We start from the raw sequence: 43,529 nt of genomic DNA, 5'->3' as shown, positions 1-43,529 counted from the left end.
CAACGAGTACCTCGAACGGCAGCTCGCGGCGTGAACTAACCGCAAATAAGCTGTCCGGAATCGGCAGGGCACATCACACTGGGATGCGAAGACCGGCGAGCCGGTCGGGATGGCTCACCCGCAGGCGTGGGTCCAGGTGGCCGCGGTCTCGCGCGACCAGACCCGCAACACCATGACCCTGTTCCCGTCCCTGATGTCGGACAAGCTGATCAAGACGTACGGCATCAAGGCCGGCGCCGAGCTGATCCGAGCCAACCGGGGGCGGCAACGGCTTGAGGCCGTGACCTCGTCGTACCGCGCGCTCGAAGGCGGACGCAGCACCTTCGTGGTGCTGAACGAAACCCACCACTGGGTGCGCGGCAACAACGGCGACAAGATGTACGAGACGATCGACGGTAACGCCACCAAGAAGGATGCGCGCTACCTGGCGATCACGAACGCTTACCTGCCGGGCGAGGACTCGGTGGCCGAGCGGATGCGCGAGGCGTGGGAGAAGATCCGCGAAGGGCGCGCGGTCGACGTCGGTTTTCTGTACGACTCGATCGAGGCGCACCCGAAGACTCCGCTGACTCCGGAGGCGCTTCGCATCGTCCTTCCGAAGATCCGCGGGGACGCGATCTGGCTGAAGGTCGAGACCATCATTCAGTCCGTCATGGACACGACGATCGCCCCGTCGCGGTCGCGTCGGATGTGGCTGAATCAGATCGTCGCCGAAGAGGATGCGCTGTACGGCCCGGCCGAGTGGGACGTCCTTCGGGATGAGACCAAAACGCTCCAGCCGGGCGACGAGATCACCCTCGGTTTCGACGGTGGCAAGACCGATGACGCGACTTGTCTGGTCGCGCTCAGGGTCTCGGACATGTGCGCCTTCCCGTTGGGCGTCTGGGAGAAGCCGGACGGCTCCAAGGGCGACGGTTGGATCGTGCCTCGCGAGGCTGTCGACTCGGCCGTCCATGACGCCTTCCGGAACTTCAAGGTGCTCGGCTTCTTTGCGGACGTTGCCTTGTGGGAGAGCTACATCTCGGAGTGGTCGGCGACCTACGGCGAGGGCCTGGCGGTGAAGTCGCCGCTCGGCAAGGACTCGATCGGCTGGGACATGCGCTCGTCGCTGAAGACCTCGACGCTGGCGCACGAGCGGCTGATGCGCTCGGTCTTCGACAAGAAGCTCGCCCACGACGGCGACCTGACCCTGCGCCGCCACGCCTTGAACGCGAGGCGCGCGACGAACAACTACGGCATCTCCTTCCGCAAGGAGAGCCCGGATTCACCCCGCAAGGTCGACGCCTATGCGGCGCTGATGCTCGCGCATGAAGCCCTCTACGAATTCCGGGCGCGCGGCAAGCGGCAGAAGGCCCGCACTGGGCGCGGCTACTTCCTCTGACTGTGTGTAACTGTGACTAGAAGGGTGGTGGTGGTGTGGCTGACGTATCGCCCGCCTCGCTGGCGAAGCAACTCCTTGCCATCCTGCATCGTGATGGCGACCGACTGAAGCGGATCGACGACTACGACAACGGCAGGCACGACGACCCGTACATGCCGCCCCAGGCGGATGACGAGTACCGCCTGCTGGCCCGGCGCGCGGTGTCGAACTGGATGCCCCTGCTCGTCAACACGCCCGCTCAGGCTTTGTACGTTGATGGCTTTCGGCGCGGCACGATCGGCGAGGCCGGCATCCCCATCGGGGGCGAGGGAAGTCGGTCGATCGAGTGGGCTCACTGGCAGCGCTCCCGACTGGATGCGCGCCAGTCCGCGGTCTACCGCGGTGCTCTGAAGTTCGGCCATTCCTTCGTGCTGACGGAGAAGACGAGCCGGGGCGTGAAGTCCAAGGGGCTGAGTGCCCTGAAGACCGCGGCCCTCTTCGAGGACCCGGCGAACGACGACACCCCGTATGCGGCATTGACCGTCATCTCCTGGCCGAAGGGCGAGGAGCTGGGCAAGGCCCGCATGTGGGATACCCGCAGCGAGTACGAGGTGACCTTCAAGTCCCTGTGGGACGAGGATGGCGTCCGGGTCGGCAAGGGCAAGCGGCACGGCGCGAGCGAATGCCCGGTCACGCGGTTCGCCGCGGTGATCGACCTGGAGGGTCGGACGGTCGGCGTGATCGAGCCGATGATCGCCCTTCAGAATCGGATCAACCAGACCGTCTTCGACTTGCTCGTCGCGCAGACGTACGGGTCGTTCAAGGTCCGGTATGTGACCGGCATGGCGCCTCCGATCGAGCGCGATCCGGAGACGGGCGAACCGGTTCTCGACGAGGCCGGACAGCCCAAGCCGCTGCCCCTGAACCACAACGCGAGACGGTTCCTTTTCGCCGAAGACAGCGACGTGAAGTTCGGGTCTTTGGACGAGACTCCGCTGGGCGGATTCATCGACTCGATCGACATGTCGATCCGCCATCTGGCCGCGGTCTCGCAGACCCCGCCGCATCACTTGCTCGGGCAGATCGCCAACCTGTCGGCCGAAGCTCTGCTGGCCGCGGAGACCGCGCTCGCGCGGAAGATCGCCGAGTTCAAGGCCGCGTTCGGCGAGAGCTGGGAACGGGTCTTCCGCCTGGCCGCCGAACTCGAAGGCGACACCTCCGCGGCGGAGGACTTCGCCGGTGAGGTCATCTGGCGGGACATGGAATCCCGCAGCTTGGCGCAGGCAGCCGACGCCCTCGGCAAGCTGAAGGAACAGCTCAACATCCCCGAGCGTGGCCTTTGGCGCAGGGTTCCCGGAGTCACTCAAACAGAGCTGGACGACTGGGAGCAGATGCGCGAGGAGGACGACGGACAGCTCCAGCTCGCGACCGCTCTCATACGAGCGACGCCTGAGCCCGAGCCCGCTCTGGAAGCGATCGCGGCGTGACGAATTCGGCCCGATACCAAGAGGCCGAAGAGGCGTCGGTCGCCTTCCAGATCGCCCTCACTCAGATCGGTGCGAAGACGGTCGAGGAGGCACTGAAACTCTGGGAGTCGGTGCCGGTCGAGGCCCGCGCATCCACGGCAACTTCGTGGCTGCGCAGGGCCATCACGTTGGTCATGGGAAGGCGGCGGAGAAGCCGCGATCTGGCGCGTGCCTACTACCGATTGGTGCGCGCCTTGGTGACCGGATCGACGGTCGCCGACCCCTACCATCCCGAGCCCGAACACGTCTCCTTGCAGGACCTGAGAGAGGAGTTCGCGGAGCTGGTCGGAGAGGCCGCGCAGGACGCTCCGGAACCGGAAGAACAGGGCGAAGAAACCGCGGTCTCACAACCCGAACCAGAGCCCGCGAGAGCGGTCGAATCACCCTCCCCGGAGGAGGACGAGGACGCCGATCTCGACCGGATTCTGGTCGAGGAGATCGAGGCCCTTCGAGCCGAAGAAGAACGCATCGAACGCGAAGCGGAACGGGAGTTGCGGGTCGCCCTGGCGGCGCTCGGGACCGACAACCTCGCGAAGAAAGTCGAAGCGATCGGCAACGACAAGCCGGCCAAGGACGTAGACGCCGCGCGCAAGGAAGCCCACGAGGAAGCCGGAGCGAGGCAAGCCGCTGCGGCCGAGAGGGTCGCGATGAACGGCGCCCGCTCCACCTTGTGGTCCCACATGAACAAGGACCAGAAGGCGATCGGATACGTGCGCTTGTCGCGCACGGGAACGCCGTGCGGTTGGTGCGCGATGCTCATCTCCCGCGGCCCGGCCTACAAGTCCGAGAAGTCCGCGACCTTCGCGGACGGCGACCGCTATCACGACAACTGCCATTGCTACGCCATGCCGGTTTTCAGCCGGGAGCAGTGGCGCGAATCCGACCTGTTCGCCATGAGCCGGAGGTACTCCGACGAGTGGCCGCGGGTCACCAAGGGGCTGTCTGGAAAGGCAGCCGTTTCAGCGTGGCGGCGCTACATCCGCCAGCAACAGAAGGCCGAAGCCCAGGAGGCGCGGCGAAGAACTACGAACGTCCAGGAGGCGTAAGTGAGCGACCAGATCGAAACCCCCGAGACCACCGAGCCCACGACCCAGGAAGCCGCGGTGACGACCGAGAAGGTCGAGCCCGGCGAGCCCGAGAAGAAGGAGCCGTCCGTCGAGGACGAGGCTCCCGAGTGGGTGCGCAAGGAGCTGGCCAAGGTCCGCGGCGAGGCCGCGAACTACCGGACCAAGCTGCGCGAGGCTGAGGCCGCACTGACCAACGCCAAGACGGTCGAGGAGTTCGAGGCCGCTCGGGCGGAACTGTCCACTCGCATCGTCGAGCTGGAGACCTCCCTCCTTCGCGAGAAGGTCGCCCGCAAGTACGACCTCCCCGACGAGCTGGCCGCGCGCCTGCGAGGTGCGGACGAGGCCGAGCTGGAGGCCGACGCGAAGGCGCTCCAGAAGTTCGTAAACCCTGCCGCTCCTGAGTCCCTTGGCGGTGGCCTCACCCCGGACGACAGCGAGGGCGACTTCGACCCGGTCAAGGTGGCCCGCGCGGCGCGGCGTCGCCGCTACTGACCGACCCTGACCGGATGGCCTGGTGTGTAAGTGAGACCAGGCCCCCATCTCTGACCGACAAGGAGAAACACACACGTGGCTTACAACCCGCATGATGTCGTCAAGCCCGAGCAGATCGCGGCCACTGCCGCGGTCGCTCTGGAGGAGTCGCTGGTCGTCCCGGCTCTCTTCCAGCGCGAGGGCGTCGACCAGTTCAAGGGCGCTCGCAACGACGCCATCAACGTCAAGGTCGAGGGGACCCTGCCCTTCCGGACCTACGGGTGGCGCAACGACCGCACGAACCCGATCGTCTTCGACGAGTACTCGGAGCGGACCTACGCGCTGAACTTCGGCGGCGACATCTACTCCGCCGTCAAGCTCACCGACGAGCAGTCCGAGTTCGACCTTCCCGGCTGGGCCAAGCTGATGGCTAAGCAGACCGAGGCCGTTGGCCGCGGCCTGGAGTACGAGGCCGTCGATCACCTGCTCGCCGCCCCCTACAACGTGACCCTGGGTGGCGCGGTCTCCAACCGGAGCCTGCGCTCGACCCTGATCCGCGCCCGCGAGGTCATGAACAAGTTCCGCCTGCCCAAGGAGCAGCGGACCCTGCTGGTCGGCTCCGGTTGGGAGAACGCCCTGCTGAGCGACGACGAGCTGAACCTGGCCCAGAACGTGGGTGAGGCCGAGGCCGTCACCGCACTGCGTGAGGCGACCATCGGCCGGCGCTTCGGCTTCAACATCGTGACCTCGACCGAGCTGCCCTCGGACACCGCGATCGCGATGATCCCCTCCGCGTTCGTGTTCCTGACCGCGGCCCCGAGCGTCCCGCAGTCGGTTCCGTTCGGTGCTGGCGCCAGCCACAACGGCATCGCGCTGCGCTGGATTCGCGACTACGACAGCCAGTACCTGGTTGAGCGCTCCGTGGTCAACGCCTACAAGGGGTTCCACACCATCAAGGACGTCCTGGTCGGCCGCGACGAGGTGACCAAGCAGTCCTTCGTCTCCGAGACCCAGCACTTCGTCCGCGCGATCCGGCTCGACCTGGACGCGACCGCGGACGTGCTGCCGGACCCGGACGGCCCGGACGCCGCACAGCAGGAGCTGGCCTCGATCACCGGGGTCAAGGGCACCGCTGACGGCGCTGGCGTCTGATCCAACGCAGGGCAGGGTGTGCAACTTGCACCCTGTCCTGCCTCCCCGTGAGCAAAGGAGAACCGCTTGGCGTACGCCACCCTTGATGAACTGACGGCCCGCCTCGACTGGACGCTCGATGCTGACGAGGAGAGGATCGCGGCCTCCGCACTGGAGGACGCCTCCGACCTGGCCGCGCACTACGGGCGCGACTGGCCCGAGACGAACGTTCCCCGCCTGGTGCGGACCCTGGTCCTGAAGGCCGCGGTGCGCTACATGCGCAACCCTGACGGCTACACCCAGTCCCGTGCTGGCGACGAGACGCTCGCCTGGAGCGATGCGTCCGGCGAGAACGCCGGAACGGTGTACTTCACCGACGAGGAGATCAAGCTTCTCGAAGGGCTCGGCGGGCGCAAGCCCGGCCTGGGCAGTGTGCAGGTGTCGGCCTGGAACAGCAAGATCCGGCACCGTCCCGGCCTGGTGCCCGTCGACTACGGAGGCGACGCCTTCCCCCTCTTCGCTGACGAAGAGGAGCCCTGGTGAGCAGACAGCGCAGACGAGGCCAGGAAGTCTTGGTCTGGAAGACGAAGGTCGTCACCGACCGGCGCGGCAACCAGGTCGTCGTGGCGGATGCGGACGGCCCCCACAAGGTGCGCGCGGCGTTCGTCCCCCAGCGCTCGGCGCGAGCCGAAGTGCCCGGCCAGCAGCAGATCAACATCACCCGAATGATCGTGGACGCCGATCTGGAAGACGTACGCCTGTGGTCTCGGGTCGAGGCCATGGGCACGCAGTGGGACGTCGTCACCCCGCCCGCCTACCACCACGGCACCCGCAAGACGCGGCACTGGTCGATCGACATCCGGGAGCGGCCCTAATGGAGTGGGACCGGAGCAGACAGAAGCTCAACAAGCACATCGCCACGATAGACGGCGTCCAGGAGCAGCTCGAAGAGGTCGCGACGGAGATCAGCGAGCGAGCGGAAGACCTCCTGGCCATGCACCACTTCGCCGAGCACGCCGAGATCCTGCTCCTGCACGGAGACGTCGACTGGTACGTCGCGCTCAGCGACGACCGCGGGCGCAAGGCCGCACTGTCGATCGAGTACGGCCGCAAGGCGGGCTCGAAGAAGAGGCCGGACGGAACGGTCGTCACCTGGTCCGACATGGATGGTCTCTACATCCTCGCCGACGCCTCCCGGCTGCCGCGCAAGCGCAAGGGCAAGGTGGTGCTGTAGATGGCCGGACTCCCTCCTGAGATCAAGGCGCTGGCCGAGCTGTCGCCTGTCGAAGACCTGATGCTGGCGATCCTGCGCGATGGCCTGCCGGGTATCCAGGTGCGATCCCTGATCGCCGCGGACCAGCATTTTCCCTTGGTGCTCGTCCGACGCGACCCCACGTTCGGCGAGTGGGAAGGCGACCACCGATTCCTGGACTCGGCGCTGATCGCCGTTCATTGCTTCTGCGAAGACCCGGACGGGGACGAGGACGCAGCGATCCTGTCCGAGGCCGCCAGGGTCGTGATCCGCGACGCCTGGCTGTCGCAGAAGGTCGTCCACGGGCGAGGTCACATCACCCGCCTGGACGTCCACACCGCTCCGCGAAGGGTCACCGACTGGGCCACCGCGACCGGACCAGTGCAGTACGCCGACCTCCCCACGGGGGTCTGGCGCTACGAGTCGAAATACCAGATCGAGATCCGCAAGCCGCGGACTCGCCCATACCCCCAGTAAGGAGACGCCTTAGTGTCCGTGAACGACAGCGCCACTCTGGTCATCGGTAGTGGCAACTACCTGACCGCCCCCACCGGCACCGCGCTGCCGGCCAACATCCTGAACCCGCCCTCCCCGTGGACCAACGTCGGCCACACCTCGCTGGAGGACATCTTCTCGATCACCTCCGAGGGCGGCGAGGCGACCACGATCGGTACGCTCCAGAACAAGTCCCTGCGCACCAAGTACAGCGCGCGGACGGAGACTATGACCTTCGTGTTGCAGCAGTTCGACAAGCCCGCGCTCAAGCTGTACTTCGGCCAGAACGCCCCCGAACTGCCGGACGGGACGATCGGCGTCCCGGCCGAGCCGGAGCCCACCGAGTGCGCGTTCCTCGCCGTCTTCGTCGATGGTGATAACCACTTCGCGTTCTACTCGCCCAAGTCGGAGATCTACCGCTCGGACGACATGTCCATGTCCGACACCGAGAGCCTCGCTGGTCTGCCCCTGGGCGTGAAGCCGCTGGCCTACAACGGTGCGGCCTGGACTTACGCCGTCACCCCGCTGGGCGTGGCTGCGACCGGCGCGACCGCGGGCGAGCCCGGTTACTTCAGCCCGGTCTCCGCCTCTCTCCCGGCGAACCTGGCCGCAATGACCGGCATCACCGCCACTCCGAACAGCGCCTGGGCCGAGGGCGAGCACGTGGTGCTCGGCGACGGCTCCATGGCCCACTGGAGCGGCACCCTCTGGGCGGCGGGCCTCCCCGCCTGATCGTCTGTGTAACTGTAACAAGACCCCCCCGGTGCGTAAGTGTTGCGGACCTCCTGCGCACCGGGGGCTCCACCCCTTCCGAAGGTCCGCGCCCCTGATTCCCCCACCTACCAAGGAGGTTCGCACCCCATGGCCAAGTTCACTCTCGACGCTTTCCGTGAGGCCGCCGACGCGAAGTACGGCGCCACTGAGATCGAGCTGTCGGACGGCACGATCGTCCGCCTGCTGAACCCGCTGCGTCTGGACAAGGAGACGCGCGCCAGCCTGACCGACAAGCTCGGCGGGCTCAACGCCGAGGACGCCGACCAGGAAGAGGAACTCGCCAACATCATCCGCCTCGTCGCCGAGTACAAGCCTTCCGCCGAGAAGCTCCTGGAGGAGGTCGGCGGTGACCTGGCGGTGCTCGTCTCCGTGATCGAGGCGTACAACAAGGGCGCCCAGGTGGGGGAAGCCTGAGCCTCGCCCAGCTCGTGGACGACTACGGTGAGGGCCTGTATCCCGACCTGCTGTTCCATTACGGAATCGACCTCCGTGAGGTCGTAGCGGGTCGGGGGCCTGCCCCCTCCCTGGTCCTCCTGCTGGCGCAGAGGCTGCCCGACACCTCGCTGACCGTCGCCCTCATGGCGGGTGGTCGCAGGTACTTCGGATGGGGCGTCGACCGGCACATGCTCGCCGATCTGTACGACGCGCTGAATCTCCTCACCAGGGCCGCCGGGCAGTGGGGCAAGAAGGGTCCGCCCGACATCCCCCTGTATCCGAGACCAAAGGCCAAGACCAAGAAGGCCGAGAAGGCCAAGGGCTCCACGCGCACGTCCGTGGCCGATCTCTACAAGCGCTTCACTCGGAGGTAATCCATGGCTCCTTCCGGACAGACGGTCGGCCGAATATCCATCAAGGTTCTGCCGGACACCAGCGACTTCCGCGAAGAGGCGCAGAAGGAACTCAACAAGATCGAGCGAGTTCTCGAAGCCACGGTGCAGACGACGGCCGACATGTTCGGGGCGACGAAGGAACTCCTGGAGGGCATCCGGGAGATCAACGCCAAGAACAAGACGATGGCCTCCCGGAAGATCCGGATCTACACCACGATCAGCACCGCGGGCAAGGACGCCATGATCCGCGATGCCGTCCGCGACCTCCAGAACTCGGCCCAGTCGAACGGCCTACGGCTGCGCCTGAGCGACGTCGAGGTCACGGGCGACGTCAACCTCAAGGTCGACCCGGCCAGCCTCGACAAGGCGAAGAAAGACCTGGAGGACTGGCGAGACGACATCTCCCCGCTGACGGTCGGCGTCATGGTCGAGATGGTCAACGGTGCGGGCGCGGCCGTGAGCGCTCGCCTGTCGGTGCTGACTCGCCCGCGCACGGTCAACATCATCCCTCGGCTGAACAATGCGGCGGCTGCCAAGGTCGCCACTGCCCTGGCCGCCCTGTCGGGCGCGCGAGTGTTGCATCAGACCTTCGAGCGGCTCGGCAACGTCCTGCGCAACCTCGACAAGACCGTCCCCATCATCGGCACCCTGACCCTGGCGATCGCCGGTCTGGCCGGATGGGCGCTGACGGCGGCGAGCAACCTGTTCGCCTTGTCGTCGAGCCTCGCGCAGATCGGCCCGCTAGCCCTCCTGCTGCCCGGTCTCCTCGGAGGCATGGCGGTCGGTCTGGGCGCGACCATCGTCGCGCTGGCCGACTTCAACAAGGTTCTTCCGCAGGTCAAGACGCAGCTCTCGCAGCTCCGCACGATCATCTCTGACAACTTCTGGGAGAAGGCCAAGGGACCGATCGGCGAGCTGGTCGATGGGCTCCTGCCGAAGTTCTCCCAGGGGCTGGCCAAGGTCAGCACCGAGGCCGGCGCCTTCTTCGGAGCCTTTGCCACCAGCCTCAAGGGCGCACTTGACCCCCTCCTCGCGCAGATGTTCACCGACCTTTCGGAGTCCATCAAGGTCGCCACACAGGGCACCGATGCCTTCGCGGGGATCATCGCCACCTTCGGCAAGGTCGGTACCTCCTACCTGCCTCGGCTCGCGCAGTGGTTCGTCGACATCTCCGAGCGCTTCGACGCCTTCCTGTCCCAGGCCGACGCGGACGGGCGCCTTGAGCAGTGGATCGAAACCGGCCTGGCCAACCTGAAGGAACTCGGCTCGGTCATCGCCAACCTCGGCGGGATCTTCGCTGGCCTGGCTCGTGCGGCCGAGGCCGCAGGCGGCTCCTCGCTCGGCCACATGGCCGACACCCTGGAGCGGCTCCACGCGGTTGTCGACTCCCCCTCCTTCCAGGCCGGACTGACCGATGTGCTGGCCGCCGCGCACCAGTCGATGAACAACATCGCCACGCAGAGCGGCCCGGCTGTCGAGAACTTCTTCAAGGTCTTCGGGCAGCTCCTGACCGACACCCTCCCGCAGATCGGCGACGTGATCGGTACGGCGCTGGAGGCGATCGCCTCGGCGCTGGCTCAGCCGGAAGTGTCCGAGGGCGTCAAGTCCATGATCAACGGGATTCAGACCGCGGTCTCCGCGCTGGCTCCCGCGATGGAGCCGGTCGGCCTTGCGTTCGGCGCCCTGCTTCAGGTCATCGGCGCATTCGCCGGTACGGTCGGCCCGCTCCTGGCGGCAGCACTGACCCCGCTGGCTACCGCGTTCGCGGCGCTGGCCCCTCAGCTCATTCCGATCATCCAGCTCCTCGGCGGGACGCTGACGACCGCGTTCACCGCGCTGGCTCCGGTCATCGCCCAGCTCGTGCCCGTCGTGGGCACACTGCTCGGCGGGGCGTTCGGCCTACTGGGTGCGCTGCTCCCTCCCATTGCGCAGTTGTTCGGCACGCTGGTTGCAGCTGTGGCTCCGCTGGTGACGACGCTGGTCTCCGGCCTGGCTCCGGTCCTGCCCATCCTGGGCGCGGCGCTCGGCACCGTGGCGACCGCGCTCGGCCCACTGGTGACGATGCTCGGCTCGATCCTCGGCGCGGTCCTCGGGCCTGTCGTCGAGGTGCTCGGCAACGTCCTGGCCGCGATCCTGCCGAAGCTGGGCGAGGCGCTGTCCAACCTGGTCGCGCAGCTCATGCCCCTGCTCTCGGCGTTCCAGGCGCTCGTCAACTTCCTGATGCCGGTCCTCGCCCCCGTGCTGGAGTGGCTCGCGGAGTTCATCCTCGGCGCCTTGGTCGGCGCGATCAACGGCATCGCCCAGGTGATCGAGGGTGTCATCGGTGTCTTCCAGGGTCTCTGGCAGATCATCAGCAACTTCGGCTCGGACTGGGGCGCGGTCTGGGATGGCGTCTGGCAGGTCTTTAACGGCATCTGGAACATGATCGCCGGTGTCTTCCGGACGGTCCTGAACATCGGAATCCTGAAGGTCGCGGGCACTGCGCTCAAGGCCCTCGGGAACCTATTCAAGGCTGGATGGAATGCCATCAAGGCCGCGTTCACCGCCGCCTGGAATGGCATCAAGAACAACTTCGACAACTGGCTTCGCGCTCTGGTCCTCGCTCCGAGGACGATGATGAACCAGCTTCGGAGCCTGTTCACCGCTGCCTGGAATGCCATCAGGACGGCGACGACCGCGGCGTGGAATGCGGTTACGTCGGCCGTCTCCAAGGGTGTCACTGGAGTTATCAACTTCGTGAAGACCCTGCCCGGCAAGATCATGGCGCTTCACGCGCGATTCGCTGGGGCGCTCATCGGTGCCGGCAAGGCCGTCATCGAAGGTCTGATCAACGGCATCAGGTCCATGCTCGGAAAGCTTGAAGGCGTCCTCGACTGGATCACCGACAAGCTGCCGGACTGGAAGGGTCCGATGAGCAAGGACAAGGTCCTGCTCTACGCGACCGGTAAGGCCATCATGAAGGGTCTGATCAAGGGCCTTGAGTCTCAGTTCAGCAATGTCGAAAAGAAGCTCAAGGAACTGACGGACCTGATCCCGAAGGTCGCGAACAAGAACCTTCGCCAGAGCCTGAAGGGCGACGCGAAGGATCTGGCCGCCCTCCTTAAGCACTGGGAGAAGTACAACGAGCGGCTTAAGGAAGCCAAGGAGAACCTGAAGGCGCTGCGCGAAGAGGCGCGGGAGTATGCGAAGTCCATCAGGGACGAGATCATATCCGCGGCTGACGTGACAGACCTTGAGGAAATCACCTTCGCGGGAATGATCGAGAAGCTGGCCGAGGCCCGCGACCAGGCCCGGAAGTTCTCTGCCGTTCTGGCACAGCTCCAGAGGCTCGGCCTCAATGAGGTCACCTTCGATCAGTTGGTGCAAAAGGGCGGCGAAGAGGGCCTGAAGGCGGCCGAGGAAATCCTCAATGCCGGTCAGGCTGGAGTCGATCAGATCAACAAGCTCCAAGAGGAGCTGGGTCAGGCAGCCGGCCAGGTCGGTAAGACCGCCGCCTCGGTGATGTACGACAACGGCATCCGGATGGCGGAGGGATTGGTCAAGGGTCTTCAGCAATACGCCGACAAGATCGAGGCGCAGATGGTGAAGATTGCCGAGGCCATGGTCGAGGCGATTCGCAAGGCGCTCGGCATCAAGACCAAGAAGTCGAAGTTCGTCGTGGCCACGGCGGAGATCAGCGACGACTTCGTTTCCGGCATGGACAAGCAGAAGACGAAGATGGCCAACGCCCTTCCCGTGAAGGAAATGGTCAACGGCGGCAAGCTGATGTCCAAGGGAATTCTGGTCGGAATCGAGTCCGGATACGACAGCATCCGCAAGTCCCTCACCGCATTCAGCAAGGAGCTGGGAAAGACGGAGCTTCAGGTTCCTGCCGTCAAGCAGGTGACCGGGGCGACCACGGGCTCGAACAGCAAGACCGCTGCGGTGAGTAGTCGACTCGCCAGTGCCGCGACCCCCGCAAGGGGCGACGGAAACACCAATGTCCTCAACTACTACGCGGCACCGAACAAGTCCCTCTCTGCGGAGGAGGAGCTTTTCCGCGCCGCCGGACGAGCACGAATGAAGGGGTGGTAAGTGGCGAAACTGATCCTCGAAAGCCAATGGGACTCCCTGTCCCTGAACGCGGTCGAGGAGCAGGGGTACGGCATTCAGGCTCAGCCCGGAACTACCGGGCTGGGCCTCCCCCCTGTCTCTCCCCGTTGGCTGGAAGGTGCGGGTGATGGCGCGAAGTATCGCGGCACCCGCGCCCTCCCGCGCGATATCGACATTCCTCTGAAGATTGTCGGCCGCAACAGGGCCGACCTGATGGACAGCGTCTCTCGCCTGTCTCGGATGCTCTCACACGAATGCACCTTGCGGATGGTGCAGAGCGACGCTTCGGAATGGACGACGAAGGTCGTCCGCTCGGGCGGGGGAGATTACGCCTACGGCGCGAACACGATCTCCGATACCTACCTGGAGTTGACCCTGTCGCTGCGCTCTGGAGATCCCTACTGGACGTCCGCGAAGGTCGACCGGTACGAGATCCTCGGCGTCCAGGTGGTGGCGAACCCGTTCGTCTCGAACTTCATGCAGCTCCCCATGACCGCGGCGCAGGCGCCCGGAGACATCACCTGGGAGAACACCGGGGACGCGCACGCCTTCCCGCTGTGGGAGGTCCACGGCCCTGGCAAGAACTTCCAGGCCACTTCCTGGGGCGGCGAGGTGCTGCGCTGGGAGGGCTCACTGGAGGCAGGCAAAGTCCTCTACCTCGACACCCGGACGACCCGAGTGTGGGACTCCACCGGGGTCAACCGCTACGACCTGCTCGCCGCGGCTCCCAAGTTCTGGACCGTGCCGCCTGGCGGCTCGACCGCCAAGGCCGTCCTCGAAGAGGGCTCGGCGAACTCGCGAATCCTGTGCTCATGGCAGACGCGGAATTGGATGGTGATCTGAGTGAACCTCTTGGACATCACCGTCGAGGTCCGTGACAAGAACCTGAAGCGCATGGGGCAGATCCCCCCGGACGACCTCAACCTCCAGGTCGAGGACAAGTTCAACAACGTCGGGTCGTGGGAGCTGAGCCTTCCGATCGAGCATCCGATGACCCCCTACCTGCGAGCCCCCGGCTCGGGCCTGATCGTCACGGGTCCGAGCGGGGTCCTCTTCTCCGGGCCTACGGTCGAGCCGGAGTATGCGGCGACGACCGCGGACCCCACCGGCAGCGTCACCTTCAAGGGTGTGTCGGACTCGATCATCCTGTCCGACATGCTCGCCTGGCCCGAGCCGTGGAACGTCAACCCCCACGCACAGGGCGCCGCCTACGACACGCGCACCGCTGGCGCCGAAAGCTTGATGCACGCCTACGTCAACGCAAACGTGGGACCAGGCGCCCCGGCCGAGCGGCGGAACTCCAGGCTCATCATGGGTGCCAATGGGTTCCGCGGCCCGTCCGTCACCAAGTCGGCTCGGTTCGTTCAGCTCGGCACCCTGTGTTCGGAGATCGTCGCGGGTACCTCGCTCGGCTTCCGGGTCATCCAGCAGGGCACGAACCTGGTCTTCGAGACCTACCTCGGCGCGGATCGCACGAAGTTCATCCGGCTCGACGTATGGAACGGAACCCTCTCCGAACAGCGCGTCGCGATCTCGGCCCCTGCCGCGACCCACGCGATCGTCGGTGGTGACGGAGAGAGCGAGAACCGGGCCTTCAAGATTGTGACGACTGCGGACTCCATCGCGGCCTCGTCGTCCTGGGGTAGGCGCATCGAGACCTTCGTCGATGCCCGCTCCAACGAGGAGACCACCGACGCCGAGCTGACCCAGGCCGGCACCGAAGCCCTGGCTGAAGCCGGTAAGACCGGCGTGGCCGCGCGAGGCGTCACCGTCGAGGATGTCGACTATCCGCACATGCAGTTCGGTAAGGACTGGCATTTGGGCGACCGTGTGACGGTCGTCGTCGAGGGCCAGGAGCTGGCGAGCATCGTCACCGGGATGGTCCTCAAGGCCGACGAGGGCGGGCTGCGGCTCGGCGCCGAACTCGGCGACGCCTCAGGCTTCGACCCTGACGCCGTGGTCACCAAGCGGATTCAGTCCACCGAGGATCGCGTCTCCAACCTGGAGCGCACTGTCGAGCCGAGCAACGCGGCGGGCCTGATCCTCAACGCCCGTGATGCGGGAGGCGTCCTTCAGTGGAACCAGGGCACCCCCACCGGGAACTGGCCCGAGGGAACATCCCTCCTCTATCTCAACGCCACGGACGCGACCGCGGGCGGATGGGGCTTCGGGGGAATGTGGGGCTTCGTGGTCACCCACCGGCAGCCCGGTGGAGGCGACGCCACGCAGCGATGGACCAAGGCCCACCCTCCGGGCACGGCTCATGAGGAGTGGTTCCGTGGCGGCAACGCCAGCGGCTGGGGTCCCTGGAACGTGGTGCCCTTCGGCAACACCAACGTGGCCCGCGGGATCAAGGCGCTCCAGAACATCACGGCCTCGGACTACATCGGCAACAACGAGACGATCATCTATCGGACGAACTTCCAGGCCGAGGCGAACCGCTGTTACAAGGTCACGTTGCGAGCCGGAGCGATGGACGCCAACGCCACGGGTGACGGCACTCGCGTGGCCAAGACCGCCGGATTCATCACCTGTCGCTACAACGAGGGCGGCGCGGCCTTCATCGGCTCGCCCTCCGCAGGCGTATTCCAGGTGACGGCATTCCACGAGAACTCCGATACCGCCATGGGCGTGAGCTGCGAGTTCTTCATCAACGGCCCTGCGGCCGGCCCTCTGCACATCGGCATCTCCCTTCAGGCCAACCGCGACGCAGGCGCCTACGGGCAGGTGCGCATCCTCGCCATCGGCACCTCCAACCTGGCCGTCGAGGACGTCGGCGCAGCCATCTGACCCCTCCGTCTTCAGGCCCCCCCTCGTGGGGGCCTTTGTCATTCCACAGGAAGGAGACTCTGTGGCAATCACCTCCTACCCGTTCGACGGCCAGGTCGCTACCGAGGCCCAGTACACGAAGCTGTTCTCGGAGTTCCAGGATTCCGGCATCACGAACTCGGTCTGGTCGACCTCCCTGCGGGTCGTGGCCAACGGCTCGAACCGCGACATCAGCATCCTGCCCGGACGGGCGTTCATCCGAGGTCACATCTACGAGTCGACCGAGACCCAGGTCATCACCCCGCCAATGGCGCTCAACTCCTGGCGCAACGACCTGTATGTGCTGCGGCTCGACCCGTCGCTGAACCAGATCACCCTGGTACGGATCGTCGGCTCCCCCAACGCCGGACGGCCCGCGCTGACCCAGACGGAAACCGGGATCTTCGAGCTGCCCCTGGCCGACGTGTGGATGGGATCGAACTACAACTACGCCGACCAGTCCCACATCACCGACCTTCGGTCCTGGGCCGGACACCGAACGGGCGTCTGGTACAACGCGACGCGCCCGCCGAGCCCGCGTGTGGGCAAGCTCGGCCGGAACCTCTCAACGAATAAATGGGAATTCTGGAACGGGAGCGAGTGGCAGGAGTTCGGCACCGCGAGCTGGGGAAACCTGTCCGGCAAGCCGGAGACCTACCCGCCCAGCTCGCACACCCACGGCTGGGACGGCATCACCGATAAGCCGACCGCCTTCCCTCCCGCGGCCCACACCCACGCCGAACTCCAGACCCAGATCGACGCTCTGGCCGCGCGCATCGCCGCGCTGGAGACGGGCGCCGGATCGGTAGCGGCCCGCGTCGAGACGCTGGAGACGGATGCCGTGGCACTGGAGGCGCGCGTCGAGGCGCTGGAGACTCCCGAGCCGGAGGGCGGCGCGTGATCCACTTCCTCGCCCTTGAGCCCAGCGCACAAGGACCCCTGATCACCGCCGCCGGCGCCGTCACCGTGGCCCTGACCGGCGTGATCGTCGAGCTGCTGCGCAGGCAGAAGCAGACGATGAGCGAGGTCCGTGACCAGGTCTCCAACGACCACGACACGAACTTGCGCGACGACCTCGACCGGGTGATCGAGAGCCTGGACCGCCTCCTGGACGGACAGCACCAGCACGGCCGCGAGCTGCGCGGCCTGCGCGAGGAGATCGCACACGAAAGACGAGAGCGGCTGGCTGTGGCCGAGCGGCTCGACGACCACATTCAGCACGTGAAGGAGGCTCGTCCGTGAGCAAGGGCAAGCAGATCTATCCGAAGGCCGACGCCAAGACTCAGTGGTACGGCGGGAGGTATCCCGGCGCCGCCATGGAGGTGAACGTCGGGATCGTCCACACCACCGAGGGAACCGGCTGGCCGAGCTACTCGGGCGGAGGCGTCGCTCCGACGATCACCGCGCGGCCGAACTTCTCGGCCAAGAAGCTGGAGTTCCGCCAGCACTTCAACGTCGACCGCTCCGCGCGAGCCCTGGTGAACGCGGCCGGAGGCGTGGAGACCAACACCGCGAACGTGTTCCAGATCGAGCTGGTCGGTACCTGCGACCCGGCCACTCACGCGAAGTGGGCCAGGGCCGGATACTCACACATCTACTGGCCGGACGCGCCCGAGTGGGCGCTGCGGGACCTGGCCGAGCTGATGACCTGGCTGAAGACCGAGCACGGCATCCCGCTGAAGTCCGGGCTGCGGTTCCTGCCCTACCCGAGGTCTTACGGTGCGACAGCTACACGCCTGACCGCGGCCCAGTGGCGGATCTTCCGCGGGTGGGCGGGGCACCAGCACGTGCCCGAGAACTCCCATGGAGACCCCGGCAACTTCCCGATCGAGGAGGTGCTGGGGATGGCCGCAGCCCTGGTCAAGCCCAAGCCGAAGCCCGCGGCCAAGCCCGCCGCACTCGACCCGAAGGTCAAGCCCGGCGCTCGGCACCCGCAGGTCAAGGTGCTCCAGCAGCTCCTGGTCGAAGCCGGTTATGGCCCGATCAAGGGGGCCGTGACCGACTACTACGGCCCGGCCACGCAGGGCGCAGTGGCCAAGTTTCACGCCAAGCACCCCGAACACAAGAAGAGACTCCGCCCGAAGCGGATCACCCCCGAGGGGTTCATCGCCCTTCAGAAGGAGGCCAAGTGAGCCAGAAGAAGCCCATCTCCCTGATCCTTCCCCTGCTGCCCGCCAAGCTGCGGCCCAAGGCCAAGGCCGTGGTCGCCGCGGTCGGCGCGCTGGCCGGTGTCGCCGTGCTGGTAGCCGGGGATCAGCCCGAGGTCGCCGTCGTGATCAACGCGCTGACCGCGCTGGGTGTCTACGCCCAGCCCAACGGCGAGACCGCCGAGTAAGACAAAGCCCCGCTGGCCTTGTGGCTGGCGGGGCTCCTTCGTCGTCTCAGGCGTCCTTCTTCTTCATCGCCTCGATCTCGTCCAGGGTCGCGAACCGGGCGGTCCCCCTCCGCCTCTTCGTCTTCTTCGCCTCCTTGGCGTCAGGTGTCCTGACCTGGGGTTTTGCCGGGGGCGGCACCGGTTCCCCTTGCTTCGAGGTGCTAGCCTCTGGAGCTGCGGCCTGCTTGTTCGGCAAGAGGGCTTCGAGCGCTCCGGCGTCGTCGGTACACCTGTCAAAGACGACCTCCCGACCGTCATCACAGGAGAGGGTGTACCGCTTCGCGGGCACCTCCCGGCGCTTGCAGACGTCGCACACTATGACAGTGACCTCCACCTCAGACCCTTCCTCTCTGCGCGAGAACGTTTGACAGTGTGTCTTAGAACGTGCAACTGTAGATCCAATATAGACAACCAGACAGGACAGGGGGTTGCATGGGGGCTCGCAAGATCCAAGACGAGTCCGAGGTTATCCGGTGGTTCGAGGAGGGACGGACCTATCAGTGGATGGTTGAGGAGTACAAGCGCAAGTACAACATCGAGACCGTCCCATCCCTATGGAGTAATTTCCGTCGCCGTCGAGGGCTTGAGCGTCGCATCGTGCGCGATGACGAGCTGATCCCTTGGGAGGTGAAGGAGGAGCACCGTTGGCTCTACCCGATCGCGATGCTGCGGGCCGAAGGCCGGCGCCGTGCGGGCAAGGAGCTGAAGGAGAACGAGAGCACCCGGCTGGCAAGCTGGAAGAAGATGCTGGAAGAGGAGGGTGTCGTGGTTCACTACGACCCCGAGACCGAGGACGGCTTCTTCTATGTTCCGCGTACCCCAGAGGACAATGACATCATCCGCAAGCCCAAGCAGAAGACGACCAAGCGGCCCAACAAGGACTGATCAAGGTCGCGACCCCCGAATGGCGTTCGGCTATCGGGGGTCTTTTCTTTTATAAGGGTTTACTATCGGTAAAGGATACTTTACTGTTCAACGGGTCAGTTAACACTCCGTTCATGCAAGACTTATCCGGCCACCCCCCGCGAGCACGACATTCACGCACAGAGCGCACGCTCCAGCCCTTGACAGGGCACTCGCTGGTGGGATACAACCATCCCCCATGAGGTACAAGTTACACACACGAAGGGAGCCGTGTTGCCATGCCTTACAGGCGCATGATCCTCCAGCCTTTGGCTATGGAGGTCCAGGCGGAGCTTGATTCTGCGGACGGAAAGATCCACCTCCGCTTGGACAGTCACGCGCACGACTACCACATCATCGCCAGCCCCGGCTACCGGCCGTCCGAGCTGAGAGAGATCCTCCGGTCCCTGCGACTCGTCGGCCTGGTACCGATCAGTGAGGACGAGTGCGAGCCCGACCTGCTCGACGACGGATCGGTACGCATCTACCTCGTCCACGACAGGGTGACGCCTCGCCCCAAGTACAGGGCGGGCTCGCACGGCATTGCCCCTCCTCAGAGACTCCCCATCACCCCCTACCTACCCATTCGCCCCAAACAACAGGAGGCCGTCCCTTGACCTTGACCCTGGTCAATCTCCCCACCCCCGCCCCCCAGGTCCCCCGAGACGGATGGGGTCGCCCCCTCGTCGTGCCGGAGTCCGGCGGTCGACCCGTGCCCCACACTCGCACGACGACCTTCATCGACTGCATCGAAGACAAGAGCAACATCATCAACTGGAAGCAGCGCACCGTCCTGGTCGGCGCCGCCCAGAACCCCCACCTCCTGGAGCAGGCCCGCGGCCTCGACCTGGAGAACCCCGAGGACAAGCGCACGCTCAACGATCTGGCCGAGCGTGTAAGTGACGCAGCCGGGGCGAACACCAAGCGGGAGAAGGGAACCCACCTCCACCTGCTGAGCGAGCACGTCGACCGCGGTGAGCCGCTGCCTGCCGGTACGTCGGCCGCCGACCTCGACGACATGGCCGCCTACATGATGGGTACCGTCAACCTGCGCATGGAGCGCATCGAGACGTTCGTCGTGGTCAATGAGCTGGGCACGGCGGGGACGTTCGACCGAACGGCCTGGTACTCCGGCCCCGACCCGTGGGGGCTGCCGATCGAGGGCCGGTTCATCGCCGACCTGAAGACCGGGTCCGTCGCGTACGGCACGCTGAAGATGGCCAGTCAGCTCGCCGTCTACAGCCGGGGCAAGGTGTACGACTTCACGAAGTTCCCGGTCGACGTGAACGACAGGAAGCAGTTCGCAGCCTGGAAGAAGACAAAGTTCTCCGCCGAGGAGGCGGCGCAGGCGTACACCGACCTGCCTCCGGTCAGTCAGAAGTGGGGGATCATCATCCACCTGCCTGCTGGCTCGTCGACCTGCACCCTGCACTGGGTGGACCTTGAGCTTGGGTGGCAGGCCGCCAGCCTGGCGCTCCAGATCCGCAAGATGCGCAGCGTGCGCGACGCCATGAGGCCCTTTGTGAGCCAGGCCACAGAAGATGGGCTTGCATCTGCCGCCTAAAGTGTGTAACTTGTACTTACACAACGGGGCGCCGCCCCAAGTAACACACCCTACCAAGGGAGTACGCCACCTGAGAGAGACAAGAGAGGGGAGGTCGAGCGCATGAGCGAAAACCGAAGGTCCGTCAGCGTCACGATCAAGTACGGCAAGGAAGAGGACGAGCCTTGCGCCGTCTTCGAGGGAACGCCCCAGCAGATCCGCGAGGACATCATCGAGTACTTCGGGATGCCACGCGAGAGCGTCGAGGGACTCCCCCTGAACGAGGTGGTCGTCAACGCCACCCGCACCGCCCAGGCCCTGGACCTGATCCGCTCCCAGCTCGGCGGGGTCATCATCCCGCAGCCCGAGGCCAAGCCGGCCTCCGGCCCCGAGCCCGCGGACCCGTGGGCGGCTGCCTCCGGCACCGCCAAGAGCGATCCGCCCTGGGACCCCGACCCCGCCCCGAACGCGGAGCCGCCCAACCCCAACGCCTGGATTCTCGGCGAGATCGAGAAGCAGACGACCGTCGAAGGACTGAAGAAGCTATGGGCCGAGAACCAGGCCATGTTCGCCGACTCGTCCGTACTGGCCGCATGGAAGGCCAGGGGCAAGTCCCTTCGGTAACCCGCACCACCGAACACCCATCATCGAAAAACCGATCAAAGGAGGACTTACTTTGGCTCTCAACCTCGTCGACATTCCGGTCCAGGGCGGCGGCTGGTTCAAGCCCGCCGACAACAAGGGCGCTCACGCGATCCTGATCGAGGTCCACTCCTACGAGGCCAACAGGCCGACCCCCAACGGCCCCAAGAACAGCGCGCTGTGTGACGTGACGGTCTTCCGCACCGCGGAGGATCTCCTCAACGGCACCCCGCAGGTCGCCAAGGGTCAGCGGATCGAGCAGACCGTCCTCGCCCGAGACCTGGAGACCGTCGTCAGTGGTGCGACCATCGTGACCCTGGACCAGATCCCCCCGCGCAAGCCGGGCGCTCACCCGGCGTGGGTGTGGCGACAGATCACCGACCCGTCGATCCGTCAGGGGATCGTCGCCTACGCCTCCCGTCGCGACGCCGCCGCGGAGGCTGCCCTGGCCGCCGCGCCCGACTTCGACTGATCAAGCTGTGTAAGTGTGACTAGGGGTGGCCTTCGGGCCACCCCCTTCCCCCGACAGAGAGGAGAAAGAGTGCGTCCTTCGTGGGACGAGTGGGCACTGGCCATGGCCGAAGTGGTCGCGACCCGAGCCGACTGCACGCGCGCCCAGGTGGGTGCCGTCCTGCTCAGCAGGACCAGGCGGGTGCTGGCCGTGGGATACAACGGCCTGCCCTCGGGCATTCCCGGCTGCGCCTCGGAAGGCAACTGCCCCCGCGGCAAGCTGACGAGCGAGGAGTGTCCGCCCGATAGCGACTACGGCAACTGTGCCGCGATCCACGCGGAAGCGAACGCCATCTACCATGCCGACCCCTTCGAGCTGGCCGGAGCGACGCTCTACATTACGCGCCCGCCCTGCCCCGCTTGCACGACCCTGATCCGGTCGAGCGGCATCCGGCGCCTGGTCATCAAGGGGGACCTCCCTTGCTGAACCCGGCCAGATCCCTGTCCATGCACGCCGAGTCGGGTCGCGAGCTGCCGAAGGTCGAGGCGTTCGAGGCGCTGTATGCGCTCGGCTGTCGACCCCGTCACGGCGAGGTCGTCATGATCGCCGGCCGAAGCGGCACGCAGAAGTCGGGGTTCGCCCTCTTCTGGGTGGCGCAGATGAACCTGCCCACGCTCTATTTCAGCGCCGACATGTCGGCCTTCACCGCCTCGTCCCGCCTGGCTTCCATGGCCACCGAGGACACGACGGAGATGGTCGAGGCGGGGATGAAGGCGGGCGGGCGGCACCGTCAGCGCTACCTCAAGGCCCTGGCCGACTCGAACATCGTCTTCAGCTTCGGCTCGCCCATCACCTGGCAGGCCGTGGACGAGGAGCTTGAGGCGTGGATCGAGCTGTGGGACGAGTACCCGGCCGTCGTGGTGTTCGACAACCTCATGGACTTCGAGGGTGCGGAATCGGACTACACCGAGCAGATGGCGGTGATGTCCAACGCCACCGAGCTGGCGCGAGCCACCGGGGCGACGGTCATCATCCTGCACCACGCCAGCGATAAGGCATGGGAAGCCAAGTCCAACCCCTGGAACCCGCCCTCGCGCGACCAGGTCAAGGGCGGCCTGTCGGAGAAGCCCGAGCTGTCCCTGTCGGTGGCCCTGGACCCGCACTCGCTGGAGTACAAGGTCGCCGTCATCAAGCAACGCATGGGCGCCTGCGACCCAACGGCGCAGCGCTACGCCACGATGCGCTGCCACCCGGAAGTGACCAGGTTCTCGAAGCTGGAGCTTCGGCTTTCGCCGACCGCCCCCGTGACCAAGCAGTGGACGCCGACCGGCGCCCTGGCCGCATAGAGAGGAGTGTAAGTGTGACTGATGCAGGAGCGAGGAACAGGAGGAACCGACGCAAGGGCGCGGAGTTCGAGACGGCCCTGATGAACGGCTTCCGTGAGCACGGGTCCGACATCGAGCGGCTTCGGCTGGCCGGTGTCGAGGACGAGGGTGACCTGGTCATCCGCTACAGCCCGACCAGGTACCTGGTGATCGAGGCGAAGAACGCCAAGTTCGAGCCCAGCGTGTTCATCAAGGAGGTCGAGCAGGAGCGGACGAACTTCGCCAAGCACCGCAACCTCGATCCCCACCTGGTCGGGGGCATCGCGATCGTCAAGCGGCGCGGCAAGAGCTGGCGGCAGTCGTACGTCTTGACCACGGTTGAGGAGTACTTCGGGCTGGAGCCCGAGTGAGGGAGAGCATCAAGCCCTACCTCGACATCATTGCCTCCTTCGCCGACTACCTCGCCGATCCCGAGAGCGACCACGAGATGGTCCTGGCGGTCGAGGAGTTCTTCGGCATCCGGGAGAGCGAGTGAGGTTCCACCGGATCAACGAGGGCGACTTCGGCAGTGACGACGACAAGCCCGACCTGGGCGCCGTCATGGATGCCTTCGATGTCGACTACGACCCGATGCGGGCGGCCGGTATGGCGCGCTGCCCGCTGCACGAGGACAACACCCCGTCCATGTCCTTCAACACCGACAAGGGACTGTGGCGCTGCCACTCCTGCGGCGAGGGAGGAGACAGTTACACGCTGATCATGAAAGTGAAGGAGGTCGACTTTGCCGGAGCAAGATCTTTTGCAGCCTCTCTCGGCCTCGCAACGGGAGGCGCTGGAGGAAGCGGTGAGCAGCTATCAGGCAGCCGTTTCGCTGGAGGCCGCAAAGTACCTGCTCGGAAGGGGGATCGGAAAGGAAGTAGCGGCTACGTTCCGGCTTGGCGTCGTCGCTGACCCCTACCCCGGACACGAACGCTTCCACGGCTTCCTCGCCATCCCCTACCTCGACCGCAACGGGCGCCCCCTGACGGTGCGGTTCCGCTGCCTGGTCGAGCACAACCACCGGGACTTCTTCCACGGCAAGTACATGTCCATCCCGGACGACCCGCCCCGCATGTTCAACATCGGGGCGATCCACCGGGCGGGCGATGAGATCCACGTGTGCGAAGGCGAACTCGACGCGATCATCCTCACGATGCTCGGTCTCCATGCCGTCGCCATCCCCGGCGCCCAGCTCTGGAAGGGCAGGCACCGAAGGATGCTCGCAGGGTTCTCCCGAGTGTGGGTGTGGGGCGACCCTGACGACGCAGGCGCCGACTTCACCCGGAAGATCTGCCGGTCGCTGCGCACCGCCAAGGGTGTGCGCCTGCGGGTCGGCGACGTCACCGACACCTACCTGGCCGGAGGGGCTGAGGCCATTCACGACTGCTACAGAAAGGAGCTGCAAGCCGCATGACCGAGACCAAGAGCACGACGCGCAAGCAGAACCCGACCTACACCCGACTGCGCAACCGGCACCGCGACTTCCAGGGGCTGCTCGGCACCGACCTGCCCCTGATCGGGGGCCGGAGCACGAAGGCGTGGCGGGATTACTACGCCGAGCGGGCCGAGGCCATGACGGAGCGTGGAGCCGGACGCCTGGCCGAGAACCAGGACGGTTACGACGCCCACCTCCTGGCGCTCCTGTACCTGGCGCTCTCCTCCGACGAGCCCGAGGGCGCCCGTCACGTGCTGGTCGATGTCGCCGCGGTCGCTCTGCTGGCCGCCGAGTCCCTGGGTGGTGACAGGTGAGCGGACAGGAAGACGTCTCGAACGACCCGTACATGATGATCCTGCGGATGGCCTCGATCCTGGGGGACTTCCGCCGCGCCCTGCTGAAGGAGGGGTTCTCCAAGGAGGAAGCCTTCTGCCTGGCCGAGCAGTTGTTCCGAGAGACCCCGAACGTGGGTGGTGAGCAGTGAGGCTCCCGATCTACGGGGCGCCGCACCGGCTCACGGTCACCGAGAACTTCGTGGTGATCGAGCACGGGCCGGCCTGCGAGAACCAGCACGGCGGGGTCGACTGCGACGTGGCCATGTACGAGGCGTTCGATGGGGCTGACTCCTACTTCGTCCCGAAGGACGACCAGGCCCCATCCTTCCTTGGCTTCGACCGGTTCCGGCTCCGACCTGGCCAGTACTGGGTGCGGGCGTGGGAGGCGGAGTACCTCAACCCCCACGGCTGGACCGAGCTGGACGGCGGGATCACTCTCATCTACCCCGAGGAGGCCGAGTGTCTGGACTGAAGCACGGTGACCTGGTGCAGGTCTTCGACGCCGAACGAGGCGAGTTCATCCTCGCCCAGTTCAACCACTACGAGGACGTTGACGTGACGTTCCTCGCCTACTTCGGGACCGAGATCACCGATTCCCCGTTCAAGTACGAGGAGATCGAGGTCGTCAAGGTGGTTCCGGTTGAGTGACCTACCCGGTGCCCCCGGCCCCTCCCTGCTGGCCATCTGGGGGGCGCTGAGTCCGTCAGAGCGTGAGGCCCTTGCCCCCCACCTGGTGGGCGAGACCTCCGCGGACTGGCTGGCCAACCTGCTGCGCAAGTACGGACACGACGTGTCCGCCACGACGATCCGGACCTACCGGCGAGCCCTTCGCCAGGAAGAGAGTGTGTAACTGTGAGCGAACTGCTCGACGAGCTACTGTCCAAGCCGGTAGGCCCGACCCTTCAGCCCAGGCAGACCGACCCCGAGCGGGACTTCACCCGCCAGATCGAGGTGTCTCAGGACGCCGCCGCGGTGACAGTGCGAGGCCCGGCCGGAGAGGTCGACGAGGACGCCGCGACCGCCTACCTGCGCTCTCAGGGCATGGACCCCGCAGAGTGGACCGCGACCGGCTTCCGCTCGTCGGAGTGGACCATGGCGAACGGTGAGCTGGGCGTCTCCACCCGGTTCACCTTCGCCCGCCGCAAGGCGGCTGCCTCCTCGGGCGTGAGCATCGACGAGCTGATCGAGGTGCTCGACCGGACGGCCGAGGAGAAGGCGCCCTATGTCCAGAAGTCCGGCGACCACTCCTTGATCGTCGCCCTCGGCGACATGCAGTTCGGCAAGGCGGACGGCGACGGGCCTGCCGGAACCATCCGGCGCACGGTCGAGTGCCTCAACAAGGCGTCTCGCCTGCTGGAGGTGATGCGCTGGCGCTTCGACATCGGGCACGTGCATGTCGCCTGGCTCGGTGATCACGTCGAGGGGTTCGTCTCGCAGGGGGGCGCCAACACCTGGCGCACCGTGCTGACGATGAACGAGCAGATCAGGCTCACGCGCCGCGTGATGCTGCACGCGCTGACCACCTTCGCCCCGCGGGTCGAGCGGCTGACCATGGCCGCTGTCCCCGGCAATCACGGGGAGGCGATCCGCGTGGGCGGCAAGGGCGTGACCCGCTACGACGACAGTCACGACACCGAGTCCCTGATCGCCGTCTCGGAGGCCGCGAGTCTGGCGCCCGACCGGTTCGGGCACTGCGAGTTCTTCGTGCCGGACACCGACGAGCTGACCGTCGTCGTCGACTGCTCGGGCACCACCGTGGCCCACGCCCACGGGCACCAGTGGCGGGCGGGCAAGCACTTCGATTGGTGGCGAGGGCAGGCGTTCAACCGGGAGTCGGCCATGCATCAGGCGGACCTGCTCCTGGCGGGCCACCTGCACCACGAGTTCGTCGACACGGACGGGCCGCGGACGTTCATGCAGATCCCCGCCATGGAGAGCGAGTCCACCTGGTGGCGGCACCACACCGGCACGGTCGGCTCGCCCGGCCTGGTCCTGGCCGTGACCAAGGACAAGGAGACGAATCTGAAGGAGGTAGTGCGCTGAACATCGTGAACTTCACGCCGAGCACCGAGGCCGGCCCCGACTGGTCCTTTGTGGAGACCGGCATCTACGACAAGGCGATCAAGTCCGCCGCGGCGAAGATCTCGCGCGATCGAGGCGGAGTCGTCGAGTACGACGACATGGTTCAGGAGGCCATGATCTACATCGCCACGAGGCCGGAGGAGATCTCCCGGTACGTGGTCGACGGTGAAGTGCAGATCGGCAAGCTGTCGAACCGGCTGTACTCCCGGCTGCTCGACATGACCGACACGGCCGCCGGGCGTGCGCAGCGACAGACCTCTTACGAGGCAAGCCTGAGGGCGGCATGAGCGGCTATGACCGGCGCCTCGTCGAGCACCTTCTACCCGCGGTGTGGGACGTCGAAGCCGCCTACGGCATCCGCAACCCCACTGCCCCCGACGCCGACATGCCCAAGGGCAGCACCAACCCGAAGGAGGGCAGCATCCTTCAGGCCCACCTCGCCGACATCCGGCGGGCATGGGAGAAGGCGCCCCTCCCCTACGTCCTGCGACAGGCGCTGTTCATGCGCTTCGCCCTGGACTACATCCACGAGGAGATCGCGATCGTCCAGAACGTGACCCGGCAAGCGGTCGGCTACCGCCTCGACCGCGGGGTCGGAGAGCTGACGGCCTGGCTGAACGGCGTGACCTACGTGGACGGCTACGACGGTGAAGAGGACGCCGAAGCCGCATGACCGAGTGTGTAAGTGAGACAAGATCCATCGACCTGAAGGAGGCACCCATCAACACCATGTCCCTGCCCGCCATCACCGACTCGATCCCCGCCATCGTCGATATCCCGTGGGGACCGACCGGGCAGACCGTCTATGAGCGCACCTACTCGCGCACCAAGGCGGACGGCTCGCGCGAGACCTGGCCCGAGACGGTGCGGCGCGTGGTCGCGGGCAACCTCGGCCTGGTCTACGGGGAGAAGGAGACCTGGAGCCCGGCCGTGCGCGACGAGTACGAGCAGCTCGTCAAGTACATGGAGAAGTTCGCGATCCTGCCCGCGGGCCGTCATCTGTGGGCGTCGGGCGTGAAGGGCAGACAGTACCTGTTCAACTGCCACGTGGCACCGTGGGGAGAGACCCTCTCCCGGCACTTCGAGTTCACCTTCTTGCGCCTGATGGAGGGTGGCGGCGTCGGCTCGAACTACTCCTCCAGCTTCCTTCGCCGCTACGGGGTGCCTCGTCGCCCGCTGGACGTGCATGTCGTGTGCGACCCGGCGCACCCGGACTTCGCCGAGATGAAGGCGGCGGGCGTCCTGTCGAGCGAGTACGACTCGAACTGGGCAGGCGCCTTCGAGGTCGAGGACTCTCGCGAGGGATGGGCGAGTGCGCTCGTCGACCTGATCGACACGTTCATGACCGATGGCGAGGTCAAGCACCGACAGCGCGTCTATGACGTGAGCCGGGTCCGCTGCAAGGGCAGTCGCCTGAAGACCTTCGGCGGGACGGCGTCCGGCCCGGCTCCGTTCGCTCGGATGATGGTCGAGGTCGGCCGCATCCTGTCCCTGGCCAGCAACCCGGCCAGCCGGGTGCGCCCGGAGGGTGGCTTCTACGGGCACCTCACGCCCGTCGAGGCCATGGACATCGACCACGCCATCGCCGAGTGCGTCGTCTCCGGGGGCAACCGGCGTTCGGCCCGCATGGCGATCGTCCACTGGGCGGACCCGTTCATCGCGGAGTTCCTGCGCTGCAAGCTCGACCCCTCCCGGCACTGGACGACGAACATCTCGGTGGAGATCGACGACGAGTTCCTCGCGTTGATCGACTCGACGAAGACCGTCAACCTGGACAAGGCCAGGCAGGCGGGCGCGGTCCTTCAGGCGGTCGTCGAGGGGATGCTGACCAACGGTGAGCCGGGGCTGTGGAACAGCTCCCGGTCCAACCGGGGCGAGGTCAACCGGGTGATCGCGACCAACCCGTGCGGGGAGATCGCGCTACCTCCGACCGGCGCCTGCGTGTTGGGCCACGTGAACATGGACCACTTCGCGCCCACCCGCAAGGGAGGGCCGGCCGACGTGCTCAACCTGGTCAAGGCCCACCGGCTGATGACCCGGTTCCTGATCCGCGCCACGTATGGCGACATGCGAGACGCCGAACAGAAGGCTGTCATGGAAGCCGAGCGCCGGATCGGCGTCGGGCACTTCGGGGTCCAGGGGTTCTTCGCCAAGTCGGGCATCCGGTACTCCGATGTACCCGACAACAAGGCGGCTCGCCGCCTGCTGCGTGAACTGTACGAGGAGGTGAGGAAGGAGGCCCGGAGCTACGCCTTCGAGCTGCGCATCCCGGAGCCGGTCAAGGTCACCACAGAAGCGCCGACCGGCTCGGTCGCCAAGCTGCCGGGCGTGAGCGAGGGCATCCACGCGATCTACGGCCGGTACTTCCTGCGTCGGGTGCGGTTCTCTCTGGCCGACCCCCAGCAGGAGAAGACCGTGAACGACCTGTTCGCCAAGGGCTACCGGGTGGAGACGTGCATCTACGACAAGAGCGGCAACACGCTGGTCGTGGAGTTCCCCACGAAAGACAAGCTCGTCGCCGAGGTCGAGGCCATGGGATACCCCGCGGACATCGTCCAGTCGGCCGACGAGCTGAAGCTGGAGCAAATGCTCGCCTTCCAGGCGATGTATCAGGAAGAATACGCAGATAACGCCGTGTCCTACACGGCCAATGTGCGACCCGGCCTGGACGTGCTGGAGACGGCCAACACCCTGGCCCACTGGCTGCCCCGGCTGAAGGGCACGACGATCATGGTAGATGGAACGCGAGAGCAGGCCCCCTATGAGCGGATCACCCGCCAACAGTTCGAGCAGTATCACGAGACCTTCGTCGAGGACTCGACCGACCCTGACTGTGCAAGTGGCGCATGTCCGGTGAGGTGACCAAGTGTGCGTGGCCGCCATGCAAGACCAAGGCCGTGCATGTTGGCTACTGCGGCGCACACTATGCACAGAAGCGTCGAGGAGAGGAGCTTCGCCCCGTGCGAGGCTCCGCCCTCTACCACCAAGCAAAGCTCAACGAGAAGGGAGAGAAGGAGTGCTCAAAGTGCGGGTACTGGCTGCCGCTCTCTGAGTTTTATGCCCGGAAGGACGGGAGCGGCAAGCCTCTTGGACGCGCCCACTGCAACCGGTGCAACATCCTCCGCCGCATGAGCATGACGGCACTCGATTACGACGAGATCCTGGCCTTGCAGGGTGGGGGCTGCGCGATCTGCGGGGTGACCGAACAGGCTTCCGGCAGGCAGCTAGCCGTAGATCACGATCACTCCTGTTGTCCGAGGGGCGGATCATGCGGCTACTGCGTGAGAGGCATCATCTGCGATTCCTGCAACGTGATGCTCGGCCGGGCAAGGGACAGTATCCCGACACTGATGGCCGCCGTGAGCTACCTGGAGAGAAGCCAGGAACTCCGTTTCAATTAAACGAGAAAGCCCCCAGGTTGCTCGACCCTGGGGGCTATGCCTGTTCCAGCCCCATTCGGTAGTCGAACCAGCGCCGAGCGGCGGCCACCGAGGCGTTGGTCCAGGGGTCGAGCCGCGGCTTCCACGTCGACCGCATGGCGCTCTGGTAGTACGCCACCGCGTCGAGATCGCCCGGCTCCAGGGCCTTCCAAACGGGGAGCGTCGACAGGATGTGCTCCGCGTCGCGCGGGGTATGCCCGCAGGTCATGAGGCACATGGCGAAGGCCGCCGCATCCGACCATGGAGCGCTGCGTACGTACCGCGCCCAGTCGACCAGGTAGGCGCGACGATCCGCGGTGATCCGGACGTTGTCCGGGTTGAGGTCGGCGTGCGCCAGGGCCTCGCCGCTGAATCTATGCAGATCCTCCGGTCGGGCGTAGGCCGAGCGGTCCACGGGGCGAAGAGGAATGTCGGGGCATGGGGTCTCGCTGAGCCTGCCCAGCAGATCGAGCACGAGAGGGATGTCCGGCGAGAGCGGCGAGTAGTCGGCTCGCCGCCCTTCAATGTGATCGAAGCCGACGATCAGCCAGCCAGCCCGTTCGATCTGAAGCCGGATCTTCGGAGAGAGATGGGTGACGTAGGGGTTGATAGAGACCTCCCGCCGCAACTGCCTGGCCTTGAGGTTGTCATCGAGCCGCGCACCCTTGATGAACAACCTGCCGGACCTGGTCTCTGCGGTGAGGGTGATGTCGGAGTTCAAGCCCTCCGAGATCGCCTCGATGCCCGCTACGTCACCCAGCTCCCGCTGAACGGCGTCCCGAACCTCGCGAGGCAGCTCATGCCACGGGGTCTTCGTCATGCTGCTGAGCCTGCCAGAGGTCGGGGACTGGGGTGGGTCAGATGGCGCCGAGGAAGGCGTTCAGCTCGGCGTCGCTGAAGCGCATCGGGGCCATGCCGGGCTGCTTGGAGTCGCGGATGGCGATGCCGCCGGGGATGCGGGCGAACTCCATGCAGCTCTCCTCGTTGTCGTTCTCGGTGCCGACGTTGCCACCGCACGGCTTGGTCCAGGTGGCGTTCCCGATGTCCATCCGGTACAGGTCTTCCATGGCTCCTCCTCAGAAGCCTTCCCGCGCGGCCTGTCCGCGCTTGGGTCCTGCAACCCCTCGGGCAGCGTCAATCAAGGCACTGTCCGAGGGGGGTTGGGTGGTCCCGCCCGTTGCTCCCGCTGTGGCTTACGGACGGGACCGGCTTAGGGGGTCGAGGCCGGCTGGTTCGGGGGGTACAGGCCGGCGTCGTGGGGACTGATGTTCACGGAGTAGCCGGAGACCAGGGTGTATCCGGTGTGCCCGGTCTCCTTGTAGTGGGCACCGACCCACACCTCGACCTCATCGGAGCTGAGAGCCAGGTGGGACACGGCCTCGCACTTCTTCCGGTCCGTGCCGGAGCGGCATCGGGCCTGGAAGGTGCTGGGGATGCGGGTCTCGGCAACATGGGGAATGCTGAACAGCATCATGCGACCGGCTCCAGCACGACTCTGCGCGAGCTGATGCGGGTGAAGTGCCGGTGCCCCAAGGCTCGGGCATGTCGATACATCCAAGCGTCAGCGGCTGCCGATTGGGTCCCGATCGGGGACTTCTCAAGGCAGCCGTGAATGGCGCAACTGACCTGGTAGTTGTCCAGGTCGCCCGGAGCGCTCTGTGTGTTGAACCTCTGTCGCCGAGCGACTTCTTCCGGGGCATCTACTGCGTCGCGCTTTGCGTGCTTTCCCCGCTTGGCCGTGTCGAAACTCCGCATGTTTTAAACCGTACGGAGCTGTGCCACGCGACTCAATGAGAGTTTCCCTGGCCCCCGAGTAGAAGTATCAACGACCTACATGGGCACTCCGACGAGGTCGGCCATTTCCCTCATCTCGGGAGTCAGCGTGCGCCTCCTGCGTACGATTCCTCCCATGATGTCTCGGGCGTAACGCTGATTGGGCAGCCATTCGGGCGATGAGCTGCGCACATTCCTGAGAACATCGACGGCCGCGGTGTCCTCCTTCTTTGCCGCGAATGCACTGGCCACGTCCAGCATGTGCCGGTTCTTATTCGACGAGGTCACGGCCGGAGTGAGGGTGATCCGAGAGGCGATGTCGAGCACGTCGTCGGGCCGGTGCTGCACCGCACGCATCTCGGCGCGCTTCAACTCGACGGTGACGGGTCCGAAGGTGCGGACGGAGTCCGCCTTGACGCTGGTCTCACGACCCAGGGCCACGGCCGCGGACTGGGCGAGCCGCATGGCGTCGTCGGCTTCGCCGGGGCGGTTGTCGCGCACGCAGGCGGCTGCGGTGCGGAGCTGGAAGCTGCCCCAGGTGGCCAGCTCGTCAGGACTGGCCTTGCCGAGCACGGGGGCGAGTTCGTCGACCCACTGGGCTGCCAGCTCGCGGGTCTCGGGCAGTCGGCCGCGCCGCAGGAGCAGCCAGCACCGGCTGTTGGCCAGTGCGGCGAGCTGGAGGCGCTCGGTGGCGTCGTCTTCAGCCCGGTCGAGGGCGAGTTCGGCCTCGGCGAACTGTCGGGTCTGGATCAGCAGCCAGGCGGTGATGTGGAGGGCCTGGAACCGGAGCGCCCGCCCCTCGGAGGCGTGCTCCGCGAGGGCATCAGCTCCACGCAGGAGCTTGGGGAGCAGGGGGCGCAGTCGAGAGTACTGGTCGCGCCCCTGGAGACCCACGGCCTCCCCCAGGAGGCCCATGACAGCCCCCCCTTCGGGCTCACCGTCCCCGTCGTAGGGAGTGGGGGTGCGCAGGGCTCGGCGGACCTCCTCCCAGTCGGCGACGGTGGTCTCGTCGGCGTCGTCCTCGTCGTGGGTGAGGACGAGCTTGGAGGTGGGCACGCGGAGGGCGCGGGCCAGCTTGTGGGCCGTCTCCAGGGAGGTGTCACTGACGACCCCCTGTTCGAGCTTCTGGACGAGAGAGAGGGAGACCTCGGAGAGGGTGGCCAGCTCACGCTGGCTCAGGCCGCGTCGTCTCCGGATGTTGGCGAGCTGCTCGCCGATGCTTGTCACCATGAGGTAAGCGTAAGCCGCGGGAGTGGCGTTCGGCAGGCACAAAAAAAGCCCCCGCCTGAAGAGGCGAGGGCCGAGGGTGGGGACAGTGGACGGCGAGGTCGGGGTCAGTCGCTATCGGGGTCGTCGTGCTGGTCTTGGAGGGTCATCGCGATAGTTCCGAGCGCGTCCTCGCTGAGGACCGGAGCCCGTGACAACCAGTGTTCAACCCACTCGCCCTTAGTCATACTCCCAGGTGAGAGGCGTGGTCCAAGTCGCCCATCTGTACGCATTTTCATAGAAACCCGCCCACGCCGCCTTCGGGGGATACAAGCAGTCGGGCATCGGCCGCGAGAACCACAAGGCCATGCTCGACCACTACCAGCAGACCAAGAACCTCCTCGTCAGCTACTCCCCCAAGAAGCTCGGCTTCTTCTGATGGAGGGGGAGCGCGTCCAGCGGGTGTGCCTGAGTCCGGCGGCGGAGGAATTGCTGGAGAAACTGGCCGGGACGCACGGGCCGCTGATGTTCCACCAGTCCGGCGGATGCTGCGACGGGAGTTCGCCGATGTGCTATCCGCGAGGCGAGTTCCGGGTGGGTTCCGGGGACGTGCTGCTCGGTTTCGTGGGGCGGGACACGCCTTTCTGGATCAGCGCCTCGCAGTACGGGTACTGGAAGCACACGCATTTGACGGTGGACGTCGTTCCGGGGCGCGGAAGCGGTTTCTCGGTGGAGGCCCCCGAGGGGGTGCGGTTCCTCATCCGCTCCCGGTTGTTCACCGGCGACGAGCTCGCGCGACTCGAGGTCGAGCCGCCTCTTCCCACCGGGGAGACGGTTTAGCAGGGCGGTTGAGCGGCGGGCGGGCGGGCTTCGGTCCTTCCGTCCGCCGCTTCGCTCACTTCCGACATTTCCGAAACACCGGTTCCGTCTTCTCCGGCCCGGCCTGTTGCGCTTTCGCGTGCTCGCCCGTTCCCCGAATTCCACGCCTTCCCTGGCGTTGAACCGAGAAACCCCGCTACTCCTTAGCACAGGATGCATCTCCTTTGTAGGAAATGTCGCCATCCGGCCAGGCCGAAGAGGGCGCGGAGATTGACCGGGCTCCCGGTTTTGTTACTTTCATATATAGAATTCAGTTCATCGAGACGGGGCCGGCCACCGCACCGACACCACCCCCCAGTGGCCTCCCCGCACCGCGCCCCCTCCGCCCGCCCGACAGGGGCGGAACGGGCCCCTCCGGCCGCGACCGCGCCGGACGCCACCGGCCGCGACAGGCCGTCCCACCCCCCGGGCGCCGCGGCGCCCTCTCCCCCAAGAGGAGACCCCCATGTCCCGTGCCACCCGACTCGCCCTCGCCTCCGCGGCCTCCGTCGCGGCGGTCGCCCTGACGGCCACCGCCGCCCACGCCTGGACCGGCGGCTCCGTGTCGGCCTCCCTGAGCCAGCCCCTGACGGTCTCCCTGGCCGGCGCGACCTGCACCACCTCCAACCTGACCGGCTCCCTCGCCGCGGGCGGCGGCCTCACCATCTCCACGGCCACCGTCAGCGGCTGCACCGCCCTGGGCAGCAGCGTCACGGTCACCCCCGAGAACCTGCCGTGGAGCGGCACCCTCACCAACGGCGGCGGCACCGCCACCTTCTCCGGCTTCCAGCTGCGCGCCAAGCAGCTGTTCGTCAACTGCCTCTACGGCGGCACCATCACCGGCGTCAACACCGGCTCCTCGCCGGTCACGGTGACCTTCACCGACGCCCCCGTCAACAAGATCTCCGGCAGCGGCATCTGCCCGTCCGTCGCCGAGGTCAGCGGCCAGTACACCTTCACCGGCCCCGGCCTGTGACCCCCCTGCAGAGCCCTCCCCCGCGAAGCGGCTGACCCGACACAAGCCGCTCCGCGCCTCGCGGCCCTCCATCCGGACTCCTGTTCCGGGTGGGGGGCCGCCGCCTTTCGGCCGCCGAGGGAGGCGGCTCAGGTGAAACGAATTCCATGGGCTTCTGACCGTGTGGAGGCGGGTCTGTGAGGAAGTTCCCGGCTGGCCACTTCAGGAACGCGGCCTGCGCATACTGCAGAATTTGTGACGATTCCCCTCCGAACGGTGAGGATCGTCGGTCTGCAGTCGCCTTACGTGGACGATGTGTCTCGTGTCACAATCCGGCCATCCCAAACAAACGCTTGGGTATTGACCTCCCTCCCGACTCTGCTTACCTTCATTTTTAGAATTCAGTTCACCACGAGAAAGGGCTGTGAGATCCACCACGGCCATCCGGACCGGGACCGGCTGACCCGACATCAGCCGGTCCCCCGGTCCGCGGCCCAGTACCCCGTCCGCCGCTCACCCGACATGAGCGGACACGGGTCACCACCGGCGGCCGTCCCCGGCCGTCCCACCCCCCGGGCGCCCCGGCGCGCCCACTCCACGAAAGAGGAGACCCCATGTCCCGCATCGCCAAGCTCGCCGCCGTCGGCGCCTCCGCCGCCGCCGTCGTCGCCATGACGGCCACCTCCGCCTCCGCCTGGACCGGCGGCTCCGTCACGGGCACTCTGACCGCGCCCCTGACCGTCAAGGTCCTCGGCTCCAACGTCGCCAGCTGCACCACCTCCACGCTGAACGGCTCCGTCACCACCGCCGACAAGCTCACCATCTCCACGGCGGCCATCAGCGGCTGCACCGGCAGTGGCACCGTCACGGTCGCCGCCGAGGCGCTGCCCTGGGCCAACGGCACCCTCACCACCGGGGGCGGCACCGCCTCCTTCAACGGGTTCCGGGTGAAGGCCAACGCGACCCTGCTCGGCTTCCCCGTCACCTGCATCTACGCCGGCACCATCACCGGCACCAACACCGCCGCCTCCGGCTCCCCCCTCAGCACCACGGTCACGTTCACCAACGCCAGCGTCAGCAAGCAGTCCGGCAGCAGCGGCGCCTGCCCCGGCACCGCGCAGGTCAGCGCCCAGTACAAGTTCCAGGGCGCCGGTCTGTGATCTCCCCGGCTGGCCTCCTCGGCGCCGGCTGATCTCCTCACCGTGGCCCCGGCGGGTATCGCATCCGCCGGGGCCACGGCCTTTGCTCCCCCCTTCCCACCGGGCCCGCCCGGCTTCCGGCGGCCGACGCCCGCTACGGTGCGGACGAAGAGCCGCGGAGAAGGGGGACAGGGATGCCGGTCGTTCACCTGGTGCGCCACGGGCAGGCCTCGTTCGGGGCCGAGGTCTACGACGTCCTGTCGGATCTGGGGCGCAGGCAGGCCGAGGCCACCGGAGGCGAGCTCGCACGGCGGGGCCTGCGCGAGCCCCTGGTCGTCTGCGGGACGCTCAGCAGGCAGCGGGACACGGCCGAGGTCCTGATGAAGGCCGCCGGACTGGACGGGGAGCCCCGGGTCGACCCGCGCTGGGACGAGTACGACCCCATCGAGCTGCTGCGGCGGTACGGGCGGGAGCCCGCGGGGCCTCCGGAGGACCGGCAGGGGTTCCAGCGGCTTCTCGACCACGCTTTGGAGGCATGGATAGGCGACCTCGACCACGGCGGCTGGGAGTCCTTCCGGACGGGCGCCTTCACCGCGCTGGAGGAGCTGGCCGACGAGCTGGGCCCGGGCCGGGACGCGGTCGTGGTCACCTCGGGCGGGGTCCTGGCGGCCCTGTGCGGCACCTTGTTGTCGGTTCCCGCGGCCGGGACGGTGGCGCTGCACACGGTCGTCGTCAACGCGGCGATCACCACGGTCACCGCGGGCCGCTCCGGGATGAACCTCCTCACCTTCAACGACCACGCGCACTTCACCGGGGAACGCCGGGAGCTCCTCACCTATCGATGATCGTTTGAGTGCTTCCGGTGGCTTTAGTCTGTGCGCGTGAAGAGTCTCCGCATTTCCGACTGGGTGACGGCGGCCGCGACGTTCGCGGTGCTGGCGGTCAACCTGGTTCTGGTGGACGGCGGAGAGGGGGCGTTCTGGCCGCCGGGCGCCTGGGTGCTGACGGCGGTGGCCTCCTTCGTGCTGGTGCTGCGGCGCGAGCATCCGTGGACGGTACTGGTCGTCACCGGCGCGGTCGGGGTCGCCTACTACCCGGCCGGATACCCCGACACCTTCCTTTCGGTCACCTTCGTGCTCGCGCTGGCGAACCTGACGCTGCTGGTCGGGGCGCTCGCGGGTGTGCTGTCGACGTTCGCGATCGTTCTCGGGTTCGTGGTCGCCGGGCGGCTCCGGGACACGAGCCTGGCGACGGACGGCGCGGAGATCGCCTACACGTCCGTCGCGCTGCTGGGAGCCGTCATCCTCGGCGAGGGCCTGCGGACGTACAAGGCGGCGCTGAGACGCGCGGAGGAGGCGGAGCGCACGCGCGAAGAGGAGGCGCGGCTGCGCGCGACCGAGGAAAGGCTGCGGATCGCGCGGGAGCTGCACGACATCCTCGCCCACCAGATCTCGCTGATCAACGTCCAGGCGGGGGCCGCACTGCACCGCAGGGACGAAGAGCAGGCGTTCACCGCGTTGGAGAGCATCAAGCGGGCCAGCAAGGAGACGCTCACCGAGCTGCGTCAGATGTTGGGAGTGCTGCGCCAGTACGACGAAGAGGCACCTGTCGTTCCCGCGCCATCGCTGGGTACGCTGCCCGAACTCGTCTCCCAAACACAGGTTCCGGGACTGACGGTCCGGCTGGAGGACTCCCGGGACGACGTTCCGCTGCCCGCGCCGGTCGAGTTGACGGCGTACAGGATCGTCCAGGAGTCGTTGACGAACATCGTCCGGCACTCCGGGGCGTCGGAGGCGGTCGTACGGGTCATCCAGACGGACGGCGAACTCGTCATCGAGGTCACCGACAACGGCACGAAGGCATCCGATCCCGAACGCGTCCAGCGCGGCAACGGGCTGCGGGGAATGCGGGAAAGGGCTTCGGCCGTCGGCGGTACGGTGTCGGCCGGTCCCGAGCCCACTGGATTCCGGGTGCGGGCCGTGCTGCCCGCGGAGAAGGGAACTGCATGATCAGGGTGGTGCTGGCCGACGACCAGCGGCTGGTGCGGGCGGCGTTCCGGTCGATCCTGGACGGCGAGGACGGCATGGAGGTCGTCGCGGAGGCCGGTGACGGGGCCGAGGCGGTGCGCCTGGCCGGGGAGCTGCGCCCGGACGTCATCCTGATGGACATCCGGATGCCGGTCATGGACGGGCTGGAGGCCACCCGGAGGATCGGCGCCGAACCGGACCTGGCGGGAGTCCGCGTCCTCATCCTCACCACGTTCGACCTGGACGAGTACGTCTACGGCGCGATCAAGGACGGCGCCGCCGGGTTCCTGCTCAAGGACACCGAGCCCGCCGAACTGGTGCACGCCGTGCGGGTGGTGGCGCGAGGCGACGCGCTGCTCGCGCCCGGCGTCACCCGCCGGCTCATCGCGGAGTTCGCCTCCAAGGCGCGCCTCTCCTCGGCCGCGCCCGTCCCGGCGCTGGACGTGCTCACCGCGCGGGAGCGGGAGATCCTCGGCCTGGTCGCCGAAGGCCTGTCGAACGAGGACATCGCCGCCCGCCTGGTGATCAGCCACGCCACCGTGAAGACGCACGTGTCGCGGGTCCTGGCCAAGCTCGACGCCCGCGACCGCGCCCAGCTCGTCGTCCTGGCCTACGAGAGCGGCCTGGTCCGCCCCGGGTGGACGGGCGGCGTACAACCCGGGATGTAGTCCGTCCGCCCCGCGCCGCGGGGGTCCTCCTCCCGAAGTCCCCCGGGGGATGACAGCCCTGGCCGGATGTGCGCGGGCGCCTCCGCGCGGGAGCGTAAGGGCATGGACGGCACGGTGCATCTCGCCCGGCTCCAGTTCGCGCTGACGGCCGGCTCCCATTTCCTGTTCGTGGCACTCACCCTGGGCCTCGTGACGCTGGTCGCGCTGCTCCAGACCCGCGCCACCCTCACCCACAGCGAGCTCCACGCCCGGATGGTGCGCTTCTGGGGCGGGCTCTACGTGATCAACTACGTGATGGGGATCATCACCGGGCTGGTGATGGAGTTCCAGTTCGGGACGAACTGGTCGGGGCTGCTGGAGGTGACGAGCGGAGTCTTCGGCGTTCCCCTGGCGCTGGAGACCATCGGCGCGTTCTTCATCGAGTCCACCTTCCTCGGACTGTGGATCTTCGGCTGGGGCCGCTTCTCCCCCCGCGTCCACCTGGCGATGATCTGGGTGGTCGCGCTGACCGCGTACGCGTCGGCGTTCTTCATCATGGTCACCAACGGCTGGATGCAGCGGCCCGTCGGCCACGTCATGGAGAACGGGCAGGCGCGGCTCGCCGACCTCGGCGCCCTCCTGACCAACCCGACGGGGCTGCTGGCCTTCGGGCACGTCCTCTTCGCCGCGCTCCTGACGGCGGGGCTGTTCATGGCCGCCGTCAGCGCCTACCACCTGCGGCGGAACACCGCCGAGAACGAGTTCTTCCGGCGCGGCCTGCGCACCGGGATGCTCACGGTCCTCCTGTCGCTCATGCCCGCCGCGTCGTTCGGCGGCGTCCAGTTCGACTACCTCCAGGACACCAAGCGCGCCCCGCTGGTCTCCCCCCTGGCCCAGGCCGGCGAGGTGCTCATGCTGCTCTCCTGGCAGCTCATCACTTTCCTGTCCCTGTGGTTCCTGGTGAAGTTCTGCTACCGCCCCCGGCGCTTCGGCCGCGTCTTCCTCCTCACCACGATGGCGGCGCTGCCCCTGCCCTACCTGGCGATGATCTCCGGCTGGGTCTACCGGGAGGTCGGCCGCCAGCCCTGGGCCGTCTACGGGCTGCTGCGCACCGAGGACGCCGTCTCCCCGCTCAGTGCGAACGAGGCGTGGCTGTCCTTCGGCGTGTTCGTCCCGCTGTTCGCCGTGCTGGTCACCGTCAACTTCTGGCTGCTGTTCCGCCACGCGCGCCGCGGCCCGCAGAGCGCCGACGCGCCGCACGCCGAACCGGCGCCCCTTCCCGTCCCGACGTTCTGAGGTGACATGGAAACCCTCGCCCTCCTCCTGCTCGCCTTCTTCACCTTCGGCACCCTCGTGCTGGCGGGAGGCGACCTCGGCGTCGGCATGCTGCTGCCGTGGCTCGGCCGCACGCCGACCGAGCGCCGCACCGTCCTCGCCGCGATCGGCCCGTTCTTCCTCGCCAACGAGGTGTGGCTGGTGGCGCTGGCCGGAATCATGATCGGCGCGTTCCCCGGCCTGGAACACGAGCTGCTCCTCGAACGGCGCACGGCGTTCGTCGCGCTGCTCGCCGCCTGGATCGTCCGGGACGCCGGACTGTGGTGGCGGAGCCGGATCGAGGCGCGCCCGTGGGCCGCCGCCTGCGACGGGATGATCGTCGCGGGAAGCTGGGGCGCCGCCCTGGCACTGGGCGCGGTCCTCGGCCCGGTCCTGGGCGGCGGGCTGGGCGGTGTGCTGCTCGCACCGCTCTTCGCCCTGCTGCTCGCCCTCCACGGCGCGGGCTTCTGCAGGCTGCGCCTGACCGGCGAACCGCTGGACCGCGCCGCTCCCCTGGGGCGCTACACGGTGACCACCCTCGCCCTCGGCGCGGTCACGGTCGCCGCCGGCCTCCGGCTCGACCTGCACGAGATGCTCGCCGAGCCCGCCACCCTGCGCGTGGTGACGGTGTTCGTCGCCGTCATGCTGCCCCTGCTCGTCGGCGGCCAGCTCCTGACCCGGTGGGCCTTCCGCCGGCGGGTGACGGGACCGGGATACCTGTGAAACCCGTCGAACGCAGGCTGCTCGGCCTGGTCCCCCGGCGGCGGCTCGGCCTCCTCGCGGCGCTCGCCGCCGGACAGGGCGCCCTCCTGCTCGTCCAGGCCGAACTCCTGGCCCGCGCGATCGCCGACCTGTCCGCCGCGCCGCTGCCATGGCTGGTCCCGGCGGTCGCGGCACGGACCGCCCTGGGCTGGGCGAGCGGACGCATCGCGGCGAACACCGCCGCCTCGGTGAAGACCTCCCTACGCGAAAGCCTCCTGGAGGCCCCCGCCACACCCGGCACATCCGGCGCATCCGGGACGTCCGGCGCGTCCGGGGCATCCGGCATGTCCGTGACATCTGGCATGTCCGCCACACCCAGCGCATCCGCCGTGCCCGGCACATCCAGCACACCCGGCACGCCCAGCACGTCCGGGACGTCCGGGACGTCCGGGACGTCCGGGACGTCCGGGACGTCCGGCGCGTCCGGCGCGTCCGGCGCGTCCGCCGGTGAGCGTGTCACGCTCGTGACGCGGGGGCTGGACGCGCTCGACCCGTTCTTCACCGGCTACCTGCCGCAGGTGTTCCTCGCCGGGATCGTGCCCGTGCTCGTGCTGGCCCGGCTGGTCGTCGCGGACTGGCCGTCGGCGCTGCTCGTGCTGGTGGCGCTGCCGCTGATCCCCGTCTTCGGCGCCCTCGTCGGGATGCGCACGGCGGACCTCACCCGGCACCAGTGGTCGGCGCTGGAACGCCTCGGCGGACACTTCCGCGACGTGCTCGCGGGTCTGTCGACCCTGCGGGCGCACGCGCGGATCCGGCACCAGGGCGAGGTCATCGCGGAACTGGCGCAAGCCCACCGCCGAACGACGGTCTCCGTCCTGCGGGTGGCGTTCCTGTCGTCGCTCGTGCTGGAACTGGTGGCCTCGATATCGGTCGCGCTGGTGGCGGTCCCGGTCGGCCTGCGCCTCCTGGACGGTTCCCTGCCCCTGTCCACGGGCCTGCTCGTGCTGCTGCTCACCCCCGAGGCCTTCCTCCCGCTGCGCGCGCTGGGCACGCGCTTCCACGCGAGCAGCGAGGGCATCGCCGCCGCCGAGCAGACCTTCGCCGTCCTGGACACCGCAGACACCTCGAACACCTTCCCCACTTCGACCCCCCTCCCGCCCACTTCACCCATGCCGCCCACTTCGCCCGTTCTGTCCATGCCGCCTGCTCTGTGTGCTTCGACCACTCCGCCCACGTCGCTTCATCCGTCCGTGCCGCCTGTGTCGCCCGCCTCGTCCGTGCCACCTGCTCCGCCCGCTCCGTCCCCTCTGTCGGCTCTGTCGGCTCTGTCGGCTCCGGCTGCGTCGTCCGGCTCCTTCGTGCGGCAGGGCGGCGGGCGGCGGAGGGCGGGAAAGGTGCCGCATCTGGTGCTGGAGAACGTGGGGTTCGCCTATCCGGGGGCGGCGCGGCCGGTGTTCGCGGGACTGGATCTGGAGGTGGGGCACGGGGAGAGGGTCGCTCTCGCGGGGCCGAGCGGGGCGGGGAAGTCGACGTTGCTGCGCCTGGTGCTGGGACTGCTCGTCCCCACTGAGGGACGTGTCCTCGTCGACGGCGTGGACCTGCGGGAGAAGGATCTCGCCTCCTGGCACGCCGCCCTGTCCTGGGTGCCGCAGCACCCCCGCCTGTTCGCCGCCTCCGTCGCCGAGAACCTCGCGCTGGGCCTGCCGGACGTCTCCAGGGAGGAGCTGCGTTCGGCGGCCGCCGCCATGGACGCCGACGCGTTCATCACCGCCCTCCCCGACGGCTACGACACCATGCTCGACGAGCGGAACCCGGTGTTGTCGGCCGGACAGCGGCAGCGGCTGGCACTGACCCGGGCGCGGCTCCGCAACGCGCCGCTCGTCCTCCTCGACGAGCCGACCGCCCACCTCGATCCGGCCACCGAGGCCGCCCTGCTGTCCGCCGACGCCCTGTTCGAGGACCGCACAGTACTGCTCGTCGCCCACCGCCCCTCCCTCCTGGCCCGGGCGGACCGCGTCGTCCACATACCCGCGCCACCGATCACGGCGCCACCGATCGCAACGTCGCCAGTCGCGACGCCACCGATCACGACGTCTCCGGTCACAGCGACGCTGGTCACGACGTCACCAGACGCGGCACCACCGGTCACGAAGTCGCTGGTCACAGCGCAACCAGACGCGGCACCGCCAGTAACGAAGTCGCTGGTCACAGCAACGCCGGTCACGACGCCATCGATCAAAGCGCCGCCGGTCGCGGCACCACCAGACGCGGCACCGCCGGACGCGCCGCTGCCGGACGCGGCACCGCCGGGTGCGGCACCGCCGGGCGCGGTGCTGCCGGGCGCGGTGCTGCCGGACGCGCCGCTGCCGGGTGCGGTGCTGCCGGGTGCGGTGCTGCCGGGTGTGGTGGTGTCGAGTTCGGCGGCGGGGGTGGCGGTGGTGTCGGTGGTCGGGGTGTCGGGTGTGAGGGCCGTCCAGGCGGCGGGGGATGTCGTGGGCGGCGAAGTGGGCGGCGAGGTTGTCCAGCTCGATCCACAGGTTGGTCAGGTTCAGGT

General features: G+C 67.3%; 55 protein-coding genes and 1 pseudogene. 50 read left to right on the top strand and 6 right to left on the bottom strand.

The window, feature by feature from the left end:
- Positions 1-109: 109 nt before the first annotated feature.
- The 19 genes from ABD140_RS35570 (at position 110) to ABD140_RS35480 (ending at position 18,141) form a co-directional block, all read left to right on the top strand.
- The gene (locus ABD140_RS35570; RefSeq protein ID WP_344246603.1) at positions 110-1,381 is read left to right on the top strand and encodes a terminase; all 1,272 of its coding nucleotides are present in this window, start codon (positions 110-112) and stop codon (positions 1,379-1,381) included.
- Between the two features lie 35 nt (positions 1,382-1,416).
- Positions 1,417-2,847 carry a phage portal protein gene (locus ABD140_RS35565; RefSeq protein WP_344246601.1) on the top strand — a complete coding sequence of 477 codons (1,431 nt, stop codon included), beginning with the start codon at positions 1,417-1,419 and terminating at the stop codon, positions 2,845-2,847.
- Positions 2,844-3,932, top strand: a complete 1,089-nt coding sequence (locus ABD140_RS35560) for a VG15 protein (protein WP_344246599.1) — start codon at positions 2,844-2,846, stop codon at positions 3,930-3,932. Before ABD140_RS35565 ends, ABD140_RS35560 begins: the two co-directional genes overlap by 4 nt.
- The gene (locus ABD140_RS35555) at positions 3,933-4,445 is read left to right on the top strand and encodes a hypothetical protein (protein ID WP_344246597.1); all 513 of its coding nucleotides are present in this window, start codon (positions 3,933-3,935) and stop codon (positions 4,443-4,445) included. It abuts the gene before it with no gap.
- Between the two features lie 75 nt (positions 4,446-4,520).
- A complete protein-coding gene (locus ABD140_RS35550; protein ID WP_344246595.1) occupies positions 4,521-5,576 on the top strand; it encodes a hypothetical protein in 1,056 nt (351 codons plus the stop codon).
- 66 nt (positions 5,577-5,642) lie between these two features.
- On the top strand, positions 5,643-6,098 hold the full coding sequence (locus tag ABD140_RS35545) for a hypothetical protein (protein ID WP_344246593.1): 456 nt from the start codon (positions 5,643-5,645) through the stop codon (positions 6,096-6,098).
- Positions 6,095-6,430: a hypothetical protein gene (locus ABD140_RS35540; protein WP_344246591.1), complete on the top strand. Its 336-nt coding sequence runs from the start codon at positions 6,095-6,097 to the stop codon at positions 6,428-6,430. The genes ABD140_RS35545 and ABD140_RS35540 overlap by 4 nt, the downstream gene beginning before the upstream one ends.
- Positions 6,430-6,789: a DUF5403 family protein gene (locus ABD140_RS35535; RefSeq protein WP_344246589.1), complete on the top strand. Its 360-nt coding sequence runs from the start codon at positions 6,430-6,432 to the stop codon at positions 6,787-6,789. The genes ABD140_RS35540 and ABD140_RS35535 overlap by 1 nt, the downstream gene beginning before the upstream one ends.
- Positions 6,790-7,284, top strand: coding sequence for a hypothetical protein (locus tag ABD140_RS35530; protein ID WP_344246587.1), 495 nt, complete (start codon positions 6,790-6,792; stop codon positions 7,282-7,284).
- 12 nt (positions 7,285-7,296) lie between these two features.
- Positions 7,297-8,034 (top strand): phage tail tube protein, encoded by a 738-nt coding sequence (locus ABD140_RS35525; protein ID WP_344246585.1) that lies wholly within the window; start codon positions 7,297-7,299, stop codon positions 8,032-8,034.
- Positions 8,035-8,163: 129 nt separating this feature from the next.
- Complete coding sequence (locus ABD140_RS35520; protein ID WP_344246583.1) at positions 8,164-8,490, top strand: phage tail assembly protein; 327 nt, start codon at positions 8,164-8,166, stop codon at positions 8,488-8,490.
- 14 nt (positions 8,491-8,504) lie between these two features.
- Complete coding sequence (locus ABD140_RS35515) at positions 8,505-8,885, top strand: hypothetical protein (RefSeq protein WP_344246581.1); 381 nt, start codon at positions 8,505-8,507, stop codon at positions 8,883-8,885.
- A 3-nt stretch (positions 8,886-8,888) separates the two neighbouring features.
- Positions 8,889-12,980, top strand: a complete 4,092-nt coding sequence (locus ABD140_RS35510; protein WP_344246579.1) for a hypothetical protein — start codon at positions 8,889-8,891, stop codon at positions 12,978-12,980.
- Complete coding sequence (locus tag ABD140_RS35505; RefSeq protein ID WP_344246577.1) at positions 12,981-13,841, top strand: phage tail family protein; 861 nt, start codon at positions 12,981-12,983, stop codon at positions 13,839-13,841.
- Positions 13,842-15,788, top strand: a complete 1,947-nt coding sequence (locus ABD140_RS35500; RefSeq protein ID WP_344246575.1) for a siphovirus ReqiPepy6 Gp37-like family protein — start codon at positions 13,842-13,844, stop codon at positions 15,786-15,788.
- 61 nt (positions 15,789-15,849) lie between these two features.
- Positions 15,850-16,707 carry a hypothetical protein gene (locus ABD140_RS35495; RefSeq protein WP_344246573.1) on the top strand — a complete coding sequence of 286 codons (858 nt, stop codon included), beginning with the start codon at positions 15,850-15,852 and terminating at the stop codon, positions 16,705-16,707.
- The gene (locus ABD140_RS35490) at positions 16,704-17,048 is read left to right on the top strand and encodes a DUF2746 domain-containing protein (RefSeq protein WP_344246571.1); all 345 of its coding nucleotides are present in this window, start codon (positions 16,704-16,706) and stop codon (positions 17,046-17,048) included. The genes ABD140_RS35495 and ABD140_RS35490 overlap by 4 nt, the downstream gene beginning before the upstream one ends.
- The gene (locus ABD140_RS35485; RefSeq protein ID WP_344246569.1) at positions 17,045-17,938 is read left to right on the top strand and encodes a peptidoglycan-binding domain-containing protein; all 894 of its coding nucleotides are present in this window, start codon (positions 17,045-17,047) and stop codon (positions 17,936-17,938) included. The genes ABD140_RS35490 and ABD140_RS35485 overlap by 4 nt, the downstream gene beginning before the upstream one ends.
- A complete protein-coding gene (locus tag ABD140_RS35480; RefSeq protein ID WP_344246567.1) occupies positions 17,935-18,141 on the top strand; it encodes a DUF7439 family protein in 207 nt (68 codons plus the stop codon). Before ABD140_RS35485 ends, ABD140_RS35480 begins: the two co-directional genes overlap by 4 nt.
- Before the next feature lie 46 nt (positions 18,142-18,187).
- Here ABD140_RS35480 and ABD140_RS35475 read toward each other — a convergent pair whose 3' ends face one another.
- Complete coding sequence (locus tag ABD140_RS35475) at positions 18,188-18,514, bottom strand: hypothetical protein (RefSeq protein WP_344246565.1); 327 nt, start codon at positions 18,512-18,514, stop codon at positions 18,188-18,190.
- Between the two features lie 98 nt (positions 18,515-18,612).
- On the opposite strand from ABD140_RS35475, the gene ABD140_RS35470 reads away from it, so the two are divergent.
- From ABD140_RS35470 to ABD140_RS35370, 21 genes are all read left to right on the top strand, one after another.
- A complete protein-coding gene (locus ABD140_RS35470; protein WP_344246563.1) occupies positions 18,613-19,065 on the top strand; it encodes a hypothetical protein in 453 nt (150 codons plus the stop codon).
- A gap of 257 nt (positions 19,066-19,322) precedes the next feature.
- Entirely contained in the window at positions 19,323-19,700 is a 378-nt protein-coding gene (locus tag ABD140_RS35465; protein WP_344246561.1) for a hypothetical protein, read from the top strand.
- Positions 19,701-19,795: 95 nt separating this feature from the next.
- Positions 19,796-20,647, top strand: a complete 852-nt coding sequence (locus tag ABD140_RS35460) for a hypothetical protein (RefSeq protein WP_344246559.1) — start codon at positions 19,796-19,798, stop codon at positions 20,645-20,647.
- Between the two features lie 102 nt (positions 20,648-20,749).
- Entirely contained in the window at positions 20,750-21,250 is a 501-nt protein-coding gene (locus ABD140_RS35455; protein ID WP_344246557.1) for a hypothetical protein, read from the top strand.
- Positions 21,251-21,302: 52 nt separating this feature from the next.
- The gene (locus ABD140_RS35450; RefSeq protein WP_344246555.1) at positions 21,303-21,740 is read left to right on the top strand and encodes a hypothetical protein; all 438 of its coding nucleotides are present in this window, start codon (positions 21,303-21,305) and stop codon (positions 21,738-21,740) included.
- A gap of 69 nt (positions 21,741-21,809) precedes the next feature.
- Positions 21,810-22,205 (top strand): deoxycytidylate deaminase, encoded by a 396-nt coding sequence (locus ABD140_RS35445; RefSeq protein WP_344246553.1) that lies wholly within the window; start codon positions 21,810-21,812, stop codon positions 22,203-22,205.
- Positions 22,199-23,065 (top strand): AAA family ATPase, encoded by an 867-nt coding sequence (locus ABD140_RS35440; RefSeq protein ID WP_344246551.1) that lies wholly within the window; start codon positions 22,199-22,201, stop codon positions 23,063-23,065. The genes ABD140_RS35445 and ABD140_RS35440 overlap by 7 nt, the downstream gene beginning before the upstream one ends.
- A gap of 14 nt (positions 23,066-23,079) precedes the next feature.
- Positions 23,080-23,454: a hypothetical protein gene (locus tag ABD140_RS35435; RefSeq protein ID WP_344246549.1), complete on the top strand. Its 375-nt coding sequence runs from the start codon at positions 23,080-23,082 to the stop codon at positions 23,452-23,454.
- On the top strand, positions 23,451-23,579 hold the full coding sequence (locus tag ABD140_RS35430; protein WP_344246547.1) for a DUF7215 family protein: 129 nt from the start codon (positions 23,451-23,453) through the stop codon (positions 23,577-23,579). Before ABD140_RS35435 ends, ABD140_RS35430 begins: the two co-directional genes overlap by 4 nt.
- Positions 23,576-23,995, top strand: a complete 420-nt coding sequence (locus ABD140_RS35425) for a CHC2 zinc finger domain-containing protein (protein ID WP_344246545.1) — start codon at positions 23,576-23,578, stop codon at positions 23,993-23,995. The genes ABD140_RS35430 and ABD140_RS35425 overlap by 4 nt, the downstream gene beginning before the upstream one ends.
- Positions 23,889-24,497: a toprim domain-containing protein gene (locus ABD140_RS35420; protein WP_344246543.1), complete on the top strand. Its 609-nt coding sequence runs from the start codon at positions 23,889-23,891 to the stop codon at positions 24,495-24,497. The genes ABD140_RS35425 and ABD140_RS35420 overlap by 107 nt, the downstream gene beginning before the upstream one ends.
- Positions 24,494-24,832, top strand: a complete 339-nt coding sequence (locus ABD140_RS35415) for a hypothetical protein (RefSeq protein WP_344246541.1) — start codon at positions 24,494-24,496, stop codon at positions 24,830-24,832. The genes ABD140_RS35420 and ABD140_RS35415 overlap by 4 nt, the downstream gene beginning before the upstream one ends.
- The gene (locus tag ABD140_RS35410; protein WP_344246539.1) at positions 24,829-25,002 is read left to right on the top strand and encodes a DUF7187 family protein; all 174 of its coding nucleotides are present in this window, start codon (positions 24,829-24,831) and stop codon (positions 25,000-25,002) included. Before ABD140_RS35415 ends, ABD140_RS35410 begins: the two co-directional genes overlap by 4 nt.
- Positions 24,999-25,325: a hypothetical protein gene (locus ABD140_RS35405; protein WP_344246537.1), complete on the top strand. Its 327-nt coding sequence runs from the start codon at positions 24,999-25,001 to the stop codon at positions 25,323-25,325. The genes ABD140_RS35410 and ABD140_RS35405 overlap by 4 nt, the downstream gene beginning before the upstream one ends.
- The gene (locus tag ABD140_RS35400) at positions 25,313-25,501 is read left to right on the top strand and encodes a hypothetical protein (protein WP_344246535.1); all 189 of its coding nucleotides are present in this window, start codon (positions 25,313-25,315) and stop codon (positions 25,499-25,501) included. Before ABD140_RS35405 ends, ABD140_RS35400 begins: the two co-directional genes overlap by 13 nt.
- Complete coding sequence (locus tag ABD140_RS35395; protein WP_344246533.1) at positions 25,494-25,703, top strand: hypothetical protein; 210 nt, start codon at positions 25,494-25,496, stop codon at positions 25,701-25,703. Before ABD140_RS35400 ends, ABD140_RS35395 begins: the two co-directional genes overlap by 8 nt.
- A gap of 2 nt (positions 25,704-25,705) precedes the next feature.
- The gene (locus tag ABD140_RS35390; protein ID WP_344246531.1) at positions 25,706-26,896 is read left to right on the top strand and encodes a hypothetical protein; all 1,191 of its coding nucleotides are present in this window, start codon (positions 25,706-25,708) and stop codon (positions 26,894-26,896) included.
- Positions 26,897-26,901: 5 nt separating this feature from the next.
- Positions 26,902-27,222 (top strand): hypothetical protein, encoded by a 321-nt coding sequence (locus ABD140_RS35385; protein WP_344246529.1) that lies wholly within the window; start codon positions 26,902-26,904, stop codon positions 27,220-27,222.
- On the top strand, positions 27,219-27,608 hold the full coding sequence (locus ABD140_RS35380; RefSeq protein ID WP_344246527.1) for an RNA polymerase sigma factor: 390 nt from the start codon (positions 27,219-27,221) through the stop codon (positions 27,606-27,608). Before ABD140_RS35385 ends, ABD140_RS35380 begins: the two co-directional genes overlap by 4 nt.
- Positions 27,605-29,797, top strand: a complete 2,193-nt coding sequence (nrdJ, locus tag ABD140_RS35375) for a ribonucleoside-triphosphate reductase, adenosylcobalamin-dependent (RefSeq protein WP_344246525.1) — start codon at positions 27,605-27,607, stop codon at positions 29,795-29,797. The genes ABD140_RS35380 and nrdJ overlap by 4 nt, the downstream gene beginning before the upstream one ends.
- Before the next feature lie 98 nt (positions 29,798-29,895).
- Positions 29,896-30,336: an endonuclease VII domain-containing protein gene (locus tag ABD140_RS35370; protein WP_344246523.1), complete on the top strand. Its 441-nt coding sequence runs from the start codon at positions 29,896-29,898 to the stop codon at positions 30,334-30,336.
- A 34-nt stretch (positions 30,337-30,370) separates the two neighbouring features.
- On the opposite strand, the gene ABD140_RS35365 is transcribed toward ABD140_RS35370, so the two are convergent.
- The 5 genes from ABD140_RS35365 to ABD140_RS35350 all read right to left on the bottom strand — a co-directional run bounded on the left by ABD140_RS35365 (position 30,371) and on the right by ABD140_RS35350 (position 33,357).
- Positions 30,371-31,174: a protein kinase family protein gene (locus ABD140_RS35365; RefSeq protein WP_344246521.1), complete on the bottom strand. Its 804-nt coding sequence runs from the start codon at positions 31,172-31,174 to the stop codon at positions 30,371-30,373.
- Positions 31,175-31,211: 37 nt separating this feature from the next.
- Positions 31,212-31,421: a DUF397 domain-containing protein gene (locus tag ABD140_RS35360; RefSeq protein WP_344246519.1), complete on the bottom strand. Its 210-nt coding sequence runs from the start codon at positions 31,419-31,421 to the stop codon at positions 31,212-31,214.
- Between the two features lie 143 nt (positions 31,422-31,564).
- A complete protein-coding gene (locus ABD140_RS35355) occupies positions 31,565-31,828 on the bottom strand; it encodes a DUF7848 domain-containing protein (protein WP_344246517.1) in 264 nt (87 codons plus the stop codon).
- Positions 31,825-32,109, bottom strand: a complete 285-nt coding sequence (locus ABD140_RS40325) for a DUF7848 domain-containing protein (protein ID WP_486303354.1) — start codon at positions 32,107-32,109, stop codon at positions 31,825-31,827. Before ABD140_RS40325 ends, ABD140_RS35355 begins: the two co-directional genes overlap by 4 nt.
- Before the next feature lie 75 nt (positions 32,110-32,184).
- The gene (locus ABD140_RS35350) at positions 32,185-33,357 is read right to left on the bottom strand and encodes a helix-turn-helix domain-containing protein (RefSeq protein ID WP_344246515.1); all 1,173 of its coding nucleotides are present in this window, start codon (positions 33,355-33,357) and stop codon (positions 32,185-32,187) included.
- A 280-nt stretch (positions 33,358-33,637) separates the two neighbouring features.
- Here ABD140_RS35350 and ABD140_RS35345 point away from each other — a divergent pair.
- The 10 genes and pseudogenes from ABD140_RS35345 to ABD140_RS35300 form a co-directional block, all read left to right on the top strand.
- A pseudogene (locus ABD140_RS35345) lies at positions 33,638-33,772 on the top strand (aldehyde dehydrogenase family protein); the annotation flags it as partial.
- Positions 33,772-34,173, top strand: coding sequence for a DUF779 domain-containing protein (locus tag ABD140_RS35340; RefSeq protein ID WP_344246513.1), 402 nt, complete (start codon positions 33,772-33,774; stop codon positions 34,171-34,173). The pseudogene ABD140_RS35345 and the gene ABD140_RS35340, both read left to right, overlap by 1 nt.
- 484 nt (positions 34,174-34,657) lie before the next feature.
- Positions 34,658-35,167, top strand: coding sequence for a hypothetical protein (locus ABD140_RS35335; protein ID WP_344246512.1), 510 nt, complete (start codon positions 34,658-34,660; stop codon positions 35,165-35,167).
- A 593-nt stretch (positions 35,168-35,760) separates the two neighbouring features.
- On the top strand, positions 35,761-36,306 hold the full coding sequence (locus ABD140_RS35330) for a hypothetical protein (protein ID WP_344246510.1): 546 nt from the start codon (positions 35,761-35,763) through the stop codon (positions 36,304-36,306).
- Between the two features lie 173 nt (positions 36,307-36,479).
- A complete protein-coding gene (locus ABD140_RS35325) occupies positions 36,480-37,130 on the top strand; it encodes a histidine phosphatase family protein (protein ID WP_344246508.1) in 651 nt (216 codons plus the stop codon).
- 36 nt (positions 37,131-37,166) lie between these two features.
- A complete protein-coding gene (locus ABD140_RS35320) occupies positions 37,167-38,294 on the top strand; it encodes a sensor histidine kinase (RefSeq protein ID WP_344246506.1) in 1,128 nt (375 codons plus the stop codon).
- A complete protein-coding gene (locus ABD140_RS35315) occupies positions 38,291-38,980 on the top strand; it encodes a response regulator (protein WP_344246503.1) in 690 nt (229 codons plus the stop codon). The genes ABD140_RS35320 and ABD140_RS35315 overlap by 4 nt, the downstream gene beginning before the upstream one ends.
- Positions 38,981-39,082: 102 nt before the next feature.
- Positions 39,083-40,255: a cytochrome ubiquinol oxidase subunit I gene (locus ABD140_RS35310; protein ID WP_344246501.1), complete on the top strand. Its 1,173-nt coding sequence runs from the start codon at positions 39,083-39,085 to the stop codon at positions 40,253-40,255.
- Positions 40,256-40,261: 6 nt separating this feature from the next.
- A complete protein-coding gene (locus ABD140_RS35305) occupies positions 40,262-40,996 on the top strand; it encodes a cytochrome d ubiquinol oxidase subunit II (RefSeq protein ID WP_344246499.1) in 735 nt (244 codons plus the stop codon).
- Positions 40,993-43,529, top strand: a 2,537-nt coding sequence (locus ABD140_RS35300) for an ABC transporter ATP-binding protein/permease (RefSeq protein ID WP_344246497.1), incomplete at its 3' end; no start/stop codon positions are given. The genes ABD140_RS35305 and ABD140_RS35300, both read left to right, overlap by 4 nt.

Origin of the sequence: Actinocorallia libanotica (assembly GCF_039525175.1) — a bacterium.
GTDB classification, from domain to species: Bacteria; Actinomycetota; Actinomycetes; order Streptosporangiales; family Streptosporangiaceae; genus Actinocorallia; species Actinocorallia libanotica.
The sequence above is the reverse complement of the archived record's forward strand: the minus strand, read 5'-3'. Positions and strand labels throughout refer to the sequence as shown.

What these genes read in the sequence shown, in the direction of transcription:
- ABD140_RS35570 (WP_344246603.1), top strand. Translation starts at nt 110, where the DNA reads ATGGCTCACCCGCAGGCGTGGGTCCAGGTGGCCGCGGTCTCGCGCGAC.
- ABD140_RS35535 (WP_344246589.1), top strand. Translation starts at nt 6,430, where the DNA reads ATGGAGTGGGACCGGAGCAGACAGAAGCTCAACAAGCACATCGCCACG.
- ABD140_RS35530 (WP_344246587.1), top strand. Translation starts at nt 6,790, where the DNA reads ATGGCCGGACTCCCTCCTGAGATCAAGGCGCTGGCCGAGCTGTCGCCT.
- ABD140_RS35520 (WP_344246583.1), top strand. Translation starts at nt 8,164, where the DNA reads ATGGCCAAGTTCACTCTCGACGCTTTCCGTGAGGCCGCCGACGCGAAG.
- ABD140_RS35510 (WP_344246579.1), top strand. Translation starts at nt 8,889, where the DNA reads ATGGCTCCTTCCGGACAGACGGTCGGCCGAATATCCATCAAGGTTCTG.
- ABD140_RS35470 (WP_344246563.1), top strand. Translation starts at nt 18,613, where the DNA reads ATGGGGGCTCGCAAGATCCAAGACGAGTCCGAGGTTATCCGGTGGTTC.
- ABD140_RS35465 (WP_344246561.1), top strand. Translation starts at nt 19,323, where the DNA reads ATGCCTTACAGGCGCATGATCCTCCAGCCTTTGGCTATGGAGGTCCAG.
- ABD140_RS35455 (WP_344246557.1), top strand. Translation starts at nt 20,750, where the DNA reads ATGAGCGAAAACCGAAGGTCCGTCAGCGTCACGATCAAGTACGGCAAG.
- ABD140_RS35415 (WP_344246541.1), top strand. Translation starts at nt 24,494, where the DNA reads ATGACCGAGACCAAGAGCACGACGCGCAAGCAGAACCCGACCTACACC.
- ABD140_RS35380 (WP_344246527.1), top strand. Translation starts at nt 27,219, where the DNA reads ATGAGCGGCTATGACCGGCGCCTCGTCGAGCACCTTCTACCCGCGGTG.
- nrdJ (WP_344246525.1), top strand. Translation starts at nt 27,605, where the DNA reads ATGACCGAGTGTGTAAGTGAGACAAGATCCATCGACCTGAAGGAGGCA.
- ABD140_RS35365 (WP_344246521.1), bottom strand. Translation starts at nt 31,174, where the DNA reads ATGACGAAGACCCCGTGGCATGAGCTGCCTCGCGAGGTTCGGGACGCC.
- ABD140_RS35360 (WP_344246519.1), bottom strand. Translation starts at nt 31,421, where the DNA reads ATGGAAGACCTGTACCGGATGGACATCGGGAACGCCACCTGGACCAAG.
- ABD140_RS35355 (WP_344246517.1), bottom strand. Translation starts at nt 31,828, where the DNA reads ATGATGCTGTTCAGCATTCCCCATGTTGCCGAGACCCGCATCCCCAGC.
- ABD140_RS40325 (WP_486303354.1), bottom strand. Translation starts at nt 32,109, where the DNA reads ATGCGGAGTTTCGACACGGCCAAGCGGGGAAAGCACGCAAAGCGCGAC.
- ABD140_RS35350 (WP_344246515.1), bottom strand. Translation starts at nt 33,357, where the DNA reads ATGGTGACAAGCATCGGCGAGCAGCTCGCCAACATCCGGAGACGACGC.
- ABD140_RS35340 (WP_344246513.1), top strand. Translation starts at nt 33,772, where the DNA reads ATGGAGGGGGAGCGCGTCCAGCGGGTGTGCCTGAGTCCGGCGGCGGAG.
- ABD140_RS35335 (WP_344246512.1), top strand. Translation starts at nt 34,658, where the DNA reads ATGTCCCGTGCCACCCGACTCGCCCTCGCCTCCGCGGCCTCCGTCGCG.
- ABD140_RS35330 (WP_344246510.1), top strand. Translation starts at nt 35,761, where the DNA reads ATGTCCCGCATCGCCAAGCTCGCCGCCGTCGGCGCCTCCGCCGCCGCC.
- ABD140_RS35325 (WP_344246508.1), top strand. Translation starts at nt 36,480, where the DNA reads ATGCCGGTCGTTCACCTGGTGCGCCACGGGCAGGCCTCGTTCGGGGCC.
- ABD140_RS35315 (WP_344246503.1), top strand. Translation starts at nt 38,291, where the DNA reads ATGATCAGGGTGGTGCTGGCCGACGACCAGCGGCTGGTGCGGGCGGCG.
- ABD140_RS35310 (WP_344246501.1), top strand. Translation starts at nt 39,083, where the DNA reads ATGGACGGCACGGTGCATCTCGCCCGGCTCCAGTTCGCGCTGACGGCC.
- ABD140_RS35305 (WP_344246499.1), top strand. Translation starts at nt 40,262, where the DNA reads ATGGAAACCCTCGCCCTCCTCCTGCTCGCCTTCTTCACCTTCGGCACC.